At 41.5% G+C, this 57,671-nt stretch carries 51 protein-coding genes and 2 pseudogenes (1 of these 53 running past the window's edge); 16 read left to right on the top strand and 37 right to left on the bottom strand.

Going from position 1 to position 57,671, the window contains the following annotated elements; translation table 11 throughout:
- On the top strand, positions 1–55 hold the end of the coding sequence (locus tag Q0993_RS05775) for a serine hydrolase (protein WP_299530635.1). The gene continues 959 nt to the left of window position 1, outside the view; the window shows 55 of its 1,014 coding nt (coding positions 960–1,014); its start codon lies beyond the left edge, outside the window; the stop codon is at positions 53–55.
- 65 nt (positions 56–120) lie between these two features.
- Here Q0993_RS05775 and Q0993_RS05770 read toward each other — a convergent pair whose 3' ends face one another.
- Positions 121–483 (bottom strand): helix-turn-helix domain-containing protein, encoded by a 363-nt coding sequence (locus tag Q0993_RS05770; protein ID WP_299530633.1) that lies wholly within the window; start codon positions 481–483, stop codon positions 121–123.
- A gap of 85 nt (positions 484–568) precedes the next feature.
- On the opposite strand from Q0993_RS05770, the gene Q0993_RS05765 reads away from it, so the two are divergent.
- From Q0993_RS05765 to Q0993_RS05745, 5 genes are all read left to right on the top strand, one after another.
- Positions 569–1,414 carry an NmrA family NAD(P)-binding protein gene (locus Q0993_RS05765; RefSeq protein WP_299530630.1) on the top strand — a complete coding sequence of 282 codons (846 nt, stop codon included), beginning with the start codon at positions 569–571 and terminating at the stop codon, positions 1,412–1,414.
- A 65-nt stretch (positions 1,415–1,479) separates the two neighbouring features.
- Positions 1,480–2,385 (top strand): AraC family transcriptional regulator, encoded by a 906-nt coding sequence (locus Q0993_RS05760; protein ID WP_299530627.1) that lies wholly within the window; start codon positions 1,480–1,482, stop codon positions 2,383–2,385.
- A gap of 110 nt (positions 2,386–2,495) precedes the next feature.
- On the top strand, positions 2,496–3,248 hold the full coding sequence (locus Q0993_RS05755) for an aldo/keto reductase (RefSeq protein ID WP_299530624.1): 753 nt from the start codon (positions 2,496–2,498) through the stop codon (positions 3,246–3,248).
- An 85-nt stretch (positions 3,249–3,333) separates the two neighbouring features.
- Complete coding sequence (locus Q0993_RS05750) at positions 3,334–5,271, top strand: L-dopachrome tautomerase-related protein (RefSeq protein WP_299530622.1); 1,938 nt, start codon at positions 3,334–3,336, stop codon at positions 5,269–5,271.
- Entirely contained in the window at positions 5,268–6,131 is an 864-nt protein-coding gene (locus Q0993_RS05745; protein WP_299530620.1) for an alpha/beta hydrolase, read from the top strand. The genes Q0993_RS05750 and Q0993_RS05745 overlap by 4 nt, the downstream gene beginning before the upstream one ends.
- A 359-nt stretch (positions 6,132–6,490) precedes the next feature.
- Here Q0993_RS05745 and Q0993_RS05740 read toward each other — a convergent pair whose 3' ends face one another.
- A complete protein-coding gene (locus Q0993_RS05740; protein ID WP_299530618.1) occupies positions 6,491–7,342 on the bottom strand; it encodes an SDR family NAD(P)-dependent oxidoreductase in 852 nt (283 codons plus the stop codon).
- An 87-nt stretch (positions 7,343–7,429) separates the two neighbouring features.
- Between Q0993_RS05740 and Q0993_RS05735 the strand changes: the two genes are divergently transcribed.
- The 8 genes from Q0993_RS05735 (at position 7,430) to Q0993_RS05700 (ending at position 14,618) form a co-directional block, all read left to right on the top strand.
- Positions 7,430–7,789, top strand: a complete 360-nt coding sequence (locus tag Q0993_RS05735; protein ID WP_299530616.1) for a MerR family transcriptional regulator — start codon at positions 7,430–7,432, stop codon at positions 7,787–7,789.
- Between the two features lie 207 nt (positions 7,790–7,996).
- Entirely contained in the window at positions 7,997–8,911 is a 915-nt protein-coding gene (locus Q0993_RS05730; protein ID WP_299530614.1) for an AraC family transcriptional regulator, read from the top strand.
- Between the two features lie 113 nt (positions 8,912–9,024).
- Complete coding sequence (locus tag Q0993_RS05725; RefSeq protein ID WP_299530612.1) at positions 9,025–9,915, top strand: SDR family oxidoreductase; 891 nt, start codon at positions 9,025–9,027, stop codon at positions 9,913–9,915.
- A gap of 25 nt (positions 9,916–9,940) precedes the next feature.
- Positions 9,941–10,684, top strand: a complete 744-nt coding sequence (locus Q0993_RS05720; protein ID WP_299530610.1) for an SDR family oxidoreductase — start codon at positions 9,941–9,943, stop codon at positions 10,682–10,684.
- Positions 10,685–11,199: 515 nt separating this feature from the next.
- Entirely contained in the window at positions 11,200–12,099 is a 900-nt protein-coding gene (locus tag Q0993_RS05715) for an AraC family transcriptional regulator (RefSeq protein ID WP_299530608.1), read from the top strand.
- Positions 12,100–12,335: 236 nt separating this feature from the next.
- Complete coding sequence (locus Q0993_RS05710; protein WP_299530606.1) at positions 12,336–12,761, top strand: ester cyclase; 426 nt, start codon at positions 12,336–12,338, stop codon at positions 12,759–12,761.
- 236 nt (positions 12,762–12,997) lie between these two features.
- Positions 12,998–13,846 (top strand): SDR family oxidoreductase, encoded by an 849-nt coding sequence (locus Q0993_RS05705; RefSeq protein ID WP_299530604.1) that lies wholly within the window; start codon positions 12,998–13,000, stop codon positions 13,844–13,846.
- Positions 13,847–13,949: 103 nt separating this feature from the next.
- Positions 13,950–14,618, top strand: coding sequence for an SDR family oxidoreductase (locus tag Q0993_RS05700; protein ID WP_299530602.1), 669 nt, complete (start codon positions 13,950–13,952; stop codon positions 14,616–14,618).
- A gap of 150 nt (positions 14,619–14,768) precedes the next feature.
- On the opposite strand, the gene Q0993_RS05695 is transcribed toward Q0993_RS05700, so the two are convergent.
- The 21 genes and pseudogenes from Q0993_RS05695 to Q0993_RS05600 all read right to left on the bottom strand — a co-directional run bounded on the left by Q0993_RS05695 (position 14,769) and on the right by Q0993_RS05600 (position 38,540).
- Complete coding sequence (locus Q0993_RS05695) at positions 14,769–15,653, bottom strand: nuclear transport factor 2 family protein (RefSeq protein WP_299530599.1); 885 nt, start codon at positions 15,651–15,653, stop codon at positions 14,769–14,771.
- 142 nt (positions 15,654–15,795) lie between these two features.
- Positions 15,796–16,551: pseudogene (locus Q0993_RS05690) on the bottom strand (SDR family oxidoreductase).
- 14 nt (positions 16,552–16,565) lie between these two features.
- A complete protein-coding gene (locus tag Q0993_RS21865; protein ID WP_367279583.1) occupies positions 16,566–16,685 on the bottom strand; it encodes an SDR family oxidoreductase in 120 nt (39 codons plus the stop codon).
- A gap of 252 nt (positions 16,686–16,937) precedes the next feature.
- On the bottom strand, positions 16,938–17,852 hold the full coding sequence (locus tag Q0993_RS05685) for an alpha/beta hydrolase (RefSeq protein ID WP_299530596.1): 915 nt from the start codon (positions 17,850–17,852) through the stop codon (positions 16,938–16,940).
- Positions 17,853–18,086: 234 nt separating this feature from the next.
- Entirely contained in the window at positions 18,087–19,001 is a 915-nt protein-coding gene (locus Q0993_RS05680) for an AraC family transcriptional regulator (RefSeq protein ID WP_299530593.1), read from the bottom strand.
- Positions 19,002–19,214: 213 nt separating this feature from the next.
- Positions 19,215–19,847 carry a site-specific integrase gene (locus Q0993_RS05675; protein ID WP_367279582.1) on the bottom strand — a complete coding sequence of 211 codons (633 nt, stop codon included), beginning with the start codon at positions 19,845–19,847 and terminating at the stop codon, positions 19,215–19,217.
- A pseudogene (locus Q0993_RS05670) lies at positions 19,833–20,096 on the bottom strand (phage integrase SAM-like domain-containing protein); the annotation flags it as partial. The gene Q0993_RS05675 and the pseudogene Q0993_RS05670, both read right to left, overlap by 15 nt.
- Positions 20,097–20,123: 27 nt before the next feature.
- The gene (locus tag Q0993_RS05665) at positions 20,124–20,435 is read right to left on the bottom strand and encodes an Arm DNA-binding domain-containing protein (RefSeq protein ID WP_299530590.1); all 312 of its coding nucleotides are present in this window, start codon (positions 20,433–20,435) and stop codon (positions 20,124–20,126) included.
- A 261-nt stretch (positions 20,436–20,696) separates the two neighbouring features.
- A complete protein-coding gene (locus Q0993_RS05660) occupies positions 20,697–21,473 on the bottom strand; it encodes a copper resistance protein NlpE N-terminal domain-containing protein (RefSeq protein WP_299530588.1) in 777 nt (258 codons plus the stop codon).
- Positions 21,474–21,919: 446 nt separating this feature from the next.
- Complete coding sequence (locus tag Q0993_RS05655; RefSeq protein ID WP_299530585.1) at positions 21,920–24,802, bottom strand: glycoside hydrolase family 2 TIM barrel-domain containing protein; 2,883 nt, start codon at positions 24,800–24,802, stop codon at positions 21,920–21,922.
- A 166-nt stretch (positions 24,803–24,968) separates the two neighbouring features.
- On the bottom strand, positions 24,969–25,823 hold the full coding sequence (locus Q0993_RS05650; RefSeq protein ID WP_299530582.1) for a fumarylacetoacetate hydrolase family protein: 855 nt from the start codon (positions 25,821–25,823) through the stop codon (positions 24,969–24,971).
- Between the two features lie 22 nt (positions 25,824–25,845).
- Positions 25,846–26,622 carry an SDR family NAD(P)-dependent oxidoreductase gene (locus tag Q0993_RS05645; protein ID WP_299530580.1) on the bottom strand — a complete coding sequence of 259 codons (777 nt, stop codon included), beginning with the start codon at positions 26,620–26,622 and terminating at the stop codon, positions 25,846–25,848.
- A 6-nt stretch (positions 26,623–26,628) separates the two neighbouring features.
- A complete protein-coding gene (locus tag Q0993_RS05640) occupies positions 26,629–28,059 on the bottom strand; it encodes a c-type cytochrome domain-containing protein (RefSeq protein WP_299530578.1) in 1,431 nt (476 codons plus the stop codon).
- A gap of 2 nt (positions 28,060–28,061) precedes the next feature.
- Positions 28,062–29,528: a DUF1501 domain-containing protein gene (locus tag Q0993_RS05635; protein WP_299530576.1), complete on the bottom strand. Its 1,467-nt coding sequence runs from the start codon at positions 29,526–29,528 to the stop codon at positions 28,062–28,064.
- 5 nt (positions 29,529–29,533) lie between these two features.
- Positions 29,534–31,879 (bottom strand): PSD1 and planctomycete cytochrome C domain-containing protein, encoded by a 2,346-nt coding sequence (locus Q0993_RS05630; RefSeq protein ID WP_299530573.1) that lies wholly within the window; start codon positions 31,877–31,879, stop codon positions 29,534–29,536.
- A gap of 323 nt (positions 31,880–32,202) precedes the next feature.
- Positions 32,203–33,393 carry a M20 family metallopeptidase gene (locus Q0993_RS05625; RefSeq protein WP_299530570.1) on the bottom strand — a complete coding sequence of 397 codons (1,191 nt, stop codon included), beginning with the start codon at positions 33,391–33,393 and terminating at the stop codon, positions 32,203–32,205.
- Between the two features lie 84 nt (positions 33,394–33,477).
- On the bottom strand, positions 33,478–34,008 hold the full coding sequence (locus tag Q0993_RS05620; RefSeq protein WP_299530568.1) for a YceI family protein: 531 nt from the start codon (positions 34,006–34,008) through the stop codon (positions 33,478–33,480).
- 68 nt (positions 34,009–34,076) lie between these two features.
- Entirely contained in the window at positions 34,077–35,123 is a 1,047-nt protein-coding gene (locus tag Q0993_RS05615) for an SUMF1/EgtB/PvdO family nonheme iron enzyme (RefSeq protein ID WP_299530566.1), read from the bottom strand.
- Between the two features lie 58 nt (positions 35,124–35,181).
- On the bottom strand, positions 35,182–36,252 hold the full coding sequence (locus Q0993_RS05610; RefSeq protein WP_299530564.1) for a dihydrodipicolinate synthase family protein: 1,071 nt from the start codon (positions 36,250–36,252) through the stop codon (positions 35,182–35,184).
- A gap of 75 nt (positions 36,253–36,327) precedes the next feature.
- Positions 36,328–37,362, bottom strand: a complete 1,035-nt coding sequence (locus Q0993_RS05605) for a hypothetical protein (protein WP_299530562.1) — start codon at positions 37,360–37,362, stop codon at positions 36,328–36,330.
- A complete protein-coding gene (locus Q0993_RS05600) occupies positions 37,359–38,540 on the bottom strand; it encodes an Nramp family divalent metal transporter (RefSeq protein WP_299530560.1) in 1,182 nt (393 codons plus the stop codon). Before Q0993_RS05600 ends, Q0993_RS05605 begins: the two co-directional genes overlap by 4 nt.
- A gap of 215 nt (positions 38,541–38,755) precedes the next feature.
- Here Q0993_RS05600 and Q0993_RS05595 point away from each other — a divergent pair, with 215 nt between their 5' ends.
- The gene (locus Q0993_RS05595) at positions 38,756–39,436 is read left to right on the top strand and encodes a head GIN domain-containing protein (protein ID WP_299530558.1); all 681 of its coding nucleotides are present in this window, start codon (positions 38,756–38,758) and stop codon (positions 39,434–39,436) included.
- A 3-nt stretch (positions 39,437–39,439) separates the two neighbouring features.
- Here Q0993_RS05595 and Q0993_RS05590 read toward each other — a convergent pair whose 3' ends face one another.
- The 10 genes from Q0993_RS05590 to Q0993_RS05545 all read right to left on the bottom strand — a co-directional run bounded on the left by Q0993_RS05590 (position 39,440) and on the right by Q0993_RS05545 (position 52,697).
- On the bottom strand, positions 39,440–40,816 hold the full coding sequence (locus Q0993_RS05590; protein ID WP_299530556.1) for an MFS transporter: 1,377 nt from the start codon (positions 40,814–40,816) through the stop codon (positions 39,440–39,442).
- A gap of 51 nt (positions 40,817–40,867) precedes the next feature.
- Positions 40,868–41,050 (bottom strand): CPXCG motif-containing cysteine-rich protein, encoded by a 183-nt coding sequence (locus tag Q0993_RS05585; protein WP_299530554.1) that lies wholly within the window; start codon positions 41,048–41,050, stop codon positions 40,868–40,870.
- Positions 41,051–41,113: 63 nt separating this feature from the next.
- Positions 41,114–42,136, bottom strand: a complete 1,023-nt coding sequence (locus tag Q0993_RS05580; protein WP_299530552.1) for a Gfo/Idh/MocA family oxidoreductase — start codon at positions 42,134–42,136, stop codon at positions 41,114–41,116.
- Positions 42,137–42,173: 37 nt separating this feature from the next.
- The gene (locus tag Q0993_RS05575; RefSeq protein ID WP_299530550.1) at positions 42,174–43,568 is read right to left on the bottom strand and encodes a TolC family protein; all 1,395 of its coding nucleotides are present in this window, start codon (positions 43,566–43,568) and stop codon (positions 42,174–42,176) included.
- A complete protein-coding gene (locus tag Q0993_RS05570; protein ID WP_299530547.1) occupies positions 43,565–46,867 on the bottom strand; it encodes an efflux RND transporter permease subunit in 3,303 nt (1,100 codons plus the stop codon). Before Q0993_RS05570 ends, Q0993_RS05575 begins: the two co-directional genes overlap by 4 nt.
- Positions 46,867–47,997, bottom strand: coding sequence for an HlyD family efflux transporter periplasmic adaptor subunit (locus Q0993_RS05565; RefSeq protein WP_299530545.1), 1,131 nt, complete (start codon positions 47,995–47,997; stop codon positions 46,867–46,869). The genes Q0993_RS05570 and Q0993_RS05565 overlap by 1 nt, the downstream gene beginning before the upstream one ends.
- Positions 47,994–48,467 carry a MarR family winged helix-turn-helix transcriptional regulator gene (locus Q0993_RS05560; protein WP_299530543.1) on the bottom strand — a complete coding sequence of 158 codons (474 nt, stop codon included), beginning with the start codon at positions 48,465–48,467 and terminating at the stop codon, positions 47,994–47,996. The genes Q0993_RS05565 and Q0993_RS05560 overlap by 4 nt, the downstream gene beginning before the upstream one ends.
- Before the next feature lie 151 nt (positions 48,468–48,618).
- On the bottom strand, positions 48,619–49,497 hold the full coding sequence (locus Q0993_RS05555; protein ID WP_299530541.1) for a hypothetical protein: 879 nt from the start codon (positions 49,495–49,497) through the stop codon (positions 48,619–48,621).
- Positions 49,498–49,726: 229 nt separating this feature from the next.
- Positions 49,727–50,605: a hypothetical protein gene (locus tag Q0993_RS05550; protein ID WP_299530539.1), complete on the bottom strand. Its 879-nt coding sequence runs from the start codon at positions 50,603–50,605 to the stop codon at positions 49,727–49,729.
- 175 nt (positions 50,606–50,780) lie between these two features.
- Positions 50,781–52,697, bottom strand: a complete 1,917-nt coding sequence (locus tag Q0993_RS05545; protein WP_299530537.1) for an ABC-F family ATP-binding cassette domain-containing protein — start codon at positions 52,695–52,697, stop codon at positions 50,781–50,783.
- A 62-nt stretch (positions 52,698–52,759) separates the two neighbouring features.
- Between Q0993_RS05545 and Q0993_RS05540 the strand changes: the two genes are divergently transcribed.
- On the top strand, positions 52,760–53,164 hold the full coding sequence (locus Q0993_RS05540) for a DUF983 domain-containing protein (protein ID WP_299530535.1): 405 nt from the start codon (positions 52,760–52,762) through the stop codon (positions 53,162–53,164).
- Here the strand turns inward: Q0993_RS05540 and Q0993_RS05535 are convergent.
- From Q0993_RS05535 to gldL, 4 genes are all read right to left on the bottom strand, one after another.
- Positions 53,133–54,194 carry an FAD-binding oxidoreductase gene (locus tag Q0993_RS05535; RefSeq protein ID WP_299530533.1) on the bottom strand — a complete coding sequence of 354 codons (1,062 nt, stop codon included), beginning with the start codon at positions 54,192–54,194 and terminating at the stop codon, positions 53,133–53,135. The genes Q0993_RS05540 and Q0993_RS05535 overlap by 32 nt on opposite strands.
- Positions 54,195–54,370: 176 nt before the next feature.
- Complete coding sequence (gene gldN, locus Q0993_RS05530; RefSeq protein WP_299530531.1) at positions 54,371–55,273, bottom strand: gliding motility protein GldN; 903 nt, start codon at positions 55,271–55,273, stop codon at positions 54,371–54,373.
- Positions 55,274–55,334: 61 nt separating this feature from the next.
- Entirely contained in the window at positions 55,335–56,894 is a 1,560-nt protein-coding gene (gene gldM / locus Q0993_RS05525) for a gliding motility protein GldM (RefSeq protein WP_299530529.1), read from the bottom strand.
- Between the two features lie 57 nt (positions 56,895–56,951).
- Positions 56,952–57,602 (bottom strand): gliding motility protein GldL, encoded by a 651-nt coding sequence (gene gldL / locus Q0993_RS05520; RefSeq protein WP_299530527.1) that lies wholly within the window; start codon positions 57,600–57,602, stop codon positions 56,952–56,954.
- Positions 57,603–57,671 lie beyond the last annotated feature (69 nt).

The raw sequence follows: 57,671 nt of genomic DNA, 5'->3' as shown, positions 1-57,671 counted from the left end.
TAGTCTGTTGTTCGATGTTTACCAAAAATACAAAGCAGAAAGGTACTTATGCTAACATTAATTATGATTCATTGCTCTATTCTAACTAACTTTAGAATTATGAACAACATACTGCTGAAATCAACGGTTCCTTTCACCCCATTCGTATAGAACCTTAATTACTACAAGTAGCGATTGCCCTTTATTGGTAAGGGAATATTCAACTCTTGGTGGAACTTCGGGAAAAATTTGTCTGTGAAGTACGCCATCAGATTCCAAATCTCGAAGTTGTTTGGTCAATGTTCTCTTGCTAACCCCCTTTAAAAGACCGGACAGTTTCCCGAATCGATTCACACCCTTGTAAATGAGGAATAATATCATTGGTTTCCACTTGCCTCCAATTATATCCATAGTTGCGGTAACGGGGCATTGATAGATGTTGAAGCAATTCAAATCAAAATCTGGCATTTGAATTTGATTCTTACTTTCTTTTAAGGTTTCCATATTTGCCATAGGTTTACAAAATGTAACTACTACACTTCATAAAACAAATGTAGCATATTTGTCCTAAATTTTAATAAAAATACCTATGGACAAAATATTTGTGACAGGAGCAACAGGCAATATTGGAAAATATTTGGTTAAATATCTTCGAGAACTAAAAGTGCCATTTACAGCTGGGTCCAGCTCAATAACAAAACAAGAGTACCCAACCTCAAGAATTGACTATGAGGATGAAGAAAGTTTAAGACTTGCGTTCAAAGAACATAATATACTTTTCTTACTAACGCCAGACTCTGAAAATTCCATGAATTGGGTGCATAATGCGATTGAAGCGGCAAAAGAAGCAGGTATTAAGCACATAGTGCGTTCCTCCGGGATAGGCGCAGATGCTGAATCGGATTACTTTGTATTTAAGGAGTTGGGAGAAATTGAAAACATCGTTAAAAATTCTGGATTGAACTACACCATCATTCAACCTAATTCCTTCTTTCAGAATTTTGCAACCTTCCAAAATCAAACAGTAAAAAACGGTGCTGTATTTCTCCCACATGATAATGCAAAAGTTAGTTATGTAGATGTAAGGGATGTCGCCTTGGCCATTGCCACGGTGCTAAAAGAAGCTGACAAGCACAAATCAAAAACCTATGTGATTACAGGTGGAACAGCAATTTCCGACCAAGAGCTACTTGATGAAATTGGAAAAGTACTTAATAAGCGGATAAGCTATATTTCCGTATCCGACCAGGATACCATTGACACGTTTAGAAAATACCATATGCCTGAACATAATATTAAACAGTTGATCAGTCTTTATCAGGCAGATCGTACAGGCTTGACAGGTCTTGTTTCACCGGACTTTACAAAACTAACAGGTAAGGAAAGCAGAACTTCTCATGTGTTCGCTAAGGATTATCGAAGTTATTGGAAGTAATAACCGACGTTTTAAAGCACTATAAATTTTCTCTCTCTGTACTCCTCATTTTATTATTTTTAAATGTGTCCAAACACCAATCAAAATATTATAAAGACATTCAGAGTCTTCTGGATGGGTTAAAAACCGTAAAACCTTTAAGCGGAGACTTTCACATCCATAGATTTTCCGATACACCAGCTAGCTGGGTTAAGGAGACCAGTATCTTCAGAAGTGATACCTATTCCATCATCCTGTTGACCAAAGGCCAAGCCAAGTATAAGATTGGCCTTTCCGAATACCATATAACCGAAGGAAGCATCTACTTTCAGGCACCACAACATCTGCGGTATTACAACCGCCTCTCAGAATGGCAAGGCTATGTCATCGTCTTTATGGATAGTTTTTTTGAAGACCATCCTACACTAAAGAAACTGATAACCGGCTTCGATGGCTTTAAGATTACCTCGAAAGTGGTAGTGCCATTAGAGGAAGAAATATTGATTGAGACCCAAAAAATGTTTCAGCACCTTTACGAAATCAGTTATTCCAAGAGCGTCCATCGTTTTGATAAAGCAAAGTCACTGCTGGAACTTATCCTTCTACAGGGTACCGAACACTATAATTTTCTATACCAAAATCAGAAAGAAACCAAACAAAACCGAATTGTCAAAGCCTTTGAACATATTGTCGAGGAACACCTTTATGACATTACTCAGAACAAAGTTGAAAAAATCATTGGAGTAGCGGAAATCGCCGAAAGGATTAACGTAAATGCAACCTATATGGGCGAGGTGCTTAAAAAGGCAACTGGCAAGACCCCAAAGGAAATCCTCTCTGACCGCATTGTTCTTGAAGCACGTTCATTACTTACCAATACCGATATGGCCATAAATGAAATTGGCTACTTCCTCAAGTTTCAGGATGCCTCTAACTTTACCAAGTTCTTCAAGCAAAAAACGGGTGTTTCACCATCCGAATATCGTGTTTAGTATCCAAATCAGGTAAAAACTGGAATTTTTACCAGTATCACTCAATTCTTCACCATAAAATTCCTATCCATCTGTAGGACATTTGTACTGTAAATAAAAAACAATACAAAATGAAAACAGATAGCACATTCGGATTGGAAGATTTTAAAATCAATAGAATTGGTTTTGGAACAATGAGAGCTTCAACAGGAGCTGGAATCTGGGGAGATAATCCCAACAAAGAAAATACTATAAAGATGATAAGGACCGCCATAGAAAATGGTGTAAACTTTATCGATACGGCAGACTCTTATGGGCCATATACCTCAGAACTGTTGGTCCAGGAAGCCATCAAGCCTTTTAAGGACAACATTATGCTTGCCACCAAAGGTGGTGCCGTCAAATACAAGCCAGGAGCTGTGATGGCAAATGGTCATCCTTACTACCTGCGAACTGCCATTGAGGGAAGCTTAAAACGTCTAGAGCGGGAAACCATTGATATGTATTTCCTGCACCGGGTTGATCCGAACATTCCTATCGAAGAATCGGTAGGTGCTTTGGCACATTTTCAAAGGGAAGGTAAAATCAAGCACATTGGTGTTTCCAATGTGACGGTTGAACAACTGGAAAAAGCACAGACCATTGCAAAAATTGATGCCGTACAGAACGCCTTCAATTTTAACGACAGACGTTATGAGGCGGTTGTACGAAAAACAACGGAAGACAACATTGCCTTTATCGCCCACACACCCATAGCGGTGAACAATTGGGACAATACTGCTTTCGAGAAAGCCGAAAAAGAAGGAGTATCAGTAAACCAACTATCCTTAAAATGGCTGTTGGATTATGCCCCAAATGTCATCTCGATTCCCGGTACATCCTAACGAGAACACTTAATGGAAAACCTGGATGCCTACAACGCGGACATCAAATTTTAAACAAAAAAATAACATACTAAAAATAGAACAAATGAAGACAATAATCACAATGGCAATCGCTCTTATGACTTCGGTCATAAGTGTAGCCAACGACCAATTGAAATTGAAAGAACTCGCTTCTTTTAAAGAACACAGACCCACGGCTGTAGCCGTTTCAGAAGAGGGTAGGGTTTTTACCAACTTGCCCTATTCGAGTTATTCACCGGATTCACATTCGGTTTCAGTATTCGAGATTTTGGCAGACGGGAGACAGATTCCGTATCCGAATACATCTTGGAACGAAAAATCAAACACAGTTTTCAATCACTATCTGAATATTCAAAGTTTGGTTATTGATGCTCAAAATGATCTATGGGTTTTGGATACAGGCTCACCCAAACGCAATGGAGTTGTTAAAGGGGGGGCGAGGTTGATTCAAATTGATTTGACGACCAATAACGTGCTTCAAACCGTTGTCATTACTGACCAAGTTCTTAGCAATAAGAGTTATCTGAACGATGTACGGGTGGATAAAAAGCAAACTTTTGCCTACATCACGGATAGCGTTGATGGAGGGATTATCGTTGTCAATCTTTCCACAGGTGCACAAAAAAGGGTTCTTCAAAATGAGCTGATCGCATCTAATGACATACAAAAAACATTGGTTATTGAAAGTATCACCTTGGACAATGCCGCCAACTTTTATGCAACCGATGGAATTGCTTACGACCCAGAAGAGGAAGTAATTTACTATCAATACCGCCCCTTTGCAGGTTCTTCGGCCTTGATGAAAGTGGATGTTAAGGTACTGAATGATTTTTCGCTTTCGCGAAATGAAATCAAAGAGCAGGTAACATTCGTTGGTAACACCGTTATTTCCGATGGCATAACTTTTAGAGACGGTTTCATCTACCTTACGGATTTGGAGCGCAATGCCATTTCTAGATATAATGTAGAGGGCAAGGCACTTGAAACGGTTATCACGAGTTCATATATCAGCTGGCCGGATAGTATAGCATTTGATGTGGAAGGAAACATCTATTTCACGACAGCACAATTTCATAGACTGCCGGGACTGAACAATGGAGTGGATTTACAGAAAGGCGATTTCAAAATCTACAAAACGACCAATTCAAAAGAGAGAGAAAAAACTGAGTTCAAATTAAAATTTGCGCCCCATATCGGCCTTACCAGTTTAGAGGATGGAATGTTCATCAACCACGCAGGCCAGGACCCGATAGCGCAGATACAATTTATCGCTTCTCAAGGTTTCAAGGGCATTGAGGACAACTTTATGAAGATACGCCCTGTAGAGCAGCAAATTGCCATTGCTCAAGAACTAGAAAAACAAGGTATGCAATTGGGTTCTTTTGTCCATAACACGACTACTTGGCAAGATTTCACATTGGTCTCGGAACCTTCGGAAGTTCGTGAGATTATCCTCAAGGAGATTAGAGAAACTGTGGAAGTCGCCAAACGGGTCAATGGGAAATACCTGACATTGCTTTCAGGTAAGAGCCATCCCACATTAGAAAGGCAATATCAAAAAGTGAATTTTATTGAAAACTTACGGGTAATTGCTAAAGAGGCCGAAAAGGCGGGTATAATCCTAGGGCTGGAAGCCATTAATGGCACAGAGTTTCCGGGCACGTTCATCACAAAAGTGACCGATGCCTATGAAATTGTAAAGGCGGTCAATAGCCCGTCTATCAAGCTCACCTTTGATATGTACCATGTTCAGATTGAGAACGGGAATGTCATTAACAACTTTGATAAAACCTTCGATGAAATAGCATACATCCATATGGCTGATAACCCAGGTCGCAGTGAACCCGGAACTGGAGAGATGAATTTCGTGAACATCCTTAAACACATCTATAAAAGCGGTTACAAGGGTTTTATAGATATGGAGCACGTTAGCACCATTCCAGGCAAAGAAGGCGAGCTGAACATTCTATCCATTTATGAAAATTTAAACAATAGATTATGAGAACCATAGTAATGGTACTTGCCACTTGCTTGGTAAGTACCGCCTTAATGGCACAGGATAAGGACAGTGAATTTCAAAGTATAAAAGTATTTGGGCAAACCATAAAATTTATCGAAAAGGGTCAAGGCGAAACACTGATTTTATTGCACGGACTGGGTAGTAATGCTGGGCGGTGGAGCAAGAATATAGATGTCCTATCCCAAAACTATAATGTAATTGCCTTGGACCAAATAGGCTTTGGGTATTCGGATAAGCCTTTCATACCCTTCAAGGGGTCAACATTGGTAGAGTTTTTAAATGAATTTATGGTCCAGAAGGGGATTGAAGAGGCTACGTTGATCGGTAATTCTATGGGCGGTTGGGTGTCAGCTTTATTCGCCGTTAAGCATCCGGATAAACTAAATAAACTGATTCTGGTTGACCCGGCCTTTCTCTTGGGACTCGGCGAAGAACCCAATGCGGATAATATATATGCTTTTGCAAACCCTTCCACCATTGAAGATATGGCCAACTATACAAAGCGCATTTATTTTCAAAATGAAGAGTTACTAAGACCTGAAAACTTGAAAAAAAGCCTGATAAGGAAACTGAGTTGGAACGACGGCTACACGGTTTATCAAATCATCAAATCTTTAATTCAGGAAAAAGATTTAATGGTGGGTTCTTTGGAGGAAATCAAGGCTAAAACCCTGATAATTCATGGGCAACATGACCCCATTGTACCAATGGAAACCATTGAAACACTCAAAGAACAAATAAAAGAGAACGTTACGATTATCTATGAAGACAGTGGTCATTCACCTATGGTAGAAGAGCCTAAAAGATTTAACAAGGATGTTCTCAAATTTTTAAAAGAATAGGACAATGAAAAAATCAAGAACAATATTTATAGTTTGGGTAGCCATCTACCCCACAATTACAGCGATACAATATTTTTTTGGTAGTTTTTTAAACCAACTACCACTAGCGGCACGTACGCTTATCTTAACGGGAGTATTGGTCCCTCTTATGGTATTTGTTTTAATACCTCTATGGACTAAGTTATTTGATAAGTTGAAAGGTAATTACAAGACAGTTTCGTAAATCGAACCTTTCTTAGGAATCCTTTCACTCTGTGAAATCAGTTCCAATATTTCGCAATTTTAAGGAATATCTCGGGCTAAACCGTTATTCGCATATGTAGGTTATATGCAATGCCCATATTCCCTTGTTAAGTGTACTATGTTGATTCAATTATCTCATTACCCAGGTCAATGACCCGCTCTTGATATTCCCTATTCCCCGTTATCTCAGGACATTTAATCAGTTTCCCCTTCGAGTTAACAAATATCCCGTCTGGCTTAAAACCGCCGGTAATGATTTTAGCAGGAATTTCCGCCGCCTTCGCGGGGGTTTTCATGAAAAAAGGTTTCGCAATTCCACGCATCAAAAGGCTGAATGGGAATGGCCAGCCTAGGTGTATACTTGTATCTACCAACCCTGGGTCATAGCAGTAGACGTTCAACGCTTCACTGCTGAACTTTTGCGATAGGTATGATGTGTAGACATCATTGCATTTATTGAATTGCTTTACTACCTCAACCGGCATGAATTTCCGATGGTCAAAATGAACATCTTCAAAATGAATAGTACCATTATGACCTGGACTCGCCACTGAAAAGATTAGTTTTGTGCCCGATTTCAAAACCAACGGCAATAAATTCTCGGTAATTAAGAATCGGGTTAGGTAACTTACAGCGAAAGATTGCTCCACCCCTTCCGATGTCTTTTCGATTTTATTGGGAATCAAACCGGCTGAGTGCACCAAGACATCAATCTTATCGTATTTTTCTTTAATTTTTATCAAGGCCTCATTGGTTTCTTTGACAAGGGACAGGTCAACTTGATACGAGTCAAGTTCCACCTGTGGGTTGATGGAAAGCAGTTCTTTATGAAGACCTTTAATTTTTTCTTCGTTTCTAGCTAAAATAATCAGGTAATACCCACATTTAGTAAGTTCTTTGGTTATGGCCTTTCCAATGCCATTGGTGGCCCCCGTAATGACAACAGATTTATTTTTTATTGTATTCATAACACCATTGTTAGCGTTAAAATTCTAAATTGTCACAAATTTAAACCATGGACCATAGTCAATGGTCAAATAAAAAATGACCTTTTTATGAAAATCGGAGAATTGGCATCGAGAACAGGAGTTACTCGAGATACGATAAGGTTTTATGAAAGAAGTGGTTTGCTCAAGAACATCACAAGACCCTTTGAATGGAACAACTATAAGGACTATGGTAGTGAAAATGTGGAGAGAATAAAAATTCTCAAGTGCCTCAAGAAATTTGGACTGACCCTTAAAGAAGGGAAAGAAATCTTACAGGAGAAGGACAACAATCCAAATATTGACGTGTACCGACGGAAAAAAGCTGCAAAAAAATTAAGAGAAATCGAGAAAAAAATAGCAGAACTGGAAGAGGTAAAAAACAACCTTTTAGCTCTATTAAATTACAATAAACCCAATAAGGACTAAATGTCAATGCTCTACCTTGGTCCTCTGCTGATTAAGCGAAACTGTGGGCAACTATTTTTTCAAGTTCCAAAAAACGGAGCATTTTAAGGGAATCTTTGTTCTTTTTGGATTTGTCTCATTAACTCGCCGTTTAAAAACACTTTTTTACAACAATATTTGATTGTGTTCACGTGCTATTATAGCATTTCACTAAATTACGGTGTTTCCATGGGTAAAGACACTAATCTACATAATTCTATTCAACAGTTTTACAACAATATAAAGTTGTGGAAACCTGATATGGACATGTTCGACATCCACCGTTTTGAGGATAGTATGGGGGATGTGGTACGAAGCACTGGTGACTATCGGAATTACTTTTACCAAATTTCCTTTTTCAAAGGAGGGCATACCAGGGAGAAAGTGAGCGGTGTTATTTATGATATCCACAAACCTTGTCTTTTTTTTAGTGGTTATGGGCATATAAAGAGTTGGGAAATCCAGGAGAATTTGAGTGGATTTGTTCTGTTCTTCAAAGCGGAATTCATTACACTTGTCCCCGAGAACAAAAATGTGGAAAAGGATTTTCCCTTCTTTTCCCTAAACCCTTCAGCAGTCCTTCCCCTTGAAGAAGACGAAATTGTCAAGCTTTCCGATATCTGTGATAAAATGCTACATTATTATCACTTGGAGCCCACTAAAAGATTTGTATCCATTGTCCAGTCCTATCTCAATGTCTTTCTAAACGAGATAAGGATATTGTACGAAACCAATGCGTCCCCAAGACTGGATCAGAACTCCCTAAGCAATGACGTTTTTTCAAGATATCAGGCACTGATCAACGAACAATTTGAGCTTTTGCAAAAAGGCAAGGAGACGGCAGTTCGAAAAATAAGCGATTATGCCGAGCTTTTGAACATCCATCCAAATTACCTCAATGAAGTGGTGAACAACACCACTGGAAAATCAGCATCGGAACTCCTATTCGAAAGGACCATCAAAGAAGCTAAATCCATGTTGTTGCACACCACAATGACCGCATCGGAAATTGCCTATCAATTGAATTTTCAGAGCCCATCTTATTTTTACCGCTTTTTTAAGTCCAAAACGGGTCTTACCCCCTCAGAGTTCCGCAGGAAATAGCCAAATCTTTGATTTGTGCATCTTTCCCTTTGAATCCTGTTTAGTGAACGCCCCTTCATCACCGCACCTTTGTATTGAAATTAAAAACAAACAAAATCCAAAAATTCAATACAATGGAAAAAACAATTTTAATTACAGGGGCCAGTAGTGGTTTCGGATTCATCACCACAAAAATATTGGCCAAGGCGGGGCATAAGGTCTTCGCATCGATGCGAGGGGTGGATGCCAAGAACAAAGAAAAGGCGGACGAGCTCAGAACATGGGCCTTACAGGAAAGGGTGTTCGTGGAGCCCATAGAACTCGACGTGATGAGTTCAGATAGCGCCAAAGCGGCTGCCGATTACATTCATCAGAGTATAGGCCACATTGATGTGCTAATCAACAATGCGGGGATGCTGGTTTTTGGTATCACCGAAGCCTTTACTGCGGACCAATTACTGAACGTGTTCAATGTGAATACAGTAGGTACCCATCGCGTGAACCAAGCCGTACTTCCCTACATGCGCGAACAAGAGGATGGGCTTTTAATCTATGTTGGAAGTGTCACTGCTAACATCATCAGTCCCTTTCAGGGTCCATATGTGGCGAGTAAAGCGGCACAGGATAAATTGGCCGAGACCACCCATTATGAGGTATCTCGTTTCGGAATCGATTCGGTAATTATACAACCAGGGGCCTATACCCAAGGAACTAATCACTTTCCGGGCGCTCAAAAACCAAACAGGGAAGATGTGGTCAAGGACTATACTCCAATCGAAACACTACCGGATGAACTAGTGGGCAATCTCCAACGCATAGTTGCCGAGGGCGAAGAGGCTCATGTGGAGGATATCGCAAAAGCGATACTCTATGTAATCGAAACGCCAAAGGGAGAAAGGAACTTTCGAATGGTAATCGACCCACAGCACCATGGGGCAGAACCCATCAACGAGGTAGCGCAAAAGATGCAGGGCGAGTTTATGGAAAGGCTCGGTATAAAGGACTTAATGCAAGTAAAACAATAATAACAAATATTAAAATTTAGAAATCATGGAAAATTTAAACCAAAAAGTAGCAATTGTAACAGGGGCTTCACGCGGAATGGGAGCCGCCATAGCAAAGGAACTGGGTGTTAAACACAATACCGCTGTAGTGGTCAACTACGCTGGCAGTAAACAGGCCGCGGAAGACGTGGTTGCCGAGATAGTGAATGCTGGCGGAAAAGCAGTTGCCGTCCAGGGCGATGTTTCAAAATCAAAGGATGTAAAGAACCTTTATGACGTTGCAGAAAAAGAATATGGCAAAGTGGACATTTTAGTCAATAATGCGGGCAAGGCGGTAAGGAAGCCGTTGGTTGAATTTACTGAAGAAGAATATGACAATGTTGTCGACATTAACCTTAAAGGTGTATTTCTGAATCTTTCAGAAGCCTCAAGGAGAATGAAAGACAATGGAAGCATTATCAATATTTCAGCTAGTTTCCAAGGGGCACCGATTCCGGGCTATTCCGTTTACGCTGCCAGTAAGATGGCCATTGAAAAGATAACCGAAGTGGCCGCCAAGGAATTGGGCCAAAGGGGAATCAGGGTAAACTCCTTAAGACCCGGCCCTACCAGGACCGATCTTTTTATGAAGGGTAAAAATGATGAGATAGTCAATAAGTTTGCTTCGATGTCATCTCTTGGAAGGATTGGGGAACCAGAGGATATTGCCAATGTAGTTTCGTTCTTGGTAGAGGATAAAAGTAGCTGGGTCACCGGACAGGCAATCGGTGCAAATGGGGGCTATTGGTAAAAAAATCGTTTCCAAATTCAATAAAAGCGACCATATCTTAAGGTCGCTTTTTCGTTTTCGCGTAGGATACTCATTGTTTCGTCCGTTTTTTAAATGATACGTGTTGTAAAGTGAACGATTTACGAAACTACCCAACCATTATCTTAACATATCAAGGATCTTTCATAAACAATACTTTTTTTATTTTAAGGTCTTTCACCTATTTAATCCATGGAAGGTTCTTATTTAAAGGGTTTGGCCTTCGTTTGATACAAAACGACTGTCTTTATTAAGTTCCAAGTCAGGTCCAAAATCGTTCTCGCTATGTAATCAGAAAGAAAGCAAAAAAACAAATTAGGTTTACCTTTAGGAATGGAATGGCATTAGGGACTTGCTTCCTAAGTTGATTTGGTCGGAAAAAAGGATTTCGTAAATTCAGATTATTGCCTTGTTCAAATTTCCTCTAATAGAAGCAATCCCATGCGCTAAGACCATATTTTAAACGATAAATCCATGAAGAAAATAACTGAAATGGGATGAACGCAATAACAATCGATGGGTTCGGTCAGCTACATAAATTACTTCGATTACCTGAAAAGGAACTCAATGAAAATTTCTTCATTTTTAGAATGGATGAGATTCATAATAAAAATAAGGCAATCAATACGCCCTATTATAGACAAAACTTCTTTGAGATTTCACTATTCTTGGAAATAAACTTTGAGCTCAAATATTCATACTTGGACTTTCAAGTATCGAACAATACCATTCAAATTTGTCCCCCAAGGCAAGTACAAAAAGTATTTGCCAGACCCGAAGAATTGAAGCGGGCCAGAGGCTATACATTTTACTTTAAACAGGAACTCCTTGGGTTGAGATTCAATAATGGTACTTTTCTTGCAGAGTTTCCATTCTTCGCATATAATAGCTTGGATAATGTTTTTGAGATTAGCCATGTTGAAACCATCCAGTTGATTGAAATCTTTGAGCGCATAATATATGAGCAATCCAACAAGGCTTCAACTTATAAAGAAATGATCAAAGCTTACTCAATGGCGCTTTTATATAAATTGATGTCTTTATGGGAAGAACGAAGAAACCCGATTGAGACAACATATTCAAATAAGGAGTCCCTTATTGTTTCTTCATTCGACAATCTGGTGTCTCAAAATATTGGAACCATTCAAAAAGTAAGCGATTTCGCGGATATGCTCCATATGAGCCCTAAACACCTTTCTGAAATCCTAAAAAGAAACACTGGTAAAACCGCAAAACAACTTATAGACGAAGCAATTGCATTAGAGGCTAAAATACTTTTGAAAAGCGAGCATCTTTCCATTTCCGAGGTGTCCTACCGTCTTGGGTTCGAGGATAGTTCCAATTTTGCAACTTTCTTCAAGCGAGTTACCGGTATGGTTCCATCCAATTTTGTTTGATACCAGAAATTTTTACCCGCAATTCCGAATTTTTCATAGAGGCCCTGGTCCCTTTCTAAACGAACTTCAACATCAAAAGATGGATAGCAATCCACCATAATCTAGGTAAGGTCCTATCAATTATCTATGGCGAAGTAATTCTTGAAAGGATAAAGTCCAGAAAATTATGAAGATAGCTTTGAAGTCGGTTACATCAATTAAAATATGCCAACTTAACAATTTCAAGGACATAAAACATGGAAAATAAAGTTATAGCAGAACGTTTTTTTGGAGCCTACAATAACCACAACCTTGACGAAATGATATCGCTATGTATAGATGAAGCAACTTTCAATTATGTACCCTATAGAGAACTTGGAAAAGGAATGGTGGAACCAAAGGGTACGTCTATCTGGAGGGCCATAATCGATGCATTTCCTGATTTCAAAGTACTTGTTGAGGATATTAAGATAACCACTTCAGGTGATGTAATCGTTGAGGCCGTCTTAGGTGGAACGCAGTCCAAAGATTTATTTGGGATCCCAAACACAGGAAAACACCAAGCCTGCCCACACCTTTTCATTTTAAAATTCAATGATTTTGGACGTATTAGACACATCAAAGGTTATTGGGATAATGATACCATATACGCCCAATTAGGTTTTACTATGGAACATTCATAAAAATTGATTGGGTTGTAATAGGCCAATAGAACGGTGAATTGAGGAACAATTGATAAGAGAAACATTTACGTGCTATAATGTAAGAGGTATGGAATATTGGAACTTGGCTACAATAATGCGCCCCAAATTATGCCTTCATAGATTCATTTGATTTTAGGTCTTTGATATAAAATCTGGAGCTCGGGTTCAAGGCAAGAATTAAGAGGAAAACCTATTAATAATTTTAACCATTAAAGATGAAAGTACTCGTTACAGGAGGTAATATTGGCCTAACAACGGCTAATCTTTTGGCAAATAAAGGTGTTGAAACGTATCTATTAGTAAGAGAAAGTGGGCAGACCAACCTCGGAAACATCCGCGAGGTGGTAGCAGATGTATCCAATCCAAATAATCTGGAAAAAGCATTTGAGGGAATGGATAAGTTCTTTTTTGTATCTCCTTTGGTTGAGAATATGATTGAACTTGCCGAGAATACAGTTCGAGCGGCCAAATATGCGGGAGTAAGCCATATCATAAGATCTTCGGCTAGGGGAGCTTCATTGCAGGCACCTATAACCATGGGAAAATTGCATGGTAGAGTAGAACAATTGATTGTAGATTCGGGGATAGACTACACCTTTATTCAACCCGCAAGTTTTTATCAGAACATTATGGGTAGTCTTGGAACGATACACAGTGAAAATGTATTTTATGGCGCTACCGGTGAAGGAACCAATGCCTTTATTGATGTCCGGGATATCGCCGCTGTAGGTGTTGAAGCCATTATTGGTAAGGGCCATTCAAATAAAACCTATGAAATCACAGGGCCGGAAGTGATCTCAAGTTATGATATGGCAAGGGAACTATCCCAACACCTAGGAAGAGAGATCAAGTTTGTAAACCTGGAATCCGGACAACTTGGTCAAGCCTACAAAAGCTATGGAATGTCCGATTGGCTTATCACTGCCCTCCTGGAGCTTGATGAGATTACGAGAAAAGGTTACCTAGCAAGTGCGACAGATGATATTGAAAAAATCTTGGGTCGAAAACCCAGAACCTTTGGACAATTTGTCGCGGACAACATCTCTACTTTTCAAGGCAATTGAAAAGATTGAAGCTGTCGAATTAAAACTTTAAAATGAATCCTTTTTTGGATTTTGGCAAAGCCTCACCTTATTCGAAAATCCTTATCACAAATCGGCATTTAATATGAAAGAAAAAGTATTGATAATAGGAGGCTCCGCTGGAATGGGGTTAGCTACCGCTCAACAATTGATTAAGGAAGGTTTTCATGTAATTATATCTGGGGGAAATGAAAATAGATTAAAAACGCAGGCAAAAGAACTCGGAAACGATTGTGAATTTAGGGTCATCGATGCCAAGAATACTCCAGATTTAAGAAATCTTTTTTTCAGTCTGTCTGGCCTGAAACATATTGTGGTGACCATTTCCGTCAGGGCCAATGCTTCGGGAATTGCCCAAACAGAGGAGCTGGATGCAAAACAGGCTTTTGAGCGTTTTTGGACGAGCTACAATGTTCTTCACTTTGCTCCTGAATTCTTGAATAGAAATGGTTCGGTGACCTTAATTTCAGGAAGTAGTGCAAAAACGCCTTTAAAAGGATATGGTGTTTGGGGCACCCTTCATGGAAGCATAAATTCACTTGTAAAGCAAGCTGCAATCGATATAGCACCTATTCGAGTGAATGCCATTTCCCCTGGAGGTATAGGTCTACGGCCCGACCGACAATTGGTCGAACATAAGGGGCAAGCGGAAGATATTGCCAAAATGATCGTTGCAGTAATAACCAATAGGGCAACTACTGCCTCAATAATTGATGTTGACGGAGGGGAACGTCAAGGAACATGGAGCGGATAAACTCTGGAGTATTGAACTCCAAAAACTGAATTAATATGACTAAAGTAGTTGGATTATGCATAATAAGAAATGGCAGTTATGTAAATACTAAACCGTCATCATTTAAAGGTCATATTTATTACTATGCTTAGCCCAATGCTTTGATTAACTTTAATTGATTTCCATTTTTCCTGGATTCCAATATCCTATATGACTCACAATTTTACCCATCTCATTATAGGTAGTAATATTTATTCCTTCAAAAGTAGCCTCTTTCCCATCTTTAGTGATTCCCTTTCCAATCCATTTGGAAGTGGCCACAAGTCCATTCACATATATGTATTCGGGATAAAGTCCAGCAGACTTAAAGGACGACATAAAGTCCTCTCCAATTTGAACTATTTCTCCTCTTCCATTGGGTGCAGGGCTTCCATACGGATCGTTGATGTAGGCATTCTCGGCAAAAGTACTCGCCCAAGTAATAGCATTTCCACTTTGTGTTGCGTTAAAATATTCCTTCGTCCATTTTAGCACTTGTTCTTCGGTTATTTCTTGAACTTCCCCTAGAATTATTTCGCCTTTTCCATCTTCAAAAAAACCATTAATGGAAGTCGCAGTCAACCAACCTCTCGCATTTTGGTATTTTCCGGTTCCCCCGATGAATTCTCCCAATACTTTTATGGTCACTTGACTTCCATCAACCTCAAATTTTTGAGCTTTATAGGATAGGAATAACAGGTCGGTCAATGGTGCAGAACTTCCAAACTCATACATGTTAATTTTCATGGTTCCAAATAGTTCATGCTCTCCATTGAACAGAACTCGATTCGCAGTAGCCCCATTAATATGTGTATTCCCTTTTTTTCCATTTTCGAATTCCCAATGCCAAGATCCTGTTAGTTGTCCCGCTTGTGCGAAAACCAATGGTTCATCATTCTGAATAGAATACCCTTCGGCGAATTGATATCCTCCTATCACTTTAAATTTTAAGGTTTCTTGAGCTTTCATCACGGTAAATAACATCAATGTTGCGAATAGAATAACACCTTTTTTCACCACATTTATTTTTTTATTACGAGCATTTTGTCAAATCCGGAATGTTTCATTTGAATATTGAATTATACCTCTAAATGGTTTGATTTGTAGTTCTGTCCAAAATTTCTGGGTTATCATAAAACTTATCATGTGAAAAATCATTTTATCCCAAAGTGATTCCCGAAGTGTACCCACCATCCACCAATAGAGTTTTGCCGGTAATGAAGCTTGCCTCCGGAGATAATAGAAATACCACGGTATTAGCGATTTCATCAATTTCACCTGGTCGGGCCATTGGAATTCGAGCTTTTACATTTTTAAGGACTTTTTCGGGTACGGTTTTCAGGATATCGGTAAGGATTACCCCAGGAGCCACACTGTTTACGCGAATTCCTTTTGTGGCATTTTCAACCGCAGCTACCCTTGTCAGTGCTTCTACACCTGCCTTGGCGGCAGCATAGGCCCCATAGCCAGGAGTTGCCATAGAGGCTGGAGAGCTCATGTTTACAATGGCACCCCCTCCGGATCTCAACATAGCGGGAATTTCATACTTCATTCCCAGATACGTTCCCGTAAGATTAACAGCAATGTCCCAATCCCATGCTGCCCGCTCTAATTGTGTGATGGGCACATTAACTCCAGATCCCGCATTGTTAAATACCATGTCCAAACTACCAAATTGTTCCATCGTTCTTTCCACCATGGCCTTGGCCTCCTACTCTTTGGTGATATCGGTTTTTACAAACAATCCATCTGAACCCAGGTCTTGGATTTTTTCGATGGTTTCATTTCCTTCTTTTTCCCTTCTTGCTGCCACTACAATCCTTACTCCTTTTTTTGCCAGTGCAAATGCCGTGGCCTGACCCATGCCTGTAGTGGCTCCGGTTATGAGTGCTACTTTGTTTTCGAATTCTTTCATAAGATTCATATTTATTAATGAGTAATACATCCTCCATCCATGCCCAGAGCTTGACCTGTGCTAAAACCAGATCTATTTGAACAAAGAAAAACAGCCAAATCAGCTACTTCTTTGGCTATGGCAATACGCCCTATCGGGTGAGTAGCTCAGGTTGCCCAAGGAAAGGTTCTTTGCAATTTTTGTAGTTTCTGTTTTTACTATTTGCTTTCGTATTCATTTCTTCTCTCTTTTCTGAATCAGATTGTTAGCGTCTTTTTTTTAACTGACTGAACACAAGAAACAAGCAATCCAAAGAATATGAAAAATCATTAATTCATTAAAAGCGATAAGATTTTCCGATTGTCATTAGTCATACGCCTTAAACTTCTTAGTACTCCTTCTTTAACTTATCTCAATGATTCTATAAGAATGTCAAATATGGAATTATACCATTTAATGGCTTGATTTGCTGTCCTGTCTAAAACTTCAGGATCATCATAATATTGAAGGTGCCCTGTTGCACCTTCCCATTGTAGTTTCTTCTTTGTTGTGGGTACTGCTTCAAACTGTCTTTTAGCTGCATTTGGCAAAAAACAATTATCACTATGAATCATTAGATATGGTTTATCTAATTTTTGAGCAGCGGTCAAAGATTCATATTCAAAAAGTAGTGCGTCACTCATTTTTGGATAATTATTCACCCAAATTCCATTATCAGACCATACATGATACCAATCCCATACAAATTTTCCTGGCATACCTACATCCATTCTTTTCTCATCAACTGCTGGGACATTAATAACTTCTCCAGTTTGGTTGAACGTGTTTATTGCTATTTTTCCTTCGGCAATTCTTTCTTCTAATGCCTCTTCAGTTCCCATCCATTGAATATCACCCTTTCGGTCACGATAATGTCCTGCAACAGTAACTAATCCCTTAAAGATGTCATCTTCTGATACCGCTCTTAACATTTCAGAACTTCCCTGACATACTGCAAATCCAACAATTTGCTCATCATTTACAACAGAAAGCGAGGCAAGAAAACGTGCAGCAGCTTTAGCATCTTCTACTTTTGCAATAGGATCTTCTAATTCTCTTGGTAAACCGTCACTTTCTCCTCGAAAACGCGGATCAAATGCCAATGCTACATATCCTCTTTCAGCGAATCTTTTGGCATATTCAGTAGGTGCTTGCTCTTTAACATATGTCATTGGACCTAAAATTGGAATAGCAGGATACTGTTTTCTTTCTTCATAATTTGCAGGTACATATAAGTTTCCAACAAGGTCTAAACCTTTACTTTGAAACATTACTTTCTGCATTGTAATACTGTTTTTACTAACCATTTTCGTGTTCATTTCTTTCTTATTTTCTTATTCAGACTGTGAGTATCCTTTTTTATTTGGTTGAATACAAGAAACACCCAATCCAAAAAACATGAAAAGCATTAATTTATTCATAGCAATAAGATTTTGTGATCATCGGATATTTCAATCACAAATATTGCTTGATTCTATTATTTGTAGTTGTAGAAATTTCGGGAATGCTTGTAAAAACTACGGAAGTTGCCTATAATTCGAAGGAGAATACCCAGTTATACGTTGGAAAAACTTAGTGAAATGTGAACTATCCTCAAAACCAAGACGGTAGGCAACCTCTGCTACAGAGTGTTTAGTTCTTTTCAATAGTGTTTTAGCCTCTAAAGTTACTACCTCATCAATCAATTGTTTGGCGGTTTTACCTGTTTGTCTCTTCAGAACATCGGATAAGTGTTTCTGGCTCACATGAAGCATTTCTGCAAAATCCCTAACCTTATACAACGTGCCTAAGTGCGTAGTTATCAAATTATCGAAAGAAGTTACAAGCTGTGTCTCAGACGAAATGGGAATAACTTCCCTTTGGGATAATTGTTTTTCCCAAAGAGACTTAATCTTGTATAGCAAGGCAATGATATAGCCATATGCTACATTTTGATGGTAATTATAGCAACCACTGTTCTGTTCGTAAAGCAACCTGTCATAAAGATCTTTTAAATACAATGTTTCTTGTGTAGATAGTTCAAACACATTATTTAGACTATTATATGCAAAAAATGGAAACTCTTTTAAGAATTTCTTATGTTCGAAATTGAACTCTAGGAATTCTTGTTTAAAATAAAGTGTGTAACCCGACATTATCCCAATGACCTTATGATCAACGGATATTTGTTGTGCTTGTCTCGGTGCACATATTTGTAAGGTTTTGTTGGATATGGGAAAGTCTAAGTGTGCATATTTGAAATCAAAGCCAGCCGATAAAAACAGGGATACATCCATGTAATTTTGCCTGAAGAAAGGAGTATGAACTGATTTATCTTTTTCTTTTACTTCTTCAATCTTGTACACATAAAAGTTATTGTTAACCTCTGAATGTGGTATGCGTAAAAGCTTTAAAGAACTTTTAAAATCATTATGGTCTCTAATTTCATACATTTCTTTGGTTTATGCTACACAACAAATGTTTATGATCATTAATCATATGCACACTATATGTGTAATAAAAGTATAAATTTTAGTGAAGCGAATCCCATAAGAACTGAAGTCTCTTAAACAGCTGTTTCAGAAGATTTAATGTGGTATTCAGCTTATTAAAATTCTGGCTTGATGAATTCTAAATAAAAGTGCGGAAAACTTAAAATGTATATTTTAGATTGCTGCTACCAATTGCTTATTATAGTTATCTAAGATGTTCGTAGGCAAAGACTTCAAATAAATTTGGGTCGTATTTAGTTTGCTATGTCCAAGCATAGCAGAAATAGCATGCAAAGGCACGTCGTTAAGCATAGCTTGGGTGGCAAAACTATGTCTTGAAACGTATGTTGTCAATTTCTGCTCAATACCACACATTTCTCCAATGATTTTCAAACCTCTATTGTAGCGTTTACGTTCCCATGAGATTTCGCGTTCTTGTAAAGCAAGATTATCTCTTTTAATTACAGGAAAAATGTAATCTTCTTTTGATTTTCCGCCAAGGTAGATTTCGAGTATTTCCGCAAGCTGATCCGTTATTTTAATATCATACAATTTACCTGTTTTCCTTCTCCTGAACTTGATTCGTCCATTTACGATGTTACCGAGTTTTAGGTGGGCCATATCCGTAAAGTTCATACCATACAGTAGAAATGAACACATGAAGTAATTACGGTACCGAAAGAGAACCATATCCTTGGGAAGTTTCAAATCCATTATTTTTCTGATATTCTCAATTGATAGGGCTCGCTTTTCCGTAGGAACTTGTCTAATTGTATAGTAGGTAAAGGGATAAGCTTCCCGTTCTATTAAGCCCGCCTTGATTCCTTTATTGTAAATGGCTTTGATGGCTCTTAAATAAGTAGAAAGACTATTATAACCGTTGCCCTTTGCTAAATGATAACGCTCAAATTTTTTTATGAAATCATAGTTCAATTCATTGAACTTTAAATCTCTTCCCTTGGTAAATGTTCTCAAGACAGAGATAATACCGGCATAATTTCTGGCAGTCCCATATCTATGAGCGATTCTAAGGTCTTCCGCTAGGGACTCTCCAAACTTATAAAAGGAAACATATGTACTATTTTAGGTTATTCTATTCTTTACTTGGGTAATGGATAAATAGTTGAGTTTTTCACTATCATAAAGTTTGTTGATAATATCATTTGCCCTTGCTTCCTCTTTGAGAAGTAAAGTATTTAACCTTGCTATTGATTCGACTTTGGTGTAGGTCTTTTTTATCGCACATTTTTGAGAGTCCCAATATTTTTCTAATATTGAATACCCAGTCGAAATAGAAGTTGTTTTTCGCAAGTGAGTAAGCCGGAAAATGACAGGGAAGGAACCATCTTTTTTGGCCCTTCGAGTATCTAATAAAAGCGTCAAATATGTTCTCATATTCTTCAAGGTAGTAAAAAAATTTGCAAACAATTTGCAAACAAATGGCTGATGTTAAACCATGTCATTTGACGCTAAAATTAATATAAGTATCTACAAATTAGTCATTTACGACACACTTACTGTTTTGAAGAATTGTCTTTAAAGACGCTTCTAAGCAGACGGTCACAGGTTCGAATCCTGTCGCGATCACGCATAAATCGACAAAAAATTGAAAACGGGGCGAGCTAAAAACATAGCTCGCTTTTGTTTTTTATGAGGCTATTCCGTTTCTACAAGCTGAAAACGTGCCATTGGCGCCATTCTGGCCTTGTTTAGGGATAATACCCCATCGGCAAGGGTATAATTATCTACTTTTTCCAATACTTCATTAAATGTAGTGGCAAGTTCCATGTTCTGGCAGGCCATTAAAGTAGCGGCGATATGTCCCAACGCAATACGGTCATGAGGTTTCAGTTCATAGGCCGCCGTAAAAACATTGCAACCGTTGTTTCCCGTAACGCGGGCCAACTGGCTATGGAAGGTGATAGTTGCCTCTTTACTACCCTCTGCAAAAGTAACCGCCTCGCCCATTAATTCTATTAATACCCATTTTTTATCCTCTAAATCCAGGTCAGTAGCATTTTTAAGCAGTTGATAGTTTTCGGCAAGGTTTCCACTTATTCTATGGCCTTGCCTATCCAGATGAAAAAGCACGTCTTCCCCTACTTGGTAAGCTTGTTCGGAACCATTATTTGCCGTGAGGGTAACTATGGCACCGGTATCGTTCCATGTAAAATCGCCATTATCCGTAATCCCTCTATCTTGTTTTCCCAAATAGGTAAGCGTCCGCGTATATTTTCCACTTTCAAACAAGGTTATTGAGGTTTTTATGCCCTCACAATCCGCACAAGGGATAGTTCCCTGATAGGTGCCTTGCCAATCCAGTGTACTTTTACTGTTATGCCCCATGTCAAGGGACGGATTGGTATCCTCCACCTCCTTGGAAATTTCCTCCTTCATATCCACCCTTTCTTTTTCCTTTTTCTTTTCTCTCATAGAATTACATCCCATTGCCAAAGTTCCGCATAAGATAAATAGTACGTATAGTTTTAACTTTTCCATTTGTGTAGTGTTCTACTATTGATTTTTTGTTTGGGCACCCCCGAAACTGATTACTGGAATTTCCGATACTTGAATCCTAGGGATTCTTAGGATTGCTTTTTAGCAAAGGTGGATTCATCTTTATAAAACATGGCCCAAAAGCCAATACAGAATAATAAACAGTACCAAAAACCCGATACAACCGCATTTTCCCCCTCCAAGTTTTTTTGCGCCCCAACCGGCCAATACAGCCCTAATGATATTTTTCATTCTCTAATAATAGATATATAATGCCAAAAACTATGTAGAATGCAGTCCATTGATAATTCGAACCTACGTTCTATTCGTCAAGTTGATATCTGCTGTAAGATACCACCTATCCCTGAAATAACCTGATAGTCCTAGGGCAATTTACTCCCAAAATCGAACCAAAGTATAATAGGGTCACTTTGGTCTCCCTTATGATATGCAATGGTGCCCTTCTGTGATGAAGGCCCCAATTTATCCGCTTGTTTAAACTTTGTGCCAATCGGAGGAATCTCATAGAGGAATGAAATATCCCCCTCTGGAAAGGGAGGGGCCACGCCTCCGGCAATATGTTCGGCATCGGCAGGCGTATACAACCGTAAGAAAAGACCGGGTGTTTCCGTAATAATCCGAATCGGAAGTTCCTCTGTTCTTAATTCGGCCCAAAACAAATTGCCATGGTATCCCTTAAATTCTGGGTAGACCAGATTGTCAAAACTGGCCCCGGTAATGGTATTGTTGTATTCCTTTTCCCAAACCCCTATTTCGGCACCCTTGGCCCTATTTTTCCAAACGCGGTATGGTCCTTGGCCCATCCATTTGACCCCTTTTACCTTTTTCTCGGGATAATTAAAGGAAATACCGATAAAATCCAAACCATCCCCAGAAAAATGCAGTGGGCTTACTTCCAATTTTAACAAGCCGGTCGGCAGCAATTTCCATTGTACTTTTTCTGGATAGGTATTATACCGGGTTTCCAAAATAAAACTTCCATCTTTATCCATCCCCCATTGTACATCCTTTATATGGGATTCGATGCCCACCGGGAGTGGTCCGCCGCCAAAGGAAATCGGTTTTTCCTGAAAGGATACCTTCTCCAAATGGCCATTTTCTTTGTCGAAGACAAAACCCAATTCATTTAAATTTACCTTAAGGTCATTCCCCTTTTCCACAACTTCAATTTCCCTTTTTTCCAAGTTCGGTTCTACCTGCTGAAGGAATTCTCCTGCCACTTGGTCCGGTTGTTTTATGTGCCAGTTCCAAGTATATATTTCCATGCCTTTGTTATCCGTCGCCGTCATTGAAAAAATAGCTCCTTGCTTAATAGTCTTGGGGATTTCAAGCTGCAAGTACCTCGTTTCCCCGGGGGCGACATTGGGCCCCTTAGTTTTGCCCGAAGCTAGGACCAAAGTTTTATCAAAATCGGGAACGGACCGGATTTCCCATGAAAAAGTACATTGATCTAAATTGGTATACAGATAGGTATTGGTCAGTGCCAGTTTTCCATCAAAATTGGACGTAATGGTCCGTGAACCTATCTGAACGGGGGACCATATTTCCTTTATCGTGTAAAAGCTACCTTCCTTTTCCCGATAAGGACCAACGATTCCATCCGGGGCGTGGTTGCCATCACTATCCAGTGTATTGCCCCTATCCCTCCTTACTACCGCCTCATCCGAAAACACCCAGAGAAAACCGCCCGAAAACATGGGGTGGGCCGAATAGTTCTTCCAAAAATCATCCAAGCCTGCACCATGTCCCCCATCATAAAGGCCATGTAGGAATTCGGTAGGCATAAAGGGTTCATTGCCACGGGCCAAACGATTTATTCCATAATCATACGTAGGATAATGCCGGGTGTCCATCCCATTCCGCTTGAGCCAAGGGTAGATTACTGGACGTTTTTGGATGTCATAGCTATGGAACCATTTTTCGTTGGCAAAATCCCATCCTCCCTCATTCCCATGATCCCAAACGACCACACTAGGGTGATTTTCATCCTTCAATAGCAACTCCTTGATCAATTTGGGTCCGACAACCGTATCGTAAGCGTCCTGCCAACCGGTAAGTTCATCAAGTACAAAAAGTCCTAGGGAGTCACAAAGTTCAAGAAAACGTTCATCCGGGCCGTAGTGCGACATCCGAACGGCGTTCATGTTCATTTCCTTCATCAGTCGAATATCCTCCAAATGATTTTCCCCGCTTAACGCCCGTCCGGTTTCCGGCCAAAAGGAATGCCGGTTTACCCCTTTAAAAACAACTCTTTTTTCATTCACATAAATCCCATCATTCTCCCGGAGTTCAACCGATCGAAAACCGAAGCGCTCCCTTTTTTGATAAACCGTCTTACCATTTTCCAACAGTTCAAAAAGAGCGTTGTACAAGTGGGGTGATTCAGGATTCCAGGACGTAATAGTATTAAAACTTCCCGATAGCTTCAGCTCACTTTTCCGCCTTGCAAAGGGTTTTGATAGAATCTCCCCAACGCGATTCCCTTCCGAGGAAAACAGCGTTACTCTTGCCGATCCTTTGGATATTGGTCTGTTGATGGTCACGAGCGCATTGAATTCACCCGTATGTTTTGCATCAATGGCCGTTCTTGTAAAATGACGATCAGGCAAGACCTCCAAAAACACCGGGCGGAAAATCCCTCCAAAAATCCAAAAGTCGGCTTGACGTTCTGCGCTGTTTACAGACTCGTTGGCCGAATGTTTGGCCACATCCACTTCCAAAACATTCTCCTGCCCGTATTTCAATAGTTTCGATATATCATATTTGAACCTATAGAATGATCCTTGGTGCATTTCTCCGGCCGACTTGTTGTTAATGGTGACTTTGGTATCCGTCATGGAACCGTCAAAAACAATGTTGATGATCTTTCCCTTCCATTGGGCCGGTACTTGAAAGCTATGCCGGTACAATCCGTGCTCCTTGCCTAATTTTCTATTCTCATTTCTGTGATCATGGCCATAATTATAAGTGCCAAATCCATGCAATTCCCAGTTGGAAGGTACTGGAAGTTTGGACCAGACACCACTTTTGGCCCCATCGGTGACCTTAAAATCCCAATCCACGGTCTTCGAGGCATCTTTACCGGACAGGTATATCCGCTTATATGCATAATCCTCCTGTCCCGATACGGAAAAAGAGATTCCCAGGGACATAACCCATGAAATTGCGATATACCGAAAAACCCTAAAACTGGGCGTATTGAAAAGTACTATTGTGCCCTGTCTTTTAAAAGAGATGCTATTCATTTATATATAATTGAAAAATGTTGAACCAATTTTAAAAGAAAATGGTCAATGTATCATTTTACAATAAACTTTTGTTTATTAACCGATAATGGGACCGACACTATTTTCCCTTCAATATGGAAAATTAAAAGCACATCAACTGTAGGAAAAAATAAATCCCAAAGATTTAACCATAGGCCTTAGCCACTTGTTGGGAACTTCCCAGACCATCAATACCGAGCTCTACGACATCACCCGGTTTTAAATAGCGCGGTGGGTCAAAGCCCAATCCCACTCCGAAGGGCGTTCCCGTGGAAATGACATCCCCGGGCAAGAGGGTCATAAATTGGCTGATATAACTTATGGAGGTAGGGATGTCGAATACAAAATCCGAGGTATTGCTATTTTGGAGCGTTTCCCCATTGACCTTTAACCATAAATCCAGATTATGGGGGTCTTCAATTTCATCCGGAGTGGCAATAAATGGTCCTATGGGTGCAAAGGTATCACAGCTCTTTCCCTTGACCCATTGTCCACTTCGTTCAATCTGGTATTCCCGTTCACTATAATCATTGTGTAGCACATAACCCGCCACATGATCCATAGCCTCCGATTCGGAAACATAGGATGCTTTTTTGCCGATAACTATGGCCAATTCTACCTCCCAATCCGTTTTAGTGCTCCCCTTGGGAATAATTACGTTGTCATTGGGGCCCACCATTGCCGAAGTGGCCTTAAAGAATAGCACGGGTTCCTTGGGGATTTCCATCCCTGCTTCCTGGGCATGCTTAGCATAATTTAGACCGATGCAGATTATTTTTGAAGGTCGGCAAAGTGGTGCTCCCAAGCGTATGGAATTATCTACTTTTGGGCAGGAATCAACATTTTCATTGAGCCAATCCTTCAATCTAGTGATACCATCCCCTCCAAAAAATTGTTCGTCGTAGTCCTGTCCAAAGTTTGAGACATCCAACCGATCGCCGTTTTCCAATTGCACTCCGGGCTTTTCACTTCCTATCGCGCCAAATCGAATTAATTTCATATGTCCTTGATTATTTAGGTTTTTAGTTTCCGTTCAATCGTATAAATCCACCATCAATGGGAAAGTCGGTTCCCGTGATAAATGAGGCTTCGTCGGAACAAAGATATAGTACCAAATGCGCCACTTCCTGTGGATTCGCCATTCTACCGATGGGTTGGGTCTTTGACAATTTCTCAAACATCTCCTCTTCCTTTCCCGGAAAATTTGCCTTTAGATAGCCGTCCACAAAAGGGGTATGTACACGGCCCGGTGAAACACTATTGCAACGTATGTTATATTCAAGATAATCCTTGGCCAAGGAGTACGTCATAGTCAAAACAGCTCCCTTGGAGGCCGAATAGGCAAATCGGTCATTGATACCAACCGTTGCGGCCACAGAAGCCATGTTCAAAATAACACCACCAGTGGCTTTCATATGGGGAATGACACAATGGATACAGTTATAGACCCCCTTTATGTTTACGCTGTAAATTTTGTCGAAATCCGCTTCAGTGGTGTTTTCCACATCACCAATATGTGCAATACCCGCATTGTTGATCAGCATATCTACATGACCTTTGGCTGCAATTTGATCCACTTCATTTTTTACTTCGGCCTGATGGGCAATATTACAATGATGCGCCTGTGCTCTACCTCCATTCCTTTTAATCTCGGCCACTGTTTCGCCAGCCTTGCTTTCATTCAATTCAAAAATATGTACTTCAGCACCCTGTGCGGCCAAAGTCGAGGAAATGGCACGGCCAATACCACTGCCGCCTCCAGTAACTATTGCTGTTTTGTCTTTTAGATTAAATCTCATAGGTGTTTAACTTTTCGGGATACTGTCCGAAGCTACAAAATAGGACTCAATTTCTTCATCGATCCCGTTTTCGATTACCACGTCGGGGTTTTTGGATTTCAGTTCTTCCAAAGCGGATTCAGACACTTGGGTTCCCCAAATATAAAGGCTTTTTAAGTTTTCCCATTCTTTAAAAAATGAAATGCTCCGGTCTCCAATGTTCGTGTCATAGACCTTCAATAATCGTAGTCTGGATAAATTCCGTAAGGTATCTACCTCAACATCGGTAATAGGCGTTCTATCGATTTCCAACCACTCCAAGTTGGGGCAATTAGCTGCAAAGGCCAATTCCCTTTCCCCTATGGGCAAACCGCTTAAGTCCAATTCTACAATATTCCGGTTCACGGGGGATAAATTTAAGAGCATTTGAGCATCATATTCGGGAGGCATATACACATTTACCTTTAGGGCATCCGTAGCATCGGCCAATCGGGTTATAGTCAAATAATCGGAAGCCAGATTGCGTAGTGTGGAGTCCGCTATTTTTGGAAGTGCCGTCCATTTTTCCATGGGATCCGGTTCCATCATCTCCTTTATCAAGACCGCCAAAGGGTGGGAATTTTGCAAATGGTTCAGTTGTAAGGTATCCGAGGCACCCAAGGCAATCCACTGTTCCAGGATACGTACTTCATTATCGGCCAAGGGTCGCTCCCCTTCGGGAGGCATATGCTCTTCATCCTCTATGGGCAAATACAGACGCCGTATCATTTCACTCTCCTCAGGGTTTCCTGGAATCAGGGTATTTCCACCTTCACCACCCTTTAATAGTCCTGCCAAATCGGTCATCAATAATTCGCCCTTTTTCTTGTTGGGATTGTGACACTTTACGCATTTTTCTTCCAAAATCCGATTGACTATGTGCTCGTAGACCAGCGGATTTTTAGGAATGATGTTTTGTTTTTTCCCTTGCGGTAATGCCAAAAAATCCTGCCCATGTGTAATCATACCTCCATAATGCCCAGTGAAAATAATAAGTCCGACGATAACTACTTGTATAATCTTCGAATAGATTGGTTTACTGATTTGAACTCCCTCCAAACCATACCAAAGTGCTGCTAACAGGGCCAGTGCTCCTCCTAACCATTGGTGCCAAAAAAGCAAATCGCCCTTGCTGCCGGTCTCCTTTCCCAGAAAGAATCCGGAAATGGCGGTCAACAAGGCTGAAATCACGGCAATGGTCAACAAACTCCTTGGGATTTTCCTCCCAGTTAATCCCAAAAAAATAGCAATCAACAAAAGTACAATGGGAAAATGGAGTACTAATGGATGCCACCTCCCTATCCAGGCCACAAGGATAGGAAGCTCAATGTAGGACTCGAACAACAGACAAAAAACAAGGAATACGGAAAGTCCAAAAACGACATAATCGACCTTTCCATTTTTAGGGGTGTATGTCATTTTTATGCTAAAAGGTCTTTGACCACATGCCCCGCTACGTCGGTCAAACGAAAACGACGGCCTTGATATTTATAGATGAGTTGTTCATGGTCCAGACCCATGGTATGCAATAAGGTTGCATGAAAATCATTGATGTGTACAGGGTTTTCAACAACGTTGTATCCAAATTCGTCGGTCTGTCCATAATTTAGTCCGGGCTTTATTCCCCCACCTGCCATCCAGATACTGAAAGCACGGGGATGATGGTCGCGCCCGTAATTGTTGGGATCAAATTTTCCCTGGCAATAGTTACCCCTACCGAATTCACCGCCCCAGATGACCAAAGTATCCTCCAACATACCGCGTTGCTTTAAATCCAGGACAAGGGCTGCCGAGGCCTTGTCCACGTCCTTGGCCTGGCCGGCCATTTCATCATGTAGATTACCGTGTTGGTCCCAACCTTGATGGTATAATTGGATAAAGCGAACACCATTTTCAGCGAGTCTACGAGCCTGTAGGGCATTTGCCGCATAAGTTCCCGGTACTTGGCAATCTTCCCCATATAATTTGATTATGGATTCCGGCTCCTTGGAAATATCCATAACATCAGGGACGGACATCTGCATACGGTAGGCCATTTCATACTGTGCAATACGGGATTCTATTTCGTCATCTCCGGTTTCTACATGATGTAATTTATTCAAGGAGGACACATGATCCAGTAGATGTCTTTTGTCCGAGCGTGACAGCCCGTCCGGATCGTTTAGGTATAACACAGGATCTTTCCCCGAACGCAACAATACCCCTTGATGTTTGGAATCCAGAAAACCACTTGACCATAATTTGGAATAAAGCCCTTGGCTATTGCCCTTTCCCCTAGAGGTTAGGACCACGAAAGAAGGCAGGTTCTTGTTTTCGCTTCCCAACCCGTAACTCATCCAAGATCCCATGCTGGGACGACCCGAAATCTGGCTCCCGGTTTGGAAAAAGGTTATGGCGGGATCATGGTTTATGGCTTCCGTATGCATGCTGCGCACTACCGTAATTTCATCTGCAATTTTTGCCGTATGCGGAAAAAAATCGCTAATCCAAGTTCCACTTTGGCCATGTTGTTGAAATCCAACTTTAGGAGGCATCAAGGGGAATTTATCCTGGTTGGCAGTCATCCCTGTCAACCTTTGTCCTTTGCGAATAGATTCCGGCAAATCCTGCCCCATACGTTTGCGCAGGGTGGGCTTGTAATCAAAAGTTTCCAATTGGGAGGGTGCCCCCGCCTGGAACAAATAAATGATGCGTTTGGCCTTTGGAGCAAAATGGGGAACACCTAAGGCCCTTTCAGCTACATTTTTGGTTGTCCCCTTAAAAAGATCGGGAATCAAAAGTGAACCCAAGGCCAATGAGCCAATGCCCACACTCAATTGCGAGAAAAAATGTCTTCGGTTAACCTTTAACGAAGGCTCTTCCTTTTGTTCATGATGATGGTGTGACATGACTATTATTCTTTTGTTATGGTCTCGTCTAAATTATAGATTACCTGGGCGGTCAACATTAAGGCGGCCGTTTTTGCCGAGTCCACATCCAATTGTTCATATTCGCCAACCGCAACCAATTTTTTGGCATCTTCCGTGTTGTTCAAATAGGTCTCCAGTGCATCATGATAATACCCGTCCAAAGTCTGTAACTCCTTTTCTCTTGGCGTGCGCACCAAAATGCTTTGAAAGAGATTCTCAACGATGGATTCGTTATTCTCTTCTCCATCAGTCAAGGTTCGCTGGGCCAGTACCCGTGCCGCCTCCAATATTTGTATATCATTTTGCAAGGCCAGGGCCTGCAGCGGCGTATTGGTTTTCTGGCGACGAACTTCACAAAAATCGCGGGTAGGGGCATCAAATATGGTCATGCTCGGAGGGGGCAAGGTACGTTTCCAAAAGGTATATAAAGACCGTCTGTACAAATCGTCCCCCTCATCTGGAACATACTTGGTCAAAATACCCCTATGCCCTCCTGCATTGGTCTCTTCCCATAGACCGGGGGGTTGATATGGTTTTACGCTGGGTCCGCCAATCTCCGCATTTAAAAGCCCGCTTGATGCCAAAATATAGTCCCGAATCATTTCACCACTCATACGAAAGCGTTGTGCCCTGGCCAATAACTTGTTCTCCGGATCTACTTTTTTCAGCTCGGGACGTAGTTCGGACTTTTGCTGATAAGTTGCGGAGAGCATAATCTTTTTAAGTAGATACTTAATGTCCCAGTCATGCTCCATGAAATCGGCAGCCAACCAATCCAAAAGTTCAGGATGTGTGGGCAGACTACCCTGCACCCCAAAATCCTCGGAGGTTTCCACGAGTCCTCGGCCAAATAGCATGCCCCATATACGATTGACAAAAACACGCGCGGTCAACGGATTGTTCTTGTCGGTCACCCATTGGGCCAGGCCCAATCGATTTGAAGGATACCCATCGGGAAAGGGAAAAATTGTTTTAGGTGTGTTGGGTTGTACGGAATCCGCAGGTTGATCGTATTCGCCCCTATTTAGAATATGGGTAGTTTTTGGGGCAGAATCGTTCATCACCATTACCTTGATCTTTGGTGTCTTTTTCATATTGATGAACGATAGTACATCCTCGGTCTCCTCCGCGGATATTTCTATATAAGGCGGGTCTGCAAAGAATTTTTGGTTGGCTGCCTGTACCGCATCCATTTGAAGCCCTTTTTCATCAACTTGATTGAAAAACGCAAAGAGTTCGAAGTAATCCTTTTGGGAAATGGCATCGTACTTATGATCATGACAACGGGCACATTCCAAGGTCATTCCCAAGATACCCTTACCCAGGGTATTGGTACGATCCAAAACATAATTGGTCCGATATTCTTCTTGAATGACTCCTCCTTCTTGGGTTATTGGATGATTTCTGTTGAACCCGGTGGCCAAAATTTGTTCCTTGGTAGCATTGGGTAGCAAATCGCCGGCCAATTGCCAAGTCAAGAAATCATCATAGGGCATATTTTCATTAAATGCATGGATGACCCAATCGCGCCAAGGCCACATGGTGCGATAGCTATCGTCCTGATATCCATGGGAATCGGCATAACGCGCCACATCCAACCAGGACTGCGTCATACGTTCCCCATAGGCGGGAGATGCCAAAAATTTGTCAATAACTTTGTCCATACCATCTTCGGAAGTGTCGGCCAATAGCTCCTGTACTTGTTGCCTTTGGGGCGGTAACCCAGTAAGATCTAAGCTTACTCTACGAACAAGGGTTTCCAAAGAGGCTCTTTCGGAGGGAAGCACATTATGTTCTTCCAATTTCTTAAAGATAAATCTATCTATCTCGTTCCTTGCCCCGTCCAACGCTTCCAAAGTGGGCACCTCTTTTTTGACCGGAGGAATAAAGGCCCAATGTTTTTCGAACTTTGCCCCTTGCTGAATCCATTTTTTAATCAGCTTTTTCTCATATGAATTTAGCTTCAGTTTGGAATCCGGCGGGGGCATCATTAGATTCGGATCATCTGTAATGATATGTCCGTAAAGTAAGCTCTCGCCAGGCTTACCCGAGACCAAGGCATATTTTCCAGGATTTTCCTTCAATTCCAAAAAAGCGGTCTCCTCCAAATCCAGCCGTAAGCCCGCTTTGCGTTTGTTGGCATCAGGGCCATGACAGGTATAGCAATTGTCCGAAAGTATAGGTTTAATATGGAAATTATAATCAACGACATCGGGTACCTTAAGATCGGCATACGCATCTTGTCCCTTGCTGAAAATACCTGCTTTAAAGGCATACAGCAATGATGACAGAACGGCTAGAATAGCAATAATGACTGTTTTCTGTTTCATAGAATTTCTTTCACATCCTCATTATCCATCGCGAATCCATAAAGTTAGTGAATTCCTTAGTATTGCAACAAGTAGCAAATTGACTATTGCCTTTATTTTTGTTAGAAAACCAACCTATTTGTGAAAAAACAAAGCCACCATCGGCTAAAGACCGATGGGCTCGGGTTCCGACCAAAATTCGGCTAAAGTTCAAAAATTCATCCGAACACCGTCCACATATCGCCATACACTCTCTTGGCGTACCGAGAAAGGCGAAAGGCTAGGGATTTTCCCCCAGATTTATACATTTAAGAAGTTAAGGAGCGTTGTCAAAATACCGGATTTTAACCATGACCCAAGTTTTTAACGGCAAGCCATGCCATTAACCCACCCCCTATTCCCAAGGCGTCCTCATCGATATCAAAGGTCGGTGTATGTAGCCCGGATCGGATTCCCTTTTGCTCGTTCCCTACGCCTATCAAATAAAAACAGGAGGGATTCTTCTGGGAATAATAGGCAAAGTCTTCAGCGGCCATCCATGGTTCTAAATCCACCACATTCTTGCTACCGAGATATTCATTTGCGGCGGATTTCATATCCCGGGTCAGATCGGTATCATTGTCCAGATAAGGATACCCGTGGTTAATTTTAAGTTCACAACTACCTCCCATACCTTCGGCGATGGACGTGACCAATTTTTCGAGTCTTTGAAGGGCCTCTTTTCTCCAAAGGGTGTCAAAGGTCCGAAAAGTACCCTCAATATGGACCTCAAAGGGAACGACGTTGATAGCTCCATCGGCAATCACCTTTCCAAATGACAATACAGAGGGGGTCTGTGGGGAAGCCATGCGACTTACCAATTGCTGTGCGGCCACGATTATATGAGATGCAATGAGCACCGGATCAACCAACCTTTCCGGCATGGCCCCATGACCGCCCTTCCCTTTTACCGTCAAGAAGAGTTCATCCATACTGGCCATAAATTTACCAGAACGGAAACCCACCACACCTACTGGAAGGTTGGGCTGCACATGTTGCCCCAGATGAGGAAGACAGCCTAAATCCAAATATGCCTTTTCTTTCATGACCAAAGAAGCACCTCCGGGAACTACTTCCTCCCCAGGTTGAAACAACAGCTTAATACTGCCCTTTATTTCCTTTTTTAGTTCCCATAAAATTTTAGCACACAATAGAAGTGAAGCACTATGGGCATCATGCCCACAGGCATGCATTATCCCATCATTTTTGGAGGCATAGGGCACTTTGTTCTTTTCAAGGATGGGCAATGCATCCATATCCGCCCGCAACAGAACAGCTTCCCCCTTTCGCTCACCTTGAATCGTAGCCAAAAGACCGGTTTCCGCCACCACAACAATATCCTTGATTCCAATGGCCTGTAGCCTTTCCTTGATGTAACGGGATGTGTTGTGCTCCTGAAAGGATAATTCCGGATTTTGATGCAGGTGGCGCCTTACCGCAACAAATTCAGGAGCGAACTTTTGTGCGAGCGATTTGATGTTTTCACGTATGTCCATTACCCATTCTCAACAGCAGATACGATTTCAGCGGCTTAGGTAACCGATTCATGGGCTGTAAAGTTTCTATTTGGCGTGATTCAACTATTTTGTAAAAACTAAATCGAACTTGACCACCACATCGTCCCCGACCACAATTTGTCCGAACATTGCCGATGGAGGTTCCATTTCATAGTCCTGAAGCTTTATAGGTTTCTCACCTTTTATTTTAAGCTGACCATTGGCATCGGTCATTTCTGTCTTGATTTCCACTTCTTTTTCGTATCCGGCAATGTTTAAGGTCCCCACCACAGAAGAACTGCCCTTTACCTCCTTGAGCTTAAAGGTAACCTTGGGATGTTCCTCCATTTTAAGGGCATTATGCGTTTTTTTATCCATAGTAGCACCCCGCTCACTTTTGATATCAGCAACGAGAACTTCAAAATCTATTTCTTTTGGGGCATTGCCTTCGGCCACTAATTTGCCCTCCATGGTATTGGCCGTAACCGTCCAATCGTGAAGTGTGGACGTACCATCAATCGTCAAGGCGCTCTCCGGGGAAAGCGTATAGGTTTCCTGAGCGAAACCAGAGAAGGTAATACTTGCTAAAATTAAGGTTAAAAACTTCTTCTTCATTGTTATGTACATTTAATGTATTGATTCACTGACACATTGCAGTGAAAACTTTCTTTTTTGGAGTACACCTATTCATCCAACACCCTTTGCCAGAATTTTTTCTGCTCATCCGATGAAGGCTGTTTTGCCGGGCTTACCAAGCGCATACCAATAAAATTACTGTCTGTAAACCACCAAAAGCTTTTAGGTATTTGCGGGTCGCGTTTCTGTAATTTTAAACTGGATGCCGATCTACTGGCAGAGCGTAATTTGTCCGCGTCATCATCCCAAGAACCTCCCCTATAGACCCTTGGGTGGATTACCGTGGGGGTCATCCACGGATTATCCGGTTCCAAAGTAGCATACGCGTCTTCCTTGTACTCATCCAGCGTCCATTCCGCGGCATTCCCATGCATATCATAAAGTCCCCAGGCATTCGGCTTTTTACTACCTACCTTGGCATATTGATTATTCGAATTTTTATAATATACTGCATAATCATCAATCCCATCCGTAGAATTTCCGAAGCTATACGGTGAATCCGTTCCTGCCCGGGCCGCATATTCCCATTCCGCTTCCGTGGGCAACCGATAGAATTTTCCGGTTATCGAGCTCAACCATTTGCAGAAGACCAAAGCGGAATATGCCGACATACTTACTGCGGGGTAACCATCCTTTCCCATACCATAGGACGGGTCTTCATAAGGGGGGCTTGGTCTGGTAATCGCATCTATTTTCATAACCCGGTCATTATCCAATTTCACGAACAACTCTTGGTTCTGTTTGAAAAATAGTTCAAAAACTTCCCAGGTAAGCTCATATTTCCCGATATACATGGAATCTACCTTTACTTTTCTTTGGGGGCCTTCATGTGGTTTTCTATCACCTTCGGTTTCAGGACTTCCCATCATAAACTCACCGCCCGGAATAAAAACCATTTCAAAGCTTAGCTCTGTTGCCGGGATTTTTTCTGTATAATCCAAGGAGACTTTCTCTTCCATTGGAGGTATTGTTTTTTCTGCCTTATCTTCATGTTCATTGGACAGTGTACTTGCCGATTTGCAAGAAGGAAACCCTATGGCCAGCAGCATTGACAAACCCACAATTTTGGTGAAGTTATTCGTAATAAATTTCATTGGTTTTGTTTCGTTAAAAGTATTGATTTTTATTAGAAAAATGGTACTCAAAAGAAGCTTAATACAATCCTTTTTCCCACCGTGGCAGGTTGCTTTTCACAAATACATCGTCGTTCAGTTCCGGGTAATCCCTATAGACCCGATCTATTTCTTCGATTTGCCCCTGGGACAGACCCTCCTTGGCATCCAGGCACCAAATTCCCTGTAACAAACCTTGCCTACGAAGTACTTCATGAATACCTGCAATACAACCCTGAAAATTATTGGCCGCATCGAAAAAAGCTGCGTTGGTATCCGTAATTGCGATGTTTAGCGACATCCATTCTTTTGGAATGGTGGTTCCTTTTTTTTTAATGTTATGGATGTCATCCAACAGTTCTACCGCCTTTTTTGTCCATACGGCCCAATGGCCAAGAAGACCACCAACGATATCTTTTTTGGTCAATCTGCCATTGACCTGCACTTCATAGGTAGTTAATAGGTCCGCAACGATATTGTCGTCGTTACCCGTGTAAAGTGCAATTTCGTTATTCCGGGATGAAGCACAGACCGCCCTAACCACCTCCAAGGTTTGATAGCGATTAAAAGGGGCTATTTTGATGGCATGTACATTTTCAATTTCCGCAAAGGTTCGCCAAAAATCATAACTTAAAACTCGACCACCAACCGCAGGCTGTAAGTAAAACCCAAAAACAGGCATGATTTCCGCAATCTTCCGGGTACGTTGCAAAAGAGCTTTTTCCGAATAATCTGCCAATCCATTGGTACTGACCAAGACAATATCATAACCGAGTTCATCACAAATTGCCGTTTCACTAACTGCCTGGGCAGTATCTCCGCTCACACCTGCTACTTTGATAAACGGCCTTTCCAAATGGACATTTTCAATTTCTTCCGATGCCAATTGCAAGACCTTACGGTATAGGTTAATTTTCGGATCCCGAATCTGGAATTGCGTTGTGTGCACCCCTACGGCAACTCCCCCTGCTCCAGAGGCCATATAATATCGGGTCAATAGACGTTGCCTACTTTCATCCAATTGTCGATTCTCGGTCAGTGCCAGGGGGTGGGCAGGAATCACCGCGCCCTTATGAAGCAGTTTCTTTATCTCGGGTTGGAGGGTTTTCATTTTTGGTGTTCCTTATATATGTCGATCGAAATTATCCACAGACGTATTGGCCTGCTATCTTTTAAAATGCGTTGTTCAAAAATTACCCTTGCGCTCCTGAAAATGGGTGGGTTTACCGAGTTGTTCACCTCCTGTTTTGACCCAATGGGCCGTCCATTGTATCATTGCCTCCAAAGAGACGGAAGGGTCTCCAAATAACTCATAGGCCTGAGCCGAATTGTTCAATAAGGCTGTTTCGCTGGGGCGGTTTTTAAAAATTGGTGTCTTGCCCAATAATTTTCCAAATTCCTCAGCCAGCCACTGTACGGCTATAACCTCTGGGCCGGTAACGTTAAGTTTTTTGGCCGGGGACCCGCAATGCAACAGACTTCGAATCGCATATTCGTTGGCATCGCCCTGCCAAATTACATTTACAAATCCCATACTTAAATCAATCGGTTTCTTGGATGCTATGGCCTTAGCAATCTCCAGCAATACGCCATACCGTAAGTCCAGGGCGTAATTTAAACGATAAATAAGCATCTTCGTCCCATTTTTAATCGAAAAATGCTCAAAGATGCGCTCCCTACCCAAGCAAGACTGCGCATATTCCCCAACAGGGGATGGCTCAACTTTCTCGGTGGCACCACCACTTTCGACAGGCACAAAAGGGTATACATTTCCTGTTGAGAAGACGACAATATCCGAATCTTTATATTTTTCCGAAATCCTTCCCGGTAGATAGGCGTTCATTGCCCAAGTAAAGTGTTCATTACCCAAGGTTCCGAATTTATTACCCGCCATAAAGATTACATTTTTGGCATCAGGAAGCCGCAATAATGCCTTGTCATCCAACAAATCCATTGGTATACATTGGATGCCAAAATCCGTTAACTCTTGATAAAGTCCTTTATTCGAAAAACGGGAGGCTCCCATTATTTTTTTATCCACACCGGCCTCATCTACCGCTCTTTTCGCCAGTTTTGCCAATGTAGGTCCCATTTTGCCTCCTAGGCCCAGAATCATAATATCCCCCTCAATTTCCTCCATGTCCGCAATGAGGCGTGTTGAGGGTTGGGATAGTTTTTCCTCAAGTTCAGAAATGGTCTCGATCATTGTTTTCCGATTCATTGGATAAATATATTGTAGGTATTCGCTCCTGCCAAAACTAAGAGCAGTATCAAACCAAGAATCAACACGATTTGCAAAGGTAAACCCAGTTTTAGTCGGTCTTTTTTGGCATTATCCACTGCTATTAAATAGAGCATGAACCCGATCAAGGGGCCAACAATAATGGTAAACCCTTGCGCCATGACTATTAGTTCTATGGGAAGGCTTCCGAAGATAATGGCGACCAATGCCCCGATAACAATTACCGACATAATCACATAGCGTACGTTGGGAGATTCCAATTTTCTTCCGACATTCAAGGCATCCGACAATAGAACGCCTCCTAGGGTAGCATTTCCGATCAACGAGGAAAAGGAAGCCGCAAAAAGGCCCAACATAAAAATCAAGGATGCATATCCGCCAAAAATCGGTTCCAAGGTTTTTCCCATTTCCGTAGCGGAATTGACCTGTATTCCCTGTGGAAACAATACGGATGCGCCAACGAGCATTACCGTCGCCGTTATAATACCCAAAATAAAAATGCCCGACAGGCTTTCCCGTTCATGGGATTTTGATTTGCTTTTATCCCACCCTTTTTCCTGAACCAGATAGGATTGGTAAAAAGCACCTGCTACTGAAAAACTGGAAGCGATCAAAGCCAAGGCCAAAAATTGTGAACCCTCGGGTAGGGTGAAATCAAATTGATCCAGCACAAGCGAAACATCGGGTCTTGAAATTATCAAGGTAATTGCAAAGGAAATAAGCATCAAGCCGACCATAACAATCATAATCCCTTCCAAAATCCTAAAGAACGTTTTAAAGAAGAGTAGTACGATGGCGGTCAAGGAAAAGAAAACTACCCAAGGTGCGGAAGAGGAATGGAATATCTCGCCGAACACCATCCCCGCACCTATGGAATTACCTGCTTGAAAGGAAGCTGCCACCACAAATAACCCTATGCCTATAATAGTGCATATGGCATTCCCATATTTTTCGCGAATCAATTGAATCAAGGTGAAATCCGAAGAGAGCCCAATGCGGGTAGAGACCATCGTAAATGCTGCCATAAACAACACACAAATGGGTATTATCCAAAGTAGTCTAAACTCGTAGTTAGCCCCTATTTTGGAGGCCACGGCCAAACTACCAGGGCCCAATACCAGGGCCGCGGTTATAAATCCGGGGCCTATGTATTTCAAAAAGTTCCTCGATTTTCTTTCAGTCATTTCCAACCCCAAGATTCCCGGAAAACCCCTTTTAAGAAAAGGAAACCGTATTTCTTAATGCTATTCCCCCAAGATATGCAATCTTGTTTCATCCACGAAATCTCGATCTTCCCCATCCTTGAATTTTCTTACCGATTTCCCATGCCAAAAAACTTTATATTTGGATGAACATTAGTAAATCCATTAGCATGAAAAAAATAGTGTATTTAGTCTTTGCCCTATCCATTTCGGTCAATGTTTTAGCTCAGAAATCAAGCACCAAGGAACTTGAAAAATTTACGGAGGTTAAGGCCTATGATCGTATCGTTGTGGATTTGATAAAAAGCAACGAAAATAAATTGGTCATTACCGGGGACGATCAAGACGAGGTGGATATTTCCAACAAGAACGGCCTGTTAAAAATAAAAATGGAGTTTGACAATTTCATGGATGGAGACGAGGCCAGAGCCACTTTGTATTATACCGAGACACTAGTCCTTTTGGACGCCAATGAAAATGCCAAAATTACTTCGGACGAGACCTTTACCGGTAATCGCGTGGAAATAAAGACCCAGGAAGGGGGCCGCATTGATCTAAAAGTTAACGTGACCGACCTCTACACCAAATCGGTTTCCGGAGGCGAGGTCTCCTTAACCGGACAAGCCAAAACCCAGGAAGTTATGGTTAACACAGGGGGACAGGTGTACAACAAGGCCTTGAATACCAATGCAACAACGGTAACCGTCAATGCTGGTGGACGAGCCGATGTAAAGGCTTCGGAAAAGGTAAAGGCCAAAGTTCGGGCAGGAGGTTCCATCTATATTTATGGCAATCCAAAGGAAGTGGATCGAGACAAGGTCTTCGGTGGTAAGATCAAAGTTATGGATTGAACGCTATCTGGCGGCAATGGTTTCGCTTGTTGTATTGACCACGGTCTTTCTGTTACCTTGTAAAAAATTGGCCCCCATTAAGAGTGTAATTATTAAAAAGATTCCCGATCCGATAGCGAATACGGTGGTTTCCATGGTTTCGAACAACAAACCTCCTAAAACCAGGCCGAACATACTGGCCATGCTGCCCATGCTATTTCCATAACCTTGAATGGCCCCTTGAATCTGAGGGTTTCCTGTTCGGGCCAACAGTGCCAGAAAGCTGGGCCACATTAAACCATTACCAATGGACAGCAGCGTATTGGCTATGTACAGTATAATCAAACTGTCCATGGAAAGCAGAAAAAAACTCAAGGATAGTAAAAGGGATCCCACTAAAATCAAGGATTGATTACTGATCTTGTCCGATAATCTGGACAGTAATGGTCCTTGGACCAAAATCATAATCAGGCTAGAGTAAGCTAAAAAAATTCCCAAGTCTATGGCTGTCCATTCCAAAAGTGTACTGGCATAAATTGGCAAACCTGCATAAAACAAACTAAACGCCAAAAAGGTCAAAAAATATACGGCATACAACAATGGAATTCCCGGTTCCTTAAGAACACTGCCCCAACCTTTCTTAGGCGGATTGGCCTCAACATTGCCTTCCTGATAACAATCCTTGTGCTCAACTTGAAAAAACCTTCGAAAGGAATGAGTATTCAGCCCACCAGTATCCACTACACAGGGGTTACTCTCCCCTAACTTTGTGCTGATTACAAAAATGGCGATAAGCGAAATTAGGGCTGCCAGACCTAAGGGCAATAGTTCCCCAAAAACTGTGGAAGCCAATAACCCGGCTACGGCCGGCCCCAAGACAAAACCTAAGCTGGTGGAAGCACCCATTTTTCCAAAGTTCTTGTTCCGGTCTTCATCGGTGGATATATCCGAAAGGTATGCATTGGCCACAGAAATATTTCCGCCTGTGAACCCATCGAAGATTCTGGCCACAAAAATGATAATGAGGGGCAAGGTCATAACATAACTTCCTGTAAGCTCGGTATTTTGGGACCAAAGTTCGGTTTTGGGGAGTGCAAAAGCCAAAAGAAAGAGCATCCACGCTACGAAGGTACCAGCCTGGCTAATTACCAAAACCTTTTTTCTTCCGATACGATCGGAAAGGCTCCCCAATATGGGAGCACCCATAAACTGAAAGAATGGGTACATGGCCCCTAGAATACCATAAATAAACCCGTTGCCGCCCATGTCGGCCACTATGAATATGAGAATAGGGATAACAATACTATATCCTAGAACACCTATGAAGTTCACCAGAAGGATAGGGAAAATCTTGGGCGAAATTATTTTTGGGAAGTTCACAACAGCATCGAAATTGGTCATCCTAAAAGTAGACAATATAGGTGAACAAAGCTAGCAGGACCAAAGGTCCTATTATTGACCAATTTGTGTGGCCTGAAAACCCAACAATTCGTTGTTTTCAAACCGGGTTTGTATCTCTATGGGATTACAACATACTTCACAATCCTCAATGTAAGTCTGTTGACCTACAGAGGGATCGAGCAACATCGAAATCTCCGCCCAACAATACGGGCATTGGAAAAAGTGTTCGTACATGTGATACGCTATAGATAATTTACCTGTATAATCGAAAATATGAAATTATCGAATGACTGGGAATTATAAAAAAACCAGTTCTCGGCTCTCGGACGATTTGTATAAAGCCGTAATGACCTCAACGGATTTCCGAGCTTCGGGGCCATCCACCATGGGCGATTTATCTTCAGCAATGGCGTGCAACATATCCAATATCACTTTTTTATGATTTTGGTGACCGATCGCAGTGGGATTAGCGGCTCCACTTCCATCGCGATTTCCCTTTTCAAAATCCGGTTCCGGAACATCCATGACATTCCAACCCACAATTCTTCCTCCTTCCATGAGAATGCTTCCTTTTTCACCATATATTTCCAAACGTTCTGGATGTCCCGGATAAAAGGCCGTACCTGCGGTGATGTTCCCAATGGCTCCATTTTCGAACTCTAGAATTCCAGAACCGACGTCCTCACCCTGTATATTATGTACCCTAGTATGGATCGTTCCAAAGACTGACTTCACCGGCCCGAAAAGATGTAACAATAAATCAATGGTATGAATGCCCTGGTTCATAAACGCGGCACCCCCATCCAATTCCAAAGTACCGCGCCATGGATTTTTGGTATAATACTCCGTATTGCGATACCAATTGATATGGGCATTGCCCATCAACAATTTCCCCAACTTCCCTTTGGAGACAACATCAAAAACTTCGGTAAAATGTGCTCCACATCGGTTTTGAAAGACACAGCCTAAGGTAACGTCATTTTGTACACAGGAGTTGATGGCCCTATCGATTTTTTCAAGGGTAACTTCCAATGGCTTTTCACACAATACGTGTTTTTTGGATTTGGCAGCTTGGATGATCGCCTCACCGTGACTTCCGCTTTCATTACATACGCAGACCAAATCGATCTGGGGCAAGGCCAAAAATGCACTAAGATCGCTGTACGCCGGAATTCCGAGTTCCAATTTGATTTTTTTGACCCTATCGGATGATCTAGTAAACAAGGCGACTAGGTTTGCGTCATCAATTTCTTCAATGCATTTAATATAGGTGTTCACTATAGAACCCGTACCGATAATTCCTATCCCCTTTTTTGTCATGGTATCCCCTGATAAAACGACTGGCCATACTGTATGGTCAAAGCTCAACGTTAAGCAATTGCCCGGTCAATTGCAACAATTGTAGTTCGGCCAGTTTGGCATCATATTTTGCCAAATTTTTGTTGGTCTGTGCGTTTAAAAGATTGATCTGTGCCTGACGAAATTCAATTGAAGTAATACGGCCCAATTGAAATTGTTCTTTGCTCCGTTCAAAATTGTTCGTATTCGTAATAACGTTTTGCTCTTGAATTTGATAGATGTTCAATCGGTTTTCATATATGGCCAAGGCGTTTTCTATATCACGTTTTACCTCTAACTTTATTTGTGCTTTTTGCAGCTCTTGGTTCTCATAGGCCAACTTGGAATTTTTAACCCTTACCGTGGTTCCGCCACCATCGAACAAATTCCAGGTAAGCGTGGCGCCCAAGGCAAAATTTCGGGTATTATTTACATTTACCCCGGGGAAAAAGGCTCCCGGTGCATTCTGATTAAGGTTCCAACCATATGAGCCGTTAAGGTTCACCACAGGTAAATAGCCCGAGCGTTCCACTTTAATGTCATATTCATTAATGGCCAGATTTCGTTCCGTTTGTAACAGGGCCACATTGTTCAAATCAGCTTGCGAGATAAAATCCTCCAATTGCATTTTCGGGGTAAAGCGAACTGTCGTATCTACCTGATATACCCTGTTCAGGTCTTCGGCCAAAACAACATTTAGGTCACGTATGGTATTCTCCAATTGTTGACGTGTGTTCAGTAGATTGATGCTATCATTGGTTACATCTACTTGGGCATTTAAAATATCCAACTTCGTGTTTTGCCCGTATTCAAAGGAATATTCCGCGCGTCTTATACGATCTGTGGAAATATCCAGAGCCTGCCTCAGTACATTTTCATTTTCGGTAAGTCGGGCTACTTCAAAATAGACACTAAAGAGCTGTAGCATGGTATTTTCAATGGTCTCCCGTGCCTGAAGCTCGCTTAGTCGGTACTGCTCCTTCAGTCGCTTATAGTTATATAACCGGCCGAGACCATCAAAAAGCGTATAATTCGCATTTAAAGCAGTACCGTAACGTTGTGCTTCGGCCTTGTACAAGTCTACATCCGGCCTGGGGACGGGTTGGCCAGTGTCCGGATCAATAATGGGCTCATTGGTATTAGGGTCGTTTAGGAATTGACCAGGAAACGAGAACGTGTTATCATCACGCTGGTAATTGGCATTTGCCGTACCTGTTAGACTAGGCAAAAATCCCGAGTTCAAGACACTTTGATTATTCTGTGCAATTTCGACCTGATTTTTGGCTACTTGAATTCCAAAGTTATTCTCCAATGCTATATTTGCGGCTTCCTGCTTGGATAGTACTTCTTCTTGGGCTAATGTGGCAAAGGTTATAAACAGGAAAGAAATAGAGGTCAATCGTATACTGTTCATTCTGCGTGTTCTTCTAATGCTTTTTCAGATTTAGGAAACATTTCCTTGGACTGATCCAGTTCTCCATCAATACCATTGGTTGATTTGGTCATTTCTCCAAGGAGTTGCAGTTCCTCTTTTTGTTCTCTAATGGCCCGTTCCACCTCTTCTTTCGTGATTTTGTTTCCAGTGGCCAACCATTTGGTATTCACCTTGACCTTATTGCTGAAAGAAAGAAAAATGGGAAGCATCAATAGGGTCAATACAGTAGCAAAACCAATACCATAGGCTATGGAAATGGCCATAGGTATCAAAAACTGGGCTTGTCTACTTGTTTCCAGCATTAGGGGAGCCAGCCCGGCTATGGTTGTAATCGAGGTAAGGAAAATTGCCCTAAAACGTGAACGACCGGCTTCATATATGGCATCATCAAAAGACATTCCCGTCCTTAGGTTACCATTAAACTTCCCAATAAGTACCAGCCCGTCATTGACCATAATTCCTATCAACGCTATGATACCCAACATGGAAAGTATGTTTATGGGGAAATCATGAATCCAGTGCCCCCATGCTACTGCAGTGAGGCTAAAGGGCACCAATAGAAGTAACATTAACGGTTGACTAAAACTTCTAAACGTAAAAGCAATGGTTATGTAAATTAAACCCAAAACGGACAGTCCAACCAGATTCAGGGAGTCGAATAGTTTGTTTCGTTCCCGATTCTGTCCTTCATAAGATGCGCTTACGGTAGGATATTTTGATTGTATTTCGGGCATGATGACGGTCCGGATCTCATTCATAACATCTACCGGGCTTGTGGCCTTTGGGTCTTTTAAATCGGCCGAAATCTGTATTTCCCTTTGACCTTCCAAACGGTTTATGGCCACATCTCCACGTTCTATGCTGTAATTGGCGATTTCCCGTAAAGGAATTCTATCCCCGGAGGGGGTTACGATCCGCATTTCATCCAAATCCGCAATAGAGGAACGGTTATCTCGGTCATAGCGTACCCAAACCCTTATCTCGTCCTGTCCCCTTTGGAACCGTTGGGCCTGTGCACCAAAAAAACCGGCACGCACCTGATCCATTATCATCCTTAGATCCAATCCCAGAAGGTATGCGTTTTCCTTGAGCTCCAATCGGATTTCCTTAATACCGGCGGGGTCATTATCCGAAATGTCCTTTAAGGAACTATTACTGAGCATAGCTGCCTTAAGTTCTTGTTTAGCCGATTTGAGTTCCTGGATGTTATTTCCCAAGAGCGAAACTGATACGGGGTCACCTCCAAAATTGCTGCCAGACCCATAGATAAGACTTTCCACCCCAATTACCGGGCCTACTAATTCCCGTAATCTGTTGGTAACCAAATCCGAACGTACCGCATCCGGACGTTCCTCGCCAGGCAACATGTTAATGGTCAATGTTGCAGAGGATGAACCCGGTCCTATTTCCTTAATTACATTTTCAAAAAGCTCCTTTCCAGTACCCTTTAAATATTTCTCCGTTAGTTCCTGGTTTACAATTTTAGATTTTTCCTCAATTAGACTAATAATGGAGTCCGTAACCTTTTCATTTGTGCCATTAGGCATTAAAAGCTCCACTTGGGCCCTGTCACTGGCAATACGGGGGAAAAAGGCTGTTCGTATTATACCACCCCCAATGGAACCGAAGGTCAGAATCAAGGCCATGGCAAAGAAGGAAAACGTTAATAGTTTATATTTCAATGCAAATTTTAAGGATGGGCTGTACATATTGTCCCGCATCCAAGCCATAGCGCGGTCCCCGGATCGGTTGATTCCCCTAAGCTTGGCAAAGGCCTTGGCAATGCCATTTTTCGGTTCTCCGCTAGGAGGACGCAATGCCTTGGAGTGTGCCAAGTGGGCAGGCAAAATAATCAGGGCCTCGATTAAGGAGACCACCAAGGTAAGGAGAACGATTACGGAAACCTCCCCAAAGAAATCCCCGATACGGCCGTCCAGAAACAGAAAAATAGAGAAGGCCAATATAGTGGTAACAATAGCTGAAACAATGGGTGGAATAACCTCCATTGTGCCATCCACGGCAGCCTGCACCGGCGATTTGCCCTTCTCATAATGCTGATAAATGTTCTCGGCGATTACGATACCGTCATCCACCAAAATACCGATAACGATAATCATTCCAAAAAGTGAAAGCACATTTATGGTAACGTCAAAAAAACCGGCAAAAATGAACATGCCCAGAAAGGATATGGGAAGACCAAAAGCCACCCAAAAGGCCAAGCGTGTATTCAAGAACAAAGAAAGGAAGGTAAGCACAAGTATGGTACCCAATATGGCATTTTCGCTTAATAACTGGGTCCTTTGAACCAAAGTGGTGGAAAGGTCACGAACTACATCCAATTGTACATTTTCATATTTTTGATTGAATTCAGCTATGTACTCCTTTACCTTTTCCGCCGACCCTATCAAATCTTCAGTATTTGTGCTGGTGATAGTTACATTTACTGAAAGGTTGCCATTAAAATAAGCCATATTGGGAGTCTCCGAAAACCGGTCCCTAATACGGGATACGTCCTTTAAACGCACGGTCTGTCCGGAAACATCAGCCCTAACGATGATATTGGAAAGCTCGTTGGCGTAGTATGAACGATTCTTTGCCCTTATCAAATATTCCTCGGCATTTGTCTTTATGGTCCCTCCTGTAACCAGTATGTTGGCATTGGCCACTGCCTGGGCCACTTCCTGAAAAGAAAGGTCATAGGCCAAAAGACTATTTTCATTTACGGCAATCTCAATTTCTTCATCCGGATAACCCGCAATCTCTATTTGGGAAATACCTTCAATTGCCCTGATATCATTCTCTATTTGCCTCCCTATCTGCTTTAATGTTACTAAAGGCACATTCTCACCGCTTATGGCAAAACTTATGGTTGGCCGTACCGCTTCCAATTTGGCAACGATCAACGGTTCCATACCGGTAGGAAAGGTCGGTACCCGATCTACTGCATTTTTTACTTCAAGGAGCATGAAGTCGATGTCCCTGCCCTTCTCGATCTCCACGTTGATACTTCCGTTGTTTTCCCTCGAGGTAGAGGTAACGCGATCAACCCCTTCCAATCCTTTTAAATTGTCCTCTATCTTGAGAATAATACCCTCCTCCACTTCTTGGGGCGAAGCTCCGGGGTATGTAATGGTTATGAGTATATTCTTTGAATCCGTCAATGGAAAAAAGGAGGACTTCAATAAGGAGGCGCCCACTACCCCAAAAATTATGAAGGCAAGCACTATCACGTTTACCGCGACATGATACTTAATAAAATACTCAATAATCTTTCGCATTATCCCTTCTTGTTATCGGATTTGTCCTTATAAACCTGTACGGCCATTCCGGTATAGGCCCCTATTAAGGGTTTGGCCATTATACTTGTACCATCAGGGATGTCCTTTAGCACTACCCTTTTATCCGTAAAATATACCGGTCTCACATCTATCAAATCCAAAATAGAATCCCTTACCACAAAAATTTTATCGTTTTCCAACAAGAGACTCCTGTCGATCTCAATGGCGTTCTCCTCCTCCTTTGCCTGCAGATTGGCCTCTAGATACATCCCTTCTCGAAGTGTTGCATCGGCTACTTCAATGAATGCTTTGATCGTCTGGGAAGTCTGGTCCACCCTTCCATTGATACGGGTAACACTACCGATATATGTTTTCGTTTTGTCCAAGTCATTAAGCTCCACTCGCTCCCCGACCTTTAGCAGGTCGCTATAGGTCTTGCCTACCGAGACCTCAAGTTCATATATTCCGGTCTTGATGAATTCCCCAAGCTTTTGACCAGACCTCACCAAGGTTCCCTCTGTAACCAGGGTTTCGGTCAATACTCCGTCAAAAGGAGCTTGAATTCGATATTTGGACAAGCGTTGTTCCAAGTTCTTGATGTTGTAATATGATGTAAGTATCCCACGACCCGAAATAAAAAATTTCTCCTTGTCCGAATCCATGTCCGGTAACGGGGGAGTACTTTTGGACATATCAAAGTCATTTAGATAGGTTTGCCATTTGGAGAAAGCCTCCGGATAATCCAATCGCAAATCGGGCATTACCGAGGTAATTAAATTAAAGAGATTACTTTTGGCGCTTCTCACACTGGCTGCGTATTCATCGGAATCTATTTTAATAATGGTGGCTCCCCTATTGTAATTTTGACCAGGTCTGAACAGTTTATTGCCACCCCGAAATACACCTTGTACCTCCGAATAGAGTTCTACCCTATTTTTGGCCACTAAATTCCCGTTTGCGGGAACTACGATAGGAACGGTACCATTTTTCACCACTTGGGTAAAAACGGTCTTCACTACCTTTTGCGCCTGGGGCCGATAACTTTTTTTGCTATCTATAATTATTTTGGCCAAAAAAATGGCCAATACAATAATTACAAGCCCCAATATGGATAAAATAATCTTTCTCATGGTTGTTCTTGTGGCAGCGCCGATTTTCGTTTTAGGTTGGACTGTACTTTCTTAAGAATATCTATTATCTGTTCTTTCTCTGTTTGGGTGATATTATGTTCAAGAACATTGATTATCCGATTAACCACCGGCAAGGTCCTGTTGAAGGTAGTTTTGCCATTTTCAGTGATATATATTTTGTTTATTCGCTTATCCTCGTCGCTTTGTTCCCTTCTGACCAAACCTCTTTCCTCCATTTTTGCCAGTAGTCGCGCCATCGTCGATTTATCCCGATAAAGTAGCAGTGCCAACTCATTTTGGTTTAGGCCGTTTTTTTCATGGAGTTTTTTTAATACAACAAACTGTTCCTTGGTAAGTATAAAACCATGTTGTTGCAAAGCATCCTGCAGATAATAATCCACGATTTTTGAGGTCTTCCCTATCCAGGGTGCCAGGGAAGACTCAAGGTCCGGTACCATTTTGGTTTTCACTCGGCTAAGCTATAGAAAAAGAATTAGTTGCATACGCAACTAATGTTAAAGATATATTAAAATCTGTTTAGGGGTAATCCAAATTCGTTAAACACGAAAAAGGGGATGCTTTCACATCCCCTTTTTGGTATTCTTATATAGTCTCCAAGACTTAATTTTCCTCTTCAAATTTTGTATTGGCCACCGGGGCGTGGATATCAAACAATTCCCGATATTTAAGATTTAGCTTAAGGTCATCCGTGTCAAAAACAAGAAGATTCTTGCTCTGCAGATTCTGAAGATTTTCGAAAGAAGTGAAATTGTTTCCCTGAAGTTGAACCAGTTCCAAATAAGGCAAAGCATCGATGCCTTTAGGTACAGTTCCCTGAAAGTTATTGAAGGCCAGCAACAACTCGGACAGATTTTGCATGTTACCAAAACTAGTGCTTATTTCGCCTTCCAGCTTATTACCGGAAAGCCCCAAATTTGTTAAATTAGAAAGCTCTCCAATGCTTTCGGGCAGGCTGCCTTGTAAATAGTTATTGGATAAATCAAGAATCTTTAATTTTTTTACCGCTCCGATATGGTTTGGGATGTTTCCTCCAAGTTTATTATCAAATAGAATAAGTTCCTCCAAATCCAACATTGCCGTAAAGCTTTGTGGAATCTCACCTTTTAAACTGTTCATTTCAAGTTTTAAGACCTTCAGCTTGGTTAGTTCGGCCAATGTGGCCGGCAATTCTCCTTCCAAGGCATTGAATGCCAAATCAAGTACTTCAAGCCTTTTTAGATTTTTTAAACTTGACGGGATCCTTCCGGTCAAGTTATTTTTATAAAGGGTAAGGCCAACTACATGACCCTCTACAATGTCCACACCGTACCATTCATGGACATCCGATTTTAAGTTCCACGTAATACTCCAAGAATCTCCATTTGTAGCCTCGTAGAGGTCTATAAGGGCCGATTTTTCACTTCCAGGTATTTGTGCCATTGTAAGAGCTTGCAATAGCAGAAAAAAAGAGAAGGTGACATACAGTAGTTTTCTATTCATAATAAAAAAGATTTAAGGTTGGTTATCGTAAAATATCTTGGTTGTTCTTCATATTTGTAGGCCAAGATTTATCCGACACATATTGTATTTATTCGTTGCACTGTATGTTTCTAACGTTTTTTTCCTCAATTTCTTGTGTTATTGTAGTATCCGCACGAACCTCAAATAAAAAGGGATGCAAACCTTGCATCCCTTCAACCAAACTAACTAATCAAAAAATTATAAATCACTAATCATCCTCAACATCTTCAAATTTCGTATCCGCCATTCTTGTCTTGCTAAAATTGACGTCCTTAAAATTGGGATCGAATTCTTCCTTATCATAATCGAATACCAGAAATTGCTGGGAATCCATCATGTGTAGATTCTCGAAAGAATCGAATTTGTTGTTTTGAATCTGGAAAATTTCAAGACTGGCCAATTGGGCAAACTCTGCAGGAATCTCGCCTGCCAATTGATTATTGGCCAATACCAGCTCCTTCATTTTTACCAATTTTCCAATTTCCGGAGGAATGCTTCCTTCTAAGGCATTTTCAAAGAGGCCCAGACTTTCCAACTGGGTCAGATCACCTAAAGCATTTGGAATCCTTCCCTTAATGTTGTTACTGGAAAGGTTGAGTATTTTTAAGTTCTTGATACTTCCTATGCTTTCGGGAATACTTCCCGATATAAAATTATTGAAGAGGCTAATCTCTTCCAAGTTTTCCATTTTACCAATGACCTCCGGAAGTTCTCCCTTAATTCTATTCATTTCCAATTTCAACACCCTTAATTCATCAAGTAAGACTATAGTGGCCGGTAATTCTCCAGTAATGGTGTTGAATGCTAGGTTAAGCACCTTAAGATGGCCTAAGTCTCCAATGCTCTCTGGAATGATACCATTGAGATTATTTCGAAATAGATTAATTTCAATCACATGGCCATTCTCTACCTTTACACCTCTCCAATTGGATACGGGTTCTTCCAAATTCCACTTTTTTATCCATTCCTTACCTTGGGTGCTCTCATATAAATCTATTAGCGCCTTTTTCTCTTTACGGGTTACCTCCGCAAAGATTATGTTGGCGCTTAGTAAGCTTATCGTCAAAAAACAAAATAGCTTTTTCATCGGTTGTCAGTTATAAGAATAGACCGTAAGATTTAGACTTATCAAATAAAGAATTACCTTACAAAGAAACTCTAATAAGGGATAAAAAGCAAAAAATATCGACGAAACGCCCCATTTTGTTGTGAAAGAACGTTATTCTGTGGTGTACCAAAATGAAGTGGGCAAAGAAATTTTCCTACAAAGATAATTCATCCAAGGTCAAAGTGATTTGTTCCCAATCCTCCATAAGCCCTTCAAGGTTTTTTTTCTTTTTTTGATAATCATCAAAAAAGTTGGGGGCCGCAATGGTCGTATCATAATCCATGAGCAGGTTATGGTCTATCTCTGCCAACTCCTTTTCCAGATCGGATATCTTACTTTCTACAGAACTAAGTCTGTTTTTTAAGGATTTCAACTTTTTCTGATCTTTGAACGAATTTCCGGCCTTTTCACTTTTTACCGGTTTTTTAGGTACCGTATGGTTTTTCTCAATGGCCCTAAAACTATCTACTTGACGTTGCTCCAAATAAAAATCGATATCGCCTAAAAACTCCTTTATCCTTCTATCCTTAAACTCATAGACATTGTTGGTAAGTCCTTGCAGAAAGTCCCTATCATGTGAAACCAATATCAAGGTTCCCTCAAAATTCTTCAAAGCCTGTTTTAGTACGTTCTTGGAACGTATGTCCAAATGATTGGTAGGTTCGTCCATTACCAAAACATTAAAAGGCTTTAGTAGCATTTTGGCCAATGCCAATCGGTTTCGCTCTCCGCCCGAGAGTACCTTCACATATTTTTCCACCTCATCGCCACTAAATAGAAATGAGCCCAGAATATCCCTGACCTTGCTTCTGTTCTTCTCATTGGCGGCATCTATCATAGTATCCAGAACAGTTTTGTTCCCGTCCAAATACTCGGCTTGGTTCTGGGCAAAATACCCAATCTGCACATTATGTCCTAACTTAACCCTACCTTGATGCTCCAATTCTCCGACAATGATTTTGGCCAAAGTGGTTTTTCCCTGTCCATTTTGCCCCACAAATGCCGTCTTACTATTGCGTTCTATCAGAAGATTTATGCCTTGAAGCACATGATTGTCTCCATAACTCTTGGAAAGGTCGTTAATTTCAGTGACAACTTTACCCGGGGTAACGGAAACCGGAAACCTTAGGTTCATAACCGCATTGTCTTCCTGATCTACCTCAATGCGTTCCATTTTGTCCAACTTCTTGATAAGCGATTGTGCCATGGAAGCCTTCGTTGATTTTGCCCTGAATTTTTCGATCAAACGCTCCGCCTGTTGTATTTCCCTTTCTTGGTTTTTTTGTGCATTAAGTTGTTGCTCCTTCATTTCTGCACGGAGCTTTAAATACTGCGAATACGGTTTTTTATAGTCATAAATGCGCCCTAATGAAATCTCGATGGTTCTATTGGTCACAGTATCCAAAAACATTTTATCGTGTGATACGATTACGACCGCACCGGAATAATTAATGAGGAATTGCTCTAACCAAATAATGGATTCAATATCCAAATGGTTCGTGGGTTCGTCCAATAACAGCACATCATTGTTTTGCAAAAGTAATTTGGCCAATTCTATCCGCATACGCCACCCACCGGAAAAAGTATCGGTTCCTTCATTGAAATCATCACGTTTAAACCCAAGGCCCAGTAATATCTTTTCTGTTTCACCCTGATAGTTGTACCCGCCCAAAATATCATATTGATGGGTTACCTCGTTCAGGTCCACCATCAGTTGATTGTACACCTCACTTTCGTAATCAGTACGTTCTGCAAGTTCCCGATTTATCTCGTCCAATTTCAATTCCAAGGCCTTCAATTCCACAAAGGCCTGATACGCTTCCTCCAGAACCGTTCTGCCCTGTTCAAAATCGATATCCTGCCTCAGAAAACCGATTTTCACGTTTTTCTCAACGGCAATGGTTCCAGAGTCCAATGACATCTCCTTGGAAAGCAGTTTGAGCATTGTGGATTTCCCGGCCCCGTTCTTTCCGATAAGACCCACCCGATCTCCTCCATTTAAACGAAATGAAACCTGCTTAAAAAGGTACTCCCCTCCAAAGGAAATGGAAAGATTATGGACGTTGAGCATTTTGTGACTTTTGTAACGTTTGGAAATAGGCAAACCTTTACCTTTGCCTAAAACTTTTGCAAATGTTAAAAAAAGGGAACAAACTCTATAGCATTTTAACAGGATGTTGTCCTAGATGCCACCAAGAAAGCATGTATGTGGATAGGAACCCCTACAATATGGGCAATCTTTTTAAGATGCATGAACGCTGCTCGCACTGCGGTCTTAAATATAAAATGGAGCCATCTTTTTTCTATGGGGCCATGTATGTAAGTTATGCTGTTGGTGTCGCCTTTGCCGTAGCAGCTTTCGTTGTTTCCTATTTGTTCATAGGTCTATCACTGCTCAATACTTTTATAGCCATTGTCGGAACGCTAGTGTTCTTCTTACCGGTAATTATACGATTGTCCCGAAATATTTGGATAAACTTCTTTGTTAAATATGATGCAGAAGCCGCTAATCCGAATACTCAAAATATTTCTTCGTAAAGCGGGCAATATCCATTTCCTCAGGTACCGGCTCCCTTTTTTCTATGACTGCATATAAGCTTTGGCCAGCAAATGGTGCGATCATGACACCTCTGGATCCAAATCCGTTCAGGACATACAAATTGTCATACTTGGGATGCTTGCCTACCAAGGGCCTCCTATCGGTTACCGTGGGCCGTATACCGGCTACTTGATCCATAACCTCATAATCGCAGTCCAGGAATGTATCCAATTTTTGTAACAGTTCGGATTTTGCTTCCCGTGTTGGTCTGTTGGATTTATCTTTCCATTTATATGTGGCGCCTATACGGTAAAGGTCATTACCTAGGGGAATAATAAATACGGAAGATTTTATTACCCTATTTTCCAATAGGGCTGGAGCCTTTATAGTAAGTAGCTCTCCCTTGGTGCCATTAAGTGGCAGGTAACTGAAATAGGGGTTCTTTTTTAATCCAAATCCTTCCGCAAAAACAATTTGTCTAGCCTTCAAGGACTTATATTCTACCCAATCCATCGAAATTTTAAGTGCACCATAATCAAAGGTTTCCCTTAAGAACAATTGTTGTTTCAGTAAGTAATGGGCATAGGAGTTCAATAGGGTTGCCGTGTCTATCCTACCGGTATGCAGAACTTCACCATAACCAAAGGGAGCCTTAATTCCAGTGTTTCTGTTTTGGATAAGCTCCGTGGACAAAAAATGGCTTAACCCTTTTTGGTCGGCTGCCTCAAACCACAAGTTTTGTTCTTCAATTGAGGTAAATCGCCTTAGTACGGGAACCTTAAAATCTAGTTTTACCCTTAATTTTTTTTCCAGCCCTTGGTAAAAGGGAATAGCCTTGTCCAACTGCTCCCGGGCCTTCCAGGCCAATGTAAAACGTTTTAGAATTACGGGATTATAAAGTCCGCCTGCCACAATGGAAGAGGTCTGTGAACCATCACTAATTATCAAGAAGGATTTGTTATTCCTTTCCAATTGCTCGCAGAACGAAACCCCGGCCAGACCCAGGCCCACAACTATATAATCCAACATGGGGCAAAGGTAGAAATTGTAATCGTTATTGCCGGAAATCCCAACCGAGTATGGATAAACAAAAAATACCCTTACGGGATGGTAAGGGTATCTAAGTTGTATTGAATTGGAATGTAATCTTGTCTAACCGGATTGCCACTTTGCAATGGCAAGGGCTACTATGCAAGTTGCTTATGTTAGTAGGCCCACATATCCTGTTCCCGATCCCGGATGACCTCCTTTATGCGGTTGGCCTCCAATAATTGAAACAGGGCATTGTCCGAAATGTAATCATTGATTTCCCGGTCCCCATGCACGTTATCCTCACGGTAGATAACGCCATTAAACCTTCTTGCGTTCAAAAGCATATCAAAGGATATGGGCTGGGCGGAATTTCTTTGGTTGAATACCTTGGCATCATGCAAAATTTGCCGTGCCCCAGGATACCATACCCAGAACAATTCCACTTTGGCATCCCCGGGATCCATGGATTCGTCATCGATAAAGTTGACATCCGGAGCTACGGGAGCAAGTCCCAGTAGTCGATATTTCAATTCACCTTGACGCTTATCAAAATACCAGATTCCCTTAATACGGTATTCTTCAATATCGGCAGCAGTAAGATCTCTACGGATTACAAATTCCTGGGAGAGCTCCTCACCGGCATTCAATTGCTCATAACCATAGTCTGTGGTATCTACTTTTTGCAAGGTAGCCGTTAAATCATCGAAACTCCTTTTTTCAGTAAAATAGGAATCTACATATACATCCTGAAGTTTACCATTTTTGATGTTCTTCATTAAAACATCATACAAGGACCTTCTGTCGGCACCGATATCCACGGTGTCTATTGGATAGTACAATGGAAAGTTTACACGCTCGTCCAAATCTATCACCTCCCATACGGTCTTGGACCAAAGGATATCCCTATCGTCCACATAGCCATATTCCAAGGGAGCGTCGTTGTCCATCGCTTTTTGAGCTTCGGTCTTTTTCCCAATATCCTCAGGTTTCTTGGCGTTCAATATATTCGCCTGGGCCATTATGGATAAGGGCAGTAAACCAACAGCTCCAATCAATAAAACATTCTTCCAATTCATGGTTTCAATCCTTTAAAATTACCGAGCGACCTTGTTAAGGCCACTCGGGTTTTAATCGTTATTAATTTGTTATCTCCACAACTACCGGAGATACTTTTTTCAATTTGTACGTCTTGTTGTTTGTGATGTAAGCGTTGATATCGAATATCTGAACGGCATCACCTCTTTTTGCGCGCTTCAACGCGGATTTGGCCCTGGAGTCCAATTTGTTACCATTAACGGCAACCGTTGGCTGTCCGGGAACTTTAAATTTAAATCCACTTACGGCAAGGTTCAAGTCAAAGTCAAAATCTTCCAACATGGCACTGACCGTGGCAATTTCCAAGTTTCTTCTTGGCAATTTTAGACTACCGGTCTGCTTACTTACTGATCCTGCAGGCCTTGGAATATCCTTTATCCTGAATGTAGCAGGAGTAGAGATACGCTGACCATCGGGCAAGATACCTGAAGCAATAATCTTAACGGTTCTTCCTTTTCCAGGATTCATTACATAACTGCTACCATTTCTTTTCGTAAGACCAGGTGCAGATGCAGTTACCTTATTATTCGGTATACCAGGAATTGAAATGGACATTGGATTGGATACTCCTCGATACACAACGTTCATCTTATCGGCAGCAATCAAAGCAGCGTTAGGTTTGCTGATTGTTGCGAAGGCATTTTTCACAGGTACAGGAATCTCTTCACCATCCTGCATAAAATACAATGTGCCTTCTACGGTATGGTCGCCGGGAGCTCCAGCGCCTATTAGCAATTTAACCCCGCCTGCTTCCAGACGATAGTCCTTTCCATCTGTCAATTTTCTACCGTCCAAGGTCAATTCTGCCTTAACGGGTGTAGAGGAATTGTCGGTCTTGCTGATAATTATCTTACCGTCATATTTCTCACCACTATAGAAAGCGGACTTAGTAGCCAAAAGAGAAGTAGCAAAGTTTTTTAAGGAAACTTGGCTGGTCAGCTCTCCTTCCAACATGGATTTCAAAGCATCTTCCTCGGTAGCCTTAACATCCGCTTGAAGAGCGGTCAACTTAGCCAAAGAAGCTACTTGTGGGAAGCCTTCATAGTGATAGTTGATCCAATCTTGTTTGGTACCATCACGTTTCTCAACCTTACCATTGGCATCACCTGTCTCGAAACGAGCATTAATAGATTCCTTGATTCCTGCAGGAACAATTGCTGCAACTTGGGTACGATAATCCGTAATTCGTTTCATGAACTCCTTACCATCAGCGGCCAAATTGTCCCCCTGAAAGAATTTTTGATCGAGATAATCGGACTTGTCCATTACGGTATAATCCTTGGGATCTTCGGTATCTTTCATCATCTCTGCCTTAAGAGCCTCCAAATAATCGTAATACTCTTGTGACAATGTTTTTATCCGTTGTGCATTCTGATACAATTCCCCGTATTTGGCGGAATCTTCGGATGCCTTCGTTTCTAGGCTGGCCAAGAAAGCTTCGTTACTTTCTTTGGTCTTTACATTGGAAGCCTCCATTCGTTCGTTCATAATCCCGAACGCCGCAAGAACTTCCTTGCTCATATTTAAGGCCAACATCGCAATGAAGATCAGGTACATTAGGTTGATCATCTTTTGACGTGGCGTTTGTTTTCCTGAAGCCATATTTTCTAATTGGATTTAATTAATTAATCTGATTTGGGTTTAAGGAATTCTATCCAATTAGTTTCTGTTCATTGCGGTCAACATGCCACCGTAAACACCGTTCAAGGATGATAGGTTAGTAGCCAAGGATTCCATTTGCTCCTTAAGGGCACTGGCATTCTGTACCACCTCTTCGTTAACAGAGGCTTGTTTGCTTGCGCTCTCCAATTGAACTTTGTACAAACTGTTCAAAGATTCCATTTGAGCCGCGGCCTGAACCATTTCCTCAGAATACTTCTTGGTAGATTCCATGGCATCCATTGTAGGGGCGATACCTTTGGCAGCTCCTTCAAAATTTCGGATACTGTCACCCAAGCTCTCCATAAGATTGGCGTCTACACCAGCCTCTTTTAAAAGGTCATCCAACTTTTTGGACAAAGATGTCTCCGCTTCTTTTATTTCTGACAAATCGTTCTTTTTTCCGTTGGAAGCTCCACCTGCCAATTCGGGATAAACCAAAGACCAATCGTATTCGTCATCTACTGGTTCAAATGCGCTGATCGCAAAAATAAGTGCTTCGGTAATAAGACCTATAGCAAGAAGAATACCTCCATTCAGAGGTCCGAACTCCCAGTGAAGAATCTTGAACAAAGCACCGATAATTACTACAGATGCCCCAAGGCCGTAGGCCATGTTAAACAATTTCTTTGTTGATTTTGACTGTGCCATAATTTAAAATTTAATTTAAGTTTACTGTTAAAATAAGTATTTGGTTAAAATTTGATGGTTTTCCGATAG

This window comes from Ulvibacterium sp. (assembly GCF_028285715.1).
GTDB lineage: Bacteria > Bacteroidota > Bacteroidia > Flavobacteriales > Flavobacteriaceae > Ulvibacterium.
This window is presented reverse-complemented; position numbering and strand designations above follow the sequence as displayed.

Bases quoted from the DNA above. Each gene is read 5' to 3' on its own strand.
- Q0993_RS05770 (WP_299530633.1), bottom strand. From the start codon at position 483: ATGGAAACCTTAAAAGAAAGTAAGAATCAAATTCAAATGCCAGATTTT.
- Q0993_RS05765 (WP_299530630.1), top strand. From the start codon at position 569: ATGGACAAAATATTTGTGACAGGAGCAACAGGCAATATTGGAAAATAT.
- Q0993_RS05755 (WP_299530624.1), top strand. From the start codon at position 2,496: ATGAAAACAGATAGCACATTCGGATTGGAAGATTTTAAAATCAATAGA.
- Q0993_RS05750 (WP_299530622.1), top strand. From the start codon at position 3,334: ATGAAGACAATAATCACAATGGCAATCGCTCTTATGACTTCGGTCATA.
- Q0993_RS05745 (WP_299530620.1), top strand. From the start codon at position 5,268: ATGAGAACCATAGTAATGGTACTTGCCACTTGCTTGGTAAGTACCGCC.
- Q0993_RS05740 (WP_299530618.1), bottom strand. From the start codon at position 7,342: ATGAATACAATAAAAAATAAATCTGTTGTCATTACGGGGGCCACCAAT.
- Q0993_RS05735 (WP_299530616.1), top strand. From the start codon at position 7,430: ATGAAAATCGGAGAATTGGCATCGAGAACAGGAGTTACTCGAGATACG.
- Q0993_RS05730 (WP_299530614.1), top strand. From the start codon at position 7,997: ATGGGTAAAGACACTAATCTACATAATTCTATTCAACAGTTTTACAAC.
- Q0993_RS05725 (WP_299530612.1), top strand. From the start codon at position 9,025: ATGGAAAAAACAATTTTAATTACAGGGGCCAGTAGTGGTTTCGGATTC.
- Q0993_RS05720 (WP_299530610.1), top strand. From the start codon at position 9,941: ATGGAAAATTTAAACCAAAAAGTAGCAATTGTAACAGGGGCTTCACGC.
- Q0993_RS05715 (WP_299530608.1), top strand. From the start codon at position 11,200: ATGAACGCAATAACAATCGATGGGTTCGGTCAGCTACATAAATTACTT.
- Q0993_RS05710 (WP_299530606.1), top strand. From the start codon at position 12,336: ATGGAAAATAAAGTTATAGCAGAACGTTTTTTTGGAGCCTACAATAAC.
- Q0993_RS05705 (WP_299530604.1), top strand. From the start codon at position 12,998: ATGAAAGTACTCGTTACAGGAGGTAATATTGGCCTAACAACGGCTAAT.
- Q0993_RS05700 (WP_299530602.1), top strand. From the start codon at position 13,950: ATGAAAGAAAAAGTATTGATAATAGGAGGCTCCGCTGGAATGGGGTTA.
- Q0993_RS05685 (WP_299530596.1), bottom strand. From the start codon at position 17,852: ATGCAGAAAGTAATGTTTCAAAGTAAAGGTTTAGACCTTGTTGGAAAC.
- Q0993_RS05680 (WP_299530593.1), bottom strand. From the start codon at position 19,001: ATGTATGAAATTAGAGACCATAATGATTTTAAAAGTTCTTTAAAGCTT.
- Q0993_RS05665 (WP_299530590.1), bottom strand. From the start codon at position 20,435: ATGAGAACATATTTGACGCTTTTATTAGATACTCGAAGGGCCAAAAAA.
- Q0993_RS05660 (WP_299530588.1), bottom strand. From the start codon at position 21,473: ATGAGAGAAAAGAAAAAGGAAAAAGAAAGGGTGGATATGAAGGAGGAA.
- Q0993_RS05655 (WP_299530585.1), bottom strand. From the start codon at position 24,802: ATGAATAGCATCTCTTTTAAAAGACAGGGCACAATAGTACTTTTCAAT.
- Q0993_RS05650 (WP_299530582.1), bottom strand. From the start codon at position 25,823: ATGAAATTAATTCGATTTGGCGCGATAGGAAGTGAAAAGCCCGGAGTG.
- Q0993_RS05645 (WP_299530580.1), bottom strand. From the start codon at position 26,622: ATGAGATTTAATCTAAAAGACAAAACAGCAATAGTTACTGGAGGCGGC.
- Q0993_RS05640 (WP_299530578.1), bottom strand. From the start codon at position 28,059: ATGACATACACCCCTAAAAATGGAAAGGTCGATTATGTCGTTTTTGGA.
- Q0993_RS05635 (WP_299530576.1), bottom strand. From the start codon at position 29,528: ATGTCACACCATCATCATGAACAAAAGGAAGAGCCTTCGTTAAAGGTT.
- Q0993_RS05630 (WP_299530573.1), bottom strand. From the start codon at position 31,879: ATGAAACAGAAAACAGTCATTATTGCTATTCTAGCCGTTCTGTCATCA.
- Q0993_RS05625 (WP_299530570.1), bottom strand. From the start codon at position 33,393: ATGGACATACGTGAAAACATCAAATCGCTCGCACAAAAGTTCGCTCCT.
- Q0993_RS05620 (WP_299530568.1), bottom strand. From the start codon at position 34,008: ATGAAGAAGAAGTTTTTAACCTTAATTTTAGCAAGTATTACCTTCTCT.
- Q0993_RS05615 (WP_299530566.1), bottom strand. From the start codon at position 35,123: ATGAAATTTATTACGAATAACTTCACCAAAATTGTGGGTTTGTCAATG.
- Q0993_RS05610 (WP_299530564.1), bottom strand. From the start codon at position 36,252: ATGAAAACCCTCCAACCCGAGATAAAGAAACTGCTTCATAAGGGCGCG.
- Q0993_RS05605 (WP_299530562.1), bottom strand. From the start codon at position 37,362: ATGAATCGGAAAACAATGATCGAGACCATTTCTGAACTTGAGGAAAAA.
- Q0993_RS05595 (WP_299530558.1), top strand. From the start codon at position 38,756: ATGAAAAAAATAGTGTATTTAGTCTTTGCCCTATCCATTTCGGTCAAT.
- Q0993_RS05590 (WP_299530556.1), bottom strand. From the start codon at position 40,816: ATGACCAATTTCGATGCTGTTGTGAACTTCCCAAAAATAATTTCGCCC.
- Q0993_RS05585 (WP_299530554.1), bottom strand. From the start codon at position 41,050: ATGTACGAACACTTTTTCCAATGCCCGTATTGTTGGGCGGAGATTTCG.
- Q0993_RS05580 (WP_299530552.1), bottom strand. From the start codon at position 42,136: ATGACAAAAAAGGGGATAGGAATTATCGGTACGGGTTCTATAGTGAAC.
- Q0993_RS05575 (WP_299530550.1), bottom strand. From the start codon at position 43,568: ATGAACAGTATACGATTGACCTCTATTTCTTTCCTGTTTATAACCTTT.
- Q0993_RS05570 (WP_299530547.1), bottom strand. From the start codon at position 46,867: ATGCGAAAGATTATTGAGTATTTTATTAAGTATCATGTCGCGGTAAAC.
- Q0993_RS05565 (WP_299530545.1), bottom strand. From the start codon at position 47,997: ATGAGAAAGATTATTTTATCCATATTGGGGCTTGTAATTATTGTATTG.
- Q0993_RS05555 (WP_299530541.1), bottom strand. From the start codon at position 49,497: ATGAATAGAAAACTACTGTATGTCACCTTCTCTTTTTTTCTGCTATTG.
- Q0993_RS05550 (WP_299530539.1), bottom strand. From the start codon at position 50,605: ATGAAAAAGCTATTTTGTTTTTTGACGATAAGCTTACTAAGCGCCAAC.
- Q0993_RS05545 (WP_299530537.1), bottom strand. From the start codon at position 52,697: ATGCTCAACGTCCATAATCTTTCCATTTCCTTTGGAGGGGAGTACCTT.
- Q0993_RS05540 (WP_299530535.1), top strand. From the start codon at position 52,760: ATGTTAAAAAAAGGGAACAAACTCTATAGCATTTTAACAGGATGTTGT.
- Q0993_RS05535 (WP_299530533.1), bottom strand. From the start codon at position 54,194: ATGTTGGATTATATAGTTGTGGGCCTGGGTCTGGCCGGGGTTTCGTTC.
- gldN (WP_299530531.1), bottom strand. From the start codon at position 55,273: ATGAATTGGAAGAATGTTTTATTGATTGGAGCTGTTGGTTTACTGCCC.
- gldM (WP_299530529.1), bottom strand. From the start codon at position 56,894: ATGGCTTCAGGAAAACAAACGCCACGTCAAAAGATGATCAACCTAATG.
- gldL (WP_299530527.1), bottom strand. From the start codon at position 57,602: ATGGCACAGTCAAAATCAACAAAGAAATTGTTTAACATGGCCTACGGC.